Source organism: Chryseobacterium takakiae (assembly GCF_900129385.1).
GTDB classification, from domain to species: domain Bacteria; phylum Bacteroidota; class Bacteroidia; order Flavobacteriales; family Weeksellaceae; genus Chryseobacterium; species Chryseobacterium takakiae.
Genome location: NZ_FQVO01000010.1, coordinates 1 through 57025, shown reverse-complemented (window position 1 = coordinate 57025; position 57025 = coordinate 1). Strand labels below are relative to the sequence as shown.

At 36.4% G+C, this 57025-nt stretch carries 64 protein-coding genes (1 of these 64 cut by a window edge); 41 read left to right on the top strand and 23 right to left on the bottom strand.

Translation table 11 applies throughout. The features are described 5' to 3' along the window. Positions 1-367 carry the 3' portion of a uracil-DNA glycosylase gene (locus BUA76_RS13335; RefSeq protein ID WP_072885294.1) on the top strand. It extends 275 nt beyond the left edge of the window, so only the last 367 of its 642 coding nucleotides appear in the window; its start codon lies off the left edge, out of view; the stop codon is at positions 365-367. Here the strand turns inward: BUA76_RS13335 and BUA76_RS13330 are convergent. The 3 genes from BUA76_RS13330 to BUA76_RS13320 form a co-directional block, all read right to left on the bottom strand. Then, positions 354-848, bottom strand: a complete 495-nt coding sequence (locus BUA76_RS13330) for a hypothetical protein (RefSeq protein ID WP_072885293.1) — start codon at positions 846-848, stop codon at positions 354-356. The two genes, BUA76_RS13335 and BUA76_RS13330, sit on opposite strands and share 14 nt — an antisense overlap. A 9-nt stretch (positions 849-857) precedes the next feature. After that, a complete protein-coding gene (locus BUA76_RS13325; protein ID WP_072885292.1) occupies positions 858-1349 on the bottom strand; it encodes a DUF456 domain-containing protein in 492 nt (163 codons plus the stop codon). Positions 1350-1428: 79 nt separating this feature from the next. Continuing rightward, entirely contained in the window at positions 1429-2610 is a 1182-nt protein-coding gene (locus BUA76_RS13320) for a carboxypeptidase-like regulatory domain-containing protein (RefSeq protein ID WP_072885291.1), read from the bottom strand. A 269-nt stretch (positions 2611-2879) separates the two neighbouring features. Between BUA76_RS13320 and BUA76_RS13315 the strand changes: the two genes are divergently transcribed. The 17 genes from BUA76_RS13315 to BUA76_RS13235 all read left to right on the top strand — a co-directional run bounded on the left by BUA76_RS13315 (position 2880) and on the right by BUA76_RS13235 (position 18270). After that, entirely contained in the window at positions 2880-4139 is a 1260-nt protein-coding gene (locus tag BUA76_RS13315; protein WP_072885290.1) for a mechanosensitive ion channel family protein, read from the top strand. Between the two features lie 59 nt (positions 4140-4198). Beyond that, positions 4199-5128 carry a hypothetical protein gene (locus tag BUA76_RS13310; protein WP_072885289.1) on the top strand — a complete coding sequence of 310 codons (930 nt, stop codon included), beginning with the start codon at positions 4199-4201 and terminating at the stop codon, positions 5126-5128. Next, positions 5115-5834: a pyridoxine 5'-phosphate synthase gene (locus BUA76_RS13305; RefSeq protein WP_072885288.1), complete on the top strand. Its 720-nt coding sequence runs from the start codon at positions 5115-5117 to the stop codon at positions 5832-5834. The genes BUA76_RS13310 and BUA76_RS13305 overlap by 14 nt, the downstream gene beginning before the upstream one ends. 13 nt (positions 5835-5847) lie before the next feature. After that, the gene (locus BUA76_RS13300; protein ID WP_072885287.1) at positions 5848-6627 is read left to right on the top strand and encodes an alpha/beta fold hydrolase; all 780 of its coding nucleotides are present in this window, start codon (positions 5848-5850) and stop codon (positions 6625-6627) included. Between the two features lie 117 nt (positions 6628-6744). Further along, complete coding sequence (locus BUA76_RS13295; RefSeq protein WP_072885286.1) at positions 6745-6984, top strand: microviridin/marinostatin family tricyclic proteinase inhibitor; 240 nt, start codon at positions 6745-6747, stop codon at positions 6982-6984. A gap of 37 nt (positions 6985-7021) precedes the next feature. Further along, positions 7022-7264, top strand: a complete 243-nt coding sequence (locus BUA76_RS13290) for a microviridin/marinostatin family tricyclic proteinase inhibitor (protein WP_072885285.1) — start codon at positions 7022-7024, stop codon at positions 7262-7264. Positions 7265-7304: 40 nt separating this feature from the next. Beyond that, positions 7305-7526, top strand: coding sequence for a microviridin/marinostatin family tricyclic proteinase inhibitor (locus BUA76_RS13285; protein WP_072885284.1), 222 nt, complete (start codon positions 7305-7307; stop codon positions 7524-7526). Positions 7527-7563: 37 nt separating this feature from the next. After that, a complete protein-coding gene (locus BUA76_RS13280; RefSeq protein WP_072885283.1) occupies positions 7564-7785 on the top strand; it encodes a microviridin/marinostatin family tricyclic proteinase inhibitor in 222 nt (73 codons plus the stop codon). Positions 7786-7875: 90 nt separating this feature from the next. Beyond that, on the top strand, positions 7876-8832 hold the full coding sequence (locus tag BUA76_RS13275; protein ID WP_072885282.1) for an MvdC/MvdD family ATP grasp protein: 957 nt from the start codon (positions 7876-7878) through the stop codon (positions 8830-8832). Beyond that, positions 8825-9829: an MvdD family ATP-grasp ribosomal peptide maturase gene (locus BUA76_RS13270; RefSeq protein ID WP_072885281.1), complete on the top strand. Its 1005-nt coding sequence runs from the start codon at positions 8825-8827 to the stop codon at positions 9827-9829. The genes BUA76_RS13275 and BUA76_RS13270 overlap by 8 nt, the downstream gene beginning before the upstream one ends. A gap of 213 nt (positions 9830-10042) precedes the next feature. Further along, the gene (locus BUA76_RS13265; protein WP_072885280.1) at positions 10043-11056 is read left to right on the top strand and encodes an NAD-dependent epimerase/dehydratase family protein; all 1014 of its coding nucleotides are present in this window, start codon (positions 10043-10045) and stop codon (positions 11054-11056) included. Next, positions 11053-12822 (top strand): AMP-dependent synthetase/ligase, encoded by a 1770-nt coding sequence (locus tag BUA76_RS13260; protein WP_072885279.1) that lies wholly within the window; start codon positions 11053-11055, stop codon positions 12820-12822. The genes BUA76_RS13265 and BUA76_RS13260 overlap by 4 nt, the downstream gene beginning before the upstream one ends. A 42-nt stretch (positions 12823-12864) precedes the next feature. Beyond that, complete coding sequence (locus BUA76_RS13255; protein ID WP_072885278.1) at positions 12865-13920, top strand: diphosphomevalonate decarboxylase; 1056 nt, start codon at positions 12865-12867, stop codon at positions 13918-13920. 313 nt (positions 13921-14233) lie between these two features. Then, complete coding sequence (gene gldD, locus BUA76_RS13250) at positions 14234-14791, top strand: gliding motility lipoprotein GldD (protein ID WP_072885277.1); 558 nt, start codon at positions 14234-14236, stop codon at positions 14789-14791. A 28-nt stretch (positions 14792-14819) separates the two neighbouring features. Continuing rightward, positions 14820-15743 (top strand): PfkB family carbohydrate kinase, encoded by a 924-nt coding sequence (locus tag BUA76_RS13245; RefSeq protein ID WP_072885276.1) that lies wholly within the window; start codon positions 14820-14822, stop codon positions 15741-15743. Between the two features lie 88 nt (positions 15744-15831). After that, the gene (locus tag BUA76_RS13240) at positions 15832-17202 is read left to right on the top strand and encodes a peptidylprolyl isomerase (RefSeq protein WP_072885275.1); all 1371 of its coding nucleotides are present in this window, start codon (positions 15832-15834) and stop codon (positions 17200-17202) included. Positions 17203-17280: 78 nt separating this feature from the next. Beyond that, positions 17281-18270 carry an NAD(P)H-dependent flavin oxidoreductase gene (locus BUA76_RS13235; RefSeq protein WP_228408491.1) on the top strand — a complete coding sequence of 330 codons (990 nt, stop codon included), beginning with the start codon at positions 17281-17283 and terminating at the stop codon, positions 18268-18270. Between the two features lie 436 nt (positions 18271-18706). Here BUA76_RS13235 and BUA76_RS13230 read toward each other — a convergent pair whose 3' ends face one another. The 3 genes from BUA76_RS13230 to BUA76_RS13220 all read right to left on the bottom strand — a co-directional run bounded on the left by BUA76_RS13230 (position 18707) and on the right by BUA76_RS13220 (position 20938). Next, positions 18707-19321, bottom strand: a complete 615-nt coding sequence (locus BUA76_RS13230; protein ID WP_072885274.1) for an HD domain-containing protein — start codon at positions 19319-19321, stop codon at positions 18707-18709. A 27-nt stretch (positions 19322-19348) separates the two neighbouring features. Beyond that, positions 19349-19648 carry a rhodanese-like domain-containing protein gene (locus tag BUA76_RS13225; RefSeq protein WP_029295168.1) on the bottom strand — a complete coding sequence of 100 codons (300 nt, stop codon included), beginning with the start codon at positions 19646-19648 and terminating at the stop codon, positions 19349-19351. Between the two features lie 75 nt (positions 19649-19723). Next, positions 19724-20938 carry an outer membrane beta-barrel protein gene (locus BUA76_RS13220; protein ID WP_072885273.1) on the bottom strand — a complete coding sequence of 405 codons (1215 nt, stop codon included), beginning with the start codon at positions 20936-20938 and terminating at the stop codon, positions 19724-19726. 75 nt (positions 20939-21013) lie between these two features. Between BUA76_RS13220 and queG the strand changes: the two genes are divergently transcribed. The 5 genes from queG (at position 21014) to BUA76_RS13195 (ending at position 25669) form a co-directional block, all read left to right on the top strand. Beyond that, the gene (gene queG, locus BUA76_RS13215; protein ID WP_072885272.1) at positions 21014-21964 is read left to right on the top strand and encodes a tRNA epoxyqueuosine(34) reductase QueG; all 951 of its coding nucleotides are present in this window, start codon (positions 21014-21016) and stop codon (positions 21962-21964) included. Between the two features lie 344 nt (positions 21965-22308). Continuing rightward, on the top strand, positions 22309-22989 hold the full coding sequence (locus tag BUA76_RS13210) for a TIGR02117 family protein (RefSeq protein ID WP_072885418.1): 681 nt from the start codon (positions 22309-22311) through the stop codon (positions 22987-22989). Continuing rightward, the gene (locus BUA76_RS13205) at positions 22986-23639 is read left to right on the top strand and encodes a murein L,D-transpeptidase catalytic domain-containing protein (protein ID WP_072885271.1); all 654 of its coding nucleotides are present in this window, start codon (positions 22986-22988) and stop codon (positions 23637-23639) included. The genes BUA76_RS13210 and BUA76_RS13205 overlap by 4 nt, the downstream gene beginning before the upstream one ends. Before the next feature lie 262 nt (positions 23640-23901). Continuing rightward, complete coding sequence (locus BUA76_RS13200; protein WP_072885270.1) at positions 23902-24360, top strand: SRPBCC family protein; 459 nt, start codon at positions 23902-23904, stop codon at positions 24358-24360. 7 nt (positions 24361-24367) lie between these two features. Next, the gene (locus tag BUA76_RS13195; protein WP_072885269.1) at positions 24368-25669 is read left to right on the top strand and encodes a cryptochrome/photolyase family protein; all 1302 of its coding nucleotides are present in this window, start codon (positions 24368-24370) and stop codon (positions 25667-25669) included. A gap of 19 nt (positions 25670-25688) precedes the next feature. Here BUA76_RS13195 and BUA76_RS13190 read toward each other — a convergent pair whose 3' ends face one another. From BUA76_RS13190 to BUA76_RS13175, 4 genes are all read right to left on the bottom strand, one after another. Continuing rightward, positions 25689-26150 carry a hypothetical protein gene (locus tag BUA76_RS13190; RefSeq protein WP_143149911.1) on the bottom strand — a complete coding sequence of 154 codons (462 nt, stop codon included), beginning with the start codon at positions 26148-26150 and terminating at the stop codon, positions 25689-25691. A 332-nt stretch (positions 26151-26482) separates the two neighbouring features. After that, positions 26483-26677, bottom strand: a complete 195-nt coding sequence (locus tag BUA76_RS13185; protein WP_066440788.1) for a cold-shock protein — start codon at positions 26675-26677, stop codon at positions 26483-26485. Positions 26678-26906: 229 nt separating this feature from the next. Beyond that, positions 26907-27968 carry a 3-oxoacyl-ACP synthase III family protein gene (locus BUA76_RS13180; RefSeq protein WP_072885267.1) on the bottom strand — a complete coding sequence of 354 codons (1062 nt, stop codon included), beginning with the start codon at positions 27966-27968 and terminating at the stop codon, positions 26907-26909. 418 nt (positions 27969-28386) lie between these two features. Further along, positions 28387-28686: a helix-turn-helix domain-containing protein gene (locus BUA76_RS13175; protein ID WP_072885266.1), complete on the bottom strand. Its 300-nt coding sequence runs from the start codon at positions 28684-28686 to the stop codon at positions 28387-28389. Between the two features lie 150 nt (positions 28687-28836). Here BUA76_RS13175 and BUA76_RS13170 point away from each other — a divergent pair, with 150 nt between their 5' ends. The 9 genes from BUA76_RS13170 to BUA76_RS13130 all read left to right on the top strand — a co-directional run bounded on the left by BUA76_RS13170 (position 28837) and on the right by BUA76_RS13130 (position 34315). Beyond that, positions 28837-29070, top strand: coding sequence for a hypothetical protein (locus BUA76_RS13170; protein ID WP_143149910.1), 234 nt, complete (start codon positions 28837-28839; stop codon positions 29068-29070). Between the two features lie 65 nt (positions 29071-29135). Beyond that, positions 29136-29327, top strand: a complete 192-nt coding sequence (locus BUA76_RS13165) for a hypothetical protein (RefSeq protein ID WP_072885264.1) — start codon at positions 29136-29138, stop codon at positions 29325-29327. Positions 29328-29489: 162 nt separating this feature from the next. Next, positions 29490-29885: a hypothetical protein gene (locus BUA76_RS13160; protein WP_072885417.1), complete on the top strand. Its 396-nt coding sequence runs from the start codon at positions 29490-29492 to the stop codon at positions 29883-29885. A 56-nt stretch (positions 29886-29941) separates the two neighbouring features. Next, on the top strand, positions 29942-30385 hold the full coding sequence (locus BUA76_RS13155; protein ID WP_072885263.1) for a thioredoxin family protein: 444 nt from the start codon (positions 29942-29944) through the stop codon (positions 30383-30385). 10 nt (positions 30386-30395) lie between these two features. Further along, complete coding sequence (locus BUA76_RS13150) at positions 30396-31322, top strand: FAD:protein FMN transferase (protein ID WP_072885262.1); 927 nt, start codon at positions 30396-30398, stop codon at positions 31320-31322. A gap of 87 nt (positions 31323-31409) precedes the next feature. Next, a complete protein-coding gene (locus tag BUA76_RS13145; RefSeq protein WP_072885261.1) occupies positions 31410-31637 on the top strand; it encodes a DUF4266 domain-containing protein in 228 nt (75 codons plus the stop codon). 34 nt (positions 31638-31671) lie between these two features. Beyond that, entirely contained in the window at positions 31672-32841 is a 1170-nt protein-coding gene (locus BUA76_RS13140; RefSeq protein WP_072885260.1) for a DUF3570 domain-containing protein, read from the top strand. 5 nt (positions 32842-32846) lie between these two features. Then, positions 32847-33617, top strand: a complete 771-nt coding sequence (locus BUA76_RS13135; RefSeq protein WP_072885259.1) for a phosphatase PAP2 family protein — start codon at positions 32847-32849, stop codon at positions 33615-33617. A 2-nt stretch (positions 33618-33619) separates the two neighbouring features. Further along, the gene (locus BUA76_RS13130; protein ID WP_072885258.1) at positions 33620-34315 is read left to right on the top strand and encodes a VIT1/CCC1 transporter family protein; all 696 of its coding nucleotides are present in this window, start codon (positions 33620-33622) and stop codon (positions 34313-34315) included. Positions 34316-34511: 196 nt separating this feature from the next. Here BUA76_RS13130 and arsB read toward each other — a convergent pair whose 3' ends face one another. From arsB to BUA76_RS13100, 6 genes are all read right to left on the bottom strand, one after another. Next, positions 34512-35543, bottom strand: a complete 1032-nt coding sequence (gene arsB / locus BUA76_RS13125) for an ACR3 family arsenite efflux transporter (RefSeq protein WP_072885257.1) — start codon at positions 35541-35543, stop codon at positions 34512-34514. A 10-nt stretch (positions 35544-35553) separates the two neighbouring features. After that, positions 35554-36045 carry a GNAT family N-acetyltransferase gene (locus BUA76_RS13120; RefSeq protein WP_072885256.1) on the bottom strand — a complete coding sequence of 164 codons (492 nt, stop codon included), beginning with the start codon at positions 36043-36045 and terminating at the stop codon, positions 35554-35556. Between the two features lies 1 nt (position 36046). Further along, positions 36047-36658 carry an arsenate-mycothiol transferase ArsC gene (locus BUA76_RS13115; protein ID WP_072885416.1) on the bottom strand — a complete coding sequence of 204 codons (612 nt, stop codon included), beginning with the start codon at positions 36656-36658 and terminating at the stop codon, positions 36047-36049. Between the two features lie 26 nt (positions 36659-36684). Next, positions 36685-37158: a DUF6428 family protein gene (locus tag BUA76_RS13110; RefSeq protein ID WP_072885255.1), complete on the bottom strand. Its 474-nt coding sequence runs from the start codon at positions 37156-37158 to the stop codon at positions 36685-36687. 57 nt (positions 37159-37215) lie between these two features. Further along, entirely contained in the window at positions 37216-37542 is a 327-nt protein-coding gene (locus tag BUA76_RS13105; RefSeq protein ID WP_029295228.1) for an ArsR/SmtB family transcription factor, read from the bottom strand. A 100-nt stretch (positions 37543-37642) separates the two neighbouring features. Then, entirely contained in the window at positions 37643-38677 is a 1035-nt protein-coding gene (locus tag BUA76_RS13100) for a beta-1,6-N-acetylglucosaminyltransferase (RefSeq protein ID WP_228408490.1), read from the bottom strand. A gap of 369 nt (positions 38678-39046) precedes the next feature. On the opposite strand from BUA76_RS13100, the gene BUA76_RS13095 reads away from it, so the two are divergent. The 4 genes from BUA76_RS13095 to BUA76_RS13080 all read left to right on the top strand — a co-directional run bounded on the left by BUA76_RS13095 (position 39047) and on the right by BUA76_RS13080 (position 42172). Next, positions 39047-40165 carry a DEAD/DEAH box helicase gene (locus BUA76_RS13095; RefSeq protein WP_072885414.1) on the top strand — a complete coding sequence of 373 codons (1119 nt, stop codon included), beginning with the start codon at positions 39047-39049 and terminating at the stop codon, positions 40163-40165. A 51-nt stretch (positions 40166-40216) separates the two neighbouring features. Further along, positions 40217-40411: a cold-shock protein gene (locus BUA76_RS13090; RefSeq protein ID WP_029295231.1), complete on the top strand. Its 195-nt coding sequence runs from the start codon at positions 40217-40219 to the stop codon at positions 40409-40411. A 133-nt stretch (positions 40412-40544) separates the two neighbouring features. Continuing rightward, positions 40545-41003, top strand: coding sequence for a MaoC family dehydratase (locus BUA76_RS13085; RefSeq protein WP_072885254.1), 459 nt, complete (start codon positions 40545-40547; stop codon positions 41001-41003). A gap of 71 nt (positions 41004-41074) precedes the next feature. Beyond that, positions 41075-42172 carry a calcium:cation antiporter gene (locus BUA76_RS13080; RefSeq protein ID WP_072885253.1) on the top strand — a complete coding sequence of 366 codons (1098 nt, stop codon included), beginning with the start codon at positions 41075-41077 and terminating at the stop codon, positions 42170-42172. 119 nt (positions 42173-42291) lie between these two features. On the opposite strand, the gene BUA76_RS13075 is transcribed toward BUA76_RS13080, so the two are convergent. Next, positions 42292-42558: a hypothetical protein gene (locus BUA76_RS13075; RefSeq protein ID WP_072885252.1), complete on the bottom strand. Its 267-nt coding sequence runs from the start codon at positions 42556-42558 to the stop codon at positions 42292-42294. A 600-nt stretch (positions 42559-43158) separates the two neighbouring features. Here BUA76_RS13075 and BUA76_RS13070 point away from each other — a divergent pair. Beyond that, complete coding sequence (locus tag BUA76_RS13070) at positions 43159-44829, top strand: LVIVD repeat-containing protein (RefSeq protein ID WP_072885251.1); 1671 nt, start codon at positions 43159-43161, stop codon at positions 44827-44829. 72 nt (positions 44830-44901) lie between these two features. Here the strand turns inward: BUA76_RS13070 and BUA76_RS13065 are convergent, their stop codons facing one another. Further along, positions 44902-45216, bottom strand: a complete 315-nt coding sequence (locus tag BUA76_RS13065; protein WP_143149908.1) for a hypothetical protein — start codon at positions 45214-45216, stop codon at positions 44902-44904. Between the two features lie 203 nt (positions 45217-45419). Here BUA76_RS13065 and BUA76_RS13060 point away from each other — a divergent pair, with 203 nt between their 5' ends. The 3 genes from BUA76_RS13060 to BUA76_RS13050 all read left to right on the top strand — a co-directional run bounded on the left by BUA76_RS13060 (position 45420) and on the right by BUA76_RS13050 (position 47914). Continuing rightward, a complete protein-coding gene (locus BUA76_RS13060) occupies positions 45420-46277 on the top strand; it encodes a helix-turn-helix domain-containing protein (protein ID WP_072885249.1) in 858 nt (285 codons plus the stop codon). Between the two features lie 177 nt (positions 46278-46454). After that, entirely contained in the window at positions 46455-46952 is a 498-nt protein-coding gene (locus tag BUA76_RS13055; RefSeq protein WP_072885248.1) for a hypothetical protein, read from the top strand. A gap of 398 nt (positions 46953-47350) precedes the next feature. Then, positions 47351-47914 carry a GNAT family N-acetyltransferase gene (locus tag BUA76_RS13050; RefSeq protein WP_072885247.1) on the top strand — a complete coding sequence of 188 codons (564 nt, stop codon included), beginning with the start codon at positions 47351-47353 and terminating at the stop codon, positions 47912-47914. A gap of 142 nt (positions 47915-48056) precedes the next feature. On the opposite strand, the gene BUA76_RS13045 is transcribed toward BUA76_RS13050, so the two are convergent. Genes BUA76_RS13045 through BUA76_RS13025 form a run of 5 tightly spaced genes read right to left on the bottom strand, consistent with a single transcriptional unit; the run spans position 48057 to position 55447 of the window. Beyond that, a complete protein-coding gene (locus BUA76_RS13045) occupies positions 48057-50084 on the bottom strand; it encodes an LVIVD repeat-containing protein (RefSeq protein WP_072885246.1) in 2028 nt (675 codons plus the stop codon). A gap of 52 nt (positions 50085-50136) precedes the next feature. Beyond that, positions 50137-51444 carry a glycosyltransferase family 2 protein gene (locus BUA76_RS13040; RefSeq protein WP_083573236.1) on the bottom strand — a complete coding sequence of 436 codons (1308 nt, stop codon included), beginning with the start codon at positions 51442-51444 and terminating at the stop codon, positions 50137-50139. 10 nt (positions 51445-51454) lie between these two features. Then, entirely contained in the window at positions 51455-52408 is a 954-nt protein-coding gene (locus BUA76_RS13035; protein ID WP_072885244.1) for a TackOD1 domain-containing metal-binding protein, read from the bottom strand. A 3-nt stretch (positions 52409-52411) separates the two neighbouring features. Continuing rightward, complete coding sequence (locus BUA76_RS13030; RefSeq protein ID WP_072885243.1) at positions 52412-53452, bottom strand: HlyD family secretion protein; 1041 nt, start codon at positions 53450-53452, stop codon at positions 52412-52414. A gap of 3 nt (positions 53453-53455) precedes the next feature. Next, positions 53456-55447, bottom strand: coding sequence for a TolC family protein (locus BUA76_RS13025; RefSeq protein WP_143149907.1), 1992 nt, complete (start codon positions 55445-55447; stop codon positions 53456-53458). A 333-nt stretch (positions 55448-55780) separates the two neighbouring features. Here BUA76_RS13025 and BUA76_RS13020 point away from each other — a divergent pair, with 333 nt between their 5' ends. Beyond that, a complete protein-coding gene (locus tag BUA76_RS13020) occupies positions 55781-56716 on the top strand; it encodes a hypothetical protein (protein WP_072885241.1) in 936 nt (311 codons plus the stop codon). Positions 56717-57025: the final 309 nt, after the last annotated feature.

Here is a 57025-nt window from a genome sequence, read left to right as displayed (position 1 = left end):
AAATGATATCGGTGTGGAAAGGACTTCCAAAGAACTGGACGACTGGGGGAAGCAGGGTGTTTTGCTGTTAAATGCGACGTTAACGGTACGCGCCCATTCTCCGAACTCTCATAAAGATCTCGGCTGGGAAAAGTTTACGGATTTTATAATCAAAGAAATTTCGGATAAAAAAGAAAATGTGGTTTTTGTACTGTGGGGCGCTTTCGCCCAAAAAAAAGCCGAACTTATAGATCCGGCCAAACATTTTATTTTAAAATCTGCGCATCCGTCGCCTTTTTCCGTTCACAGGGGATTTTTCGGAAGCAAGCCTTTTTCAAAAATTAACGAATATCTTATTTCCAAAGGAAAGAAGCCTATTTCATGGTAGAGGTATTATCAGATTTTTTGATCACTATGCCTATTTTATATTTTCCTTTAAGGCTTTTTGTGCTTTCTCCAGATTCAGGGTATGGGGTTACTTCTGTTAAGGTGATCGTATATCCATTGAAATCTGCGGATTGATGGTAATTTCGTCCCTTATTATCAAGGCTTGCAAGGGATAAAGTCACAGGTCTTGTTGCTGTTCCCATTACTTCCACTTCCGCTACGGCAACTCCGGCCCAGATGCAATTAACGTCTTTCGGGCAGCGGCTGTCTTCAGAAATACCTTTGAATGTTACATTCATCTGGCATTCATCCAAAAACCTGTTTTCACCTTCATTGAAGTAGATCACAGAATCTTCAGTAGTGTTTTTTGTAATATTCCCTGAATTTTCCACGTGGTCTTTTAGCGGAACTTGGGTTCCTTTTTGCGTTTTGCAGTTAATTAATAACAGTCCTGCACTTAATATAATGGCTTTGTACAACATTTTTTTGTTTTAAATAATGGAAAGCATATCCAATACTACCACCAAAAACATTGCCACACCCACCACAAAACTGAATCCGGTGCCGTAAATAAACCCAATGAAAGCACCTTTGGTTGATTTTAAAGCTTTATTGATATCTTTACTGTCATGAAGAAGCTCTCCTATAAAAACACCGGCAAACATTCCCACTAAAAATCCTAAAGGAATTGGAATAAATATTCCTACAATCGTTCCGATCACTGAGCCGATACTTCCCCACCGCGTTCCGCCATATTTCTGATTAGTCTTTGCCGGAATGACATAATTAAGAATGACAGAGGCAATCGTAAGGATTATAAAAGTCCAGATGTAGATCATGCTGAGGTCCGAGTCGGTTCCGAATTTATAGATCAGAAGTCCGCAGATACTTAGCAGCAGACCCGGTAAAACAGGCAAAAAAGTTCCTAGAATTCCCAAAAACAGAAGAATAAGGCAAAGAATATCAATTAAGGCTGTGTCCATTTTTTTTTTAATTTAATGAAAAGATATAAAAAAAAGTGGCTTCAGAAAAGCCACTTCCATGTTTAAGGTGAAGTTTTTATTAAAGGTTTAAAATTACATATTGTAGAATCACACCGGCGTTACCAATATTTCCTGAAGCGTGGTTATGGAAAGTAGTGTAATAAATATAACCGCTGTTGGAAGCTCCTGAGCATGGCCCCACTGTTGCGCCCAATGCAACAAGGAAAGGAACTACTGCCTGAGGAACAGAAAGGCTGATCTGGATATTTCCGGGAAGGGTTACACAAACCGTTACAAAAGTTGTGTTTGCAGCATTTCCTATTGGAGTAACCGGAATCCCCGTTGCAGCAAAATGGTTGGTTCTGATCATCAACGCATCATTTGATGAAGTTTCTTTCACCAGTACTTCCCAATAAGCAGGATCATAATTGATTATTTTTTGCCATGCTCCTAAATCATAATCCAGATTAAGCGTGTTGAAGCCTAAAGCAGAGGTCAATCCGGCATTGTTTACCGTAGCGGCTACATTGCCGGAGCTTCCGATATTTTTGGAGCATAATTTTGAATCAGGCACAAATCCTCCCGGCAACGCGCAGTTATTGGTATTGGTGGTTCCGCCTACTAAATAAGCCACATCCCAGTCTGAAGCATAGATACTTCCCCCGTTGGCCACAAAAATGGCTAAGTTGGCATCAATTGCTGTGTAAAGTGCGGGATTTGTTGTGCTGCTTCTGGAGCCGCAATTGAGGAATATAATGTCGTATTGCGAAATTGTGGTCATATTAGCCAGATCGTTATTTGTGATTTCTGTTGCGGTATATCCTAAAATCTGAATAATGTCCTCTATCTTATCATAAGTTCCTTTTACGTAAGCAATTTTTGCAACCTGGTTAAGTTTGGTCTGATTTGCATCAAGAGCAACTGTTTCATTGTCTTTAACCACTGCGGAAATTTCTGTGCGGAAATTGGTTCCGTTACCGGTCTGGATATAAATGGTACGGTTTCCGGCGGGAGCATCAAGTGTGAAATTACCTTCTGAATCTGAAGTCGTGTAATAGATTTTATACTTGTCATCAAAGGTAAAAACAGAAGCGCCTCCAATAGGTTTGGTTCCGTTTTTTGACATTACCTTTCCGGTAAGCTTCCCGGTTTTAACGGCTGTATTTGTGTTTTCAGTAACTGCCGGCGCGTCGTCGCCTCCGGAGCAGTTCGTTAAAAGTGTAAATACACACAATAAAATTAGAAAGTAGTGTTTTTTCATATGTATATGGTTTTGTAGTTTTGTTTAGTTTGTATCAAATTTAAAAAAATATTAAACATAAAATCATAAAAATGTTATTTTTTTTAAATATATTAATATAATATTGTTTATTATTATAAAAGACTTATTTGTTAATAGGCGTTTGAAGAGGAGCTGGGTGGCTTAAAAAAAAAATTAAAATTTCCATAAAACCAACGTAATTATTTTTGGGATAAAAATTGCTAAAAGATATCTGTATAAAAATTACTTATTTTCCTAAATTTGCTGTAATGAACGACCAATTAGAAGAAACAAAGGATCTCATACAGGGATTGAGTGAACCTCTTTACCGTTACATCAGCCGAATTGCACCATCCGGCCTTGATTTCGTATTTCATATTATTGTAAAGATTCTTTTGCTGATCGCTATCTTTCTGGTTATTGATTTTGTTTTTAAAGTCATAATCAATAGCGTTTTCAGGATTTTCAGAAACAAAGAAAAATATCCTGCCATAAATTCAATTTATGAATCAAGAATTACCAATTCAATTGCTCATTTAATTGCGCTTTTGATTATTGGAAGTATTCATGAATCTATATTTGCAGGGGCTTTAACCAAAACAACCACATTTATTATAAGATGTGTTAATTTAGGCCTTGTGATGATATTTGCAGGAATGCTGTACAGAGGATTGACTGCTTTCAGGAATTATTTTGTCATTAAACAGGATTTTTACAAAATCATGGCCCTGAATGCTATTTCGGAGACCGTAAAAATTTTAGGTATTTTTCTATTCTCAGTTGTTGGGATCTGCGTAATCTTCGGGATTAAAGGAACAACTATTGTCGGTAGTCTTGGGGCGATTACGGCTGTTCTCGTTCTTGTATTCCGTGATACCATTCTGGGATTTGTGACCGGGCTTCATGTGGCAACTTCTAAAAATCTCAAAGTAGGAGACTGGGTAAATATTCCAAAGTATAATATTGAAGGTAATATTGCTGAAATCAACCTTCTGACCACAAAAATCAATAATTTCGACAGGACCTTTTCCACCATTCCTACGTATGATCTTCTCACTACAGAGATCAAAAATATGCAGGTAATCTCCGAGACGAATGGAAGAAGAATTAAAAAATCTATTTTCTTTAATATCAACTCATTTAAATTTCTTAATGATGAAGATATTGAGCGCCTTAAAAGCATTAACCTGATTTCTGATTATCTTAGTGAGCGATCGTTGGAGCTGAAAAAAGAAAAAGAGAATATGGCGCATAAAGAAGAGATCATCAACGGCAGGCAGCTTACCAATATTGGTGTTTTCAGATATTATGCCCAAAAGTATATAGAACGTATTCCGGAATTGGATAAAGAAGGTCCCATCATGGTACGTCAGCTCAACAGTACACCGCAGGGGCTTCCTCTTGAAATTTATGCTTTTACCAATGATACAGAATGGGTACGCTTTGAGGAAATCCAGTCTGATATTTTTGATCATTTGCTGGTGGCGTCAAAGGAGTTTGATCTTGAAGTGATGCAGGTAAAAGTATAATTCTGTTAAAAATTGTGTATTCGGCCATCAATAATAGAATAGAATTTTTTAATGTTCTCATGCTGGTATTTTCATTTTTACTGGCATGTTTATTACCTTTTGATGTCTTCCTGTTTTCGTACGCGGTATTGGGACCGCTGCATTATCTTACCGAACTGCACTGGCTGAAAAGAAAAAATTTTTTTGTAAAGAAGACACATGCGGGAAAGTTTTTATTTTTTGCACTCTGTGTCGTAGGATTGCTTTTTATAATTTATTTGAATGTTGCTTTATTCAGGGCAAATATTATATACGGAAGTATTATCGGTCTGTTTTTTATTTTCTCAGCCTACCTGATTTTGATATCTGAGAAAAATTATGCTAAGTTTTTAGCAGTATTTTTATTATTAATATTGATACTGCTCTCGTTTTTCAAACCGAGTCTGATTATTTTGCTGGGGTTATTTCTTCCGACACTGATCCATGTTTATATATTTACGGCACTTTTTATGATTTCAGGTTATTTAAGGTCATCACATATTACTGCACTTTTTACGGTCATATTGCTATTGGCAATACCGTTTATGATTGCTTTTTTACCCGTGGAAAATTTCGTTTTTTCCAGAGAAAGGTCTGAAAAGGTATTTAATTCTACAGGTTTTAAAATTATTAATGAACAGCTTGTTTTTTTAACAGGGAAAAATATATCGGTTGTTTCCGGAGTTTTAAAAGTGCAGATTTTCATTGCTTTTGCTTATACCTTCCATTATCTGAACTGGTTCGTAAAGACTTCAGTAATTGGATGGGCAAGATCTTTAAGCCTAAAAAATACACTTTTCGTTTCTGCAATTTGGATTTTATCAATAGCTTTGTATTTGTATAATTATCAAATGGGTCTGACGGTATTATTTGTTCTGAGCATGCTGCATGTACTTGCTGAATTTCCGCTTAATGCCTTATCCGTCAGGACAGTATTTCAAAAACTTATCAGTAGAAATGACAAAACTTAGTGTAAACATTAATAAAATTGCAACCATAAGAAATGCCAGAGGAGGTGAAACGCCCAGTGTAACGGAAGCTGCAGTAAAAATTCAGGAATATGGCGGTCAGGGAATTACCATTCATCCCAGACCGGATGAAAGACATATTACCAGAAAAGATGTTTATGATCTTAAACCGCTTGTAACAACAGAATTCAATATCGAAGGAAATCCGCACAGATCTTTTATCGATATGGTCTTAGATGTAAAACCCGAACAGGTAACTTTGGTTCCGGACGCTGACGATGCCATCACTTCCAACGCAGGATGGGATACTAAAAAACACCTTGGTTTTCTTACAGAAATTATAGCTGAGTTTAAAAATGCCGGTATCCGCACCTCAATTTTTTTGGACCCTAATCCGGAATTGGTGGAATATGCTGCCAAAACCGGAACGGACAGGATCGAGCTTTATACAGAAGCATATGCGAAAAACTACACAAGCAATAAAGAATTAGCCATAAAACCTTATTACGATACAGCATTGACAGCGGTAGATTTCGGACTTGGATTAAATGCCGGGCACGATCTGAGCCTTGATAATCTCAAATATTTTGCAGACAATATCCCTAACCTGCTTGAGGTTTCAATTGGCCATGCTTTGATTTCTGAAGCTTTGTATATGGGATTGGAAAATACGGTTCAGGCTTATCTGAAGAGATTGGCAAAATGGTAGAATAACAAAAATTATGGAAATTTTAAATTCAAAAATATTTGGTGAAAATCTTTCACAAACACCACTTCTGGTATTTCACGGTTTATTCGGAATGCTTGATAACTGGGGGGCTTTCGGTAAAGATATGGGAGAATACCTTCCGGTACATCTTATTGATCTTCGTAATCACGGAAGAAGCTTTCATTCGGAAAATATGTCTCATGATGATCTGGCGGAAGATATTTTACAATACATGGAACATTATGGAATGGCTAAAGCTCATATTCTGGGACATTCGCTGGGTGGAAAAGCAGTGATGCAGTTTGCGATAAAGTTTCCCGAAAAAGTGGAACGCCTTATTGTGGTTGATATCTCACCAAAAGCATATCCGCCACATCATCAGGGAATTATTAAAGCACTGGAAACTGTGGATTTTAATACGGTTTCTTCAAGAAATGAGGTAGAGGCAGTGCTTAATCAGTATATTCCTGAAAAATCTACGATTCAATTCCTGACAAAAAATTTATACTGGGACGATCATAAAAAGTTAAACTGGAGATTTAATCTGAAAACTTTGTCCGAGAAATATAATGAATTTGTATCCAATGCAATAAAATTCGGAGTTTTTGACGGGCCGGCTTTATTCATTGCCGGAGCTCAATCAAATTACATTCTTCCACAGGATCATTTTGCGATCAGGCAGCAGTTTCCAAAGGCAGACTTTGTTACCATAAAAAATGCAGGACATTGGGTTCAGGCAGAGAATCCTGTTGATTTTGCTAATGTTGTTAAAGAATTTTTACATATTAATTAAAATAATTTCGTTATTAGCTATTAATTGTTAAAATTTTCTTAAAAAATATTTTATTCTTCTTTGGGTGATTTTTTTTTAATACTTTTAGACCATTCTAAATCATTAAATATTAACATCATGGAAGGTAAAAAAAACAAAAAACCATTCTTTGCTTCTTTCTTAGAAAAGCAAATCCAGGATCCTGAAACAATTAAAGGAGGTTCCGGAACTGCCACTTCTGTATTGGCAGATAACTCAACTGGTGCTCTTACAGACAGTGTAACTTCTGTCCAATTGGATAGTATTACAAAACCGGGAAGTGATGTAGTTTCCATGAAATATCCTTCAGACAGTGATGAAGATGGAATATCACTTTAGAATTAACACCGAAAATTAACACTCTAAATTAATTGTTATGAAAAATAAGAATTCAAAAAAGAAACCGTTCTTTGCTTCGTTCTTAGAAAAGCAAATCCAAGACCCCGAAACTGTAAAAGGAGGTTCAGGAACAATTACATCTGCATTGCAGGATAGTACAACCGGAGCGCTGAAAGACAGTGTTACATCAGTAACTGTTGATAATGTTACAAAACCCGGAGGCGATCATGTTACCCTAAAATATCCTTCAGATGGTGACGAAGATGCAACTGCACTTTAAGACTAAACAACCATTACATTAAAACTCTAAATTAATTATTATGAAAAACAAAAATTCAAAAAAGAAACCTTTCTTTGCATCATTCCTTGAAAAACAGCTTCAGGACCCGGAGAAAGTAAAAGGAGGTGGTGAGATTACTGATATAAGATTAGACAATGTTGCGACATCAAAGACTGCCGATATTGTAACAAAGCCGATCTATGACTTGGCTCAGACTATGAAATATCCGTCAGATGGTGATGAAGATGCTACTTTAATTTAAAAATGGCATTTGGAATTAATCCTTTAAATTAATTATTATGAAAAATAAAAATTCAAAAAAGAAGCCTTTTTTCGCATCATTCCTTGAAAAGCAACTTCAGGATCCTGAGAAAATCAAAGGAGGAAATGAAATTACGGATATTAGGTTAGATAGCGCTACCACATCAAAAACTGCGGATACGGTAACAAAACCAACGCTGGACTTATTACAGACCATGAAATATCCATCAGACGGTGACGATGATGTTCCGACTGTGTAAATGGAATTGTTGATATCTAATACATTAACAAAATCATATAAAAAGGAAACTTACGCTCTAAGTTTCCTTTTTTAATAAAAAAACAGGCAAATGATTCTTTGCATTACACATTCACGGGATTTTTACAATATTGATCTCTTTTTTGAATACCTTACCTCGAAAAATATTCCGTATTTCAGACTGAACTCTGATAAACTTAACCATGCTCAGAAAATCTGCATCAGCCAGAATTCTTTTAAACTTATCGACGAATTTGGAAATACATTAAAGTCTGAAGACGTAAAAAGTGTCTGGCACAGGAAATCATGGAGAATTGAAACTCCCGAAGAACTGGATGAAGAGTATAAAAAGATCTTTATTAAAGAATATTCCACCCTGCGTTACAATCTTTTCACAGCATTGGAACATCTTCCGTGGATTAATCCTTTCGAAATTGAAAACAAAATAGACGGCAATAAAATACTCCAGCTCAAAATCGCTGAAAAAAAAGGGCTGATTGTACCAAAAACTCTTTTTTCAAACGATGCCGAAGCCATTACTACATTTTTTTATACTTATGGCAGCGGAAAAATGGTTGCCAAGCTTCACGGAGTTATTTCAAAATCAATGGGCGGAGAAAATCTTCTTTCAACCCAAATTATTGATGAAGATTCTCTTGAAAATATTGCAGATATCCAATACTGCCCAATGATCTTTCAGCCTTACATCGAAAAAGAATATGAGCTGAGGATTATTTATCTTGACGGAGAATTCTTCACCGGTAAAATCAATAACAGCGAAAATACCGATTGGAGGATTGCAAAAGGAAACTACTTCTGGTCAGAATATGATCTTCCCGAAAATATAAAGTCAGGTCTCACAGGAATGATGAAAGAAATGGGACTTTACATGGGAGCCATAGACATGATCCGCGGAAAAGACGGGAGATATTATTTTCTCGAGGTTAATCCGCAGGGAGAGTGGGGAATGCTGCAGAAAGATCTTAATTTTCCTATCGTACAAAGAATTGCCGATAATCTTATAAAAAGAATGAAAACCAATGAATAAAATTTTAATAATTACCCATACCGGAGATAATTTTTCAATTGAAAAAGTAACCGAATATATTGATAAGAACGGATGCGAAGTAATTCGCTTTAATGTAGATGAATATCCCTTAACCAATAAACTATCTTCCACATTCCAGGATGGAAAATGGACCACCGTTCTTGAAACTCATGATAAAAGACACCATCTGGATGATATTTCGGCAGTTTGGTACAGACGTGCTTATAATATGGGACGGGGCCTGAGAGAGGAAATCGACGAGAAGTTTTACGGCGCGGCGATGGGAGAAATAAGAAATACCCTGTTCGGGTTTTTAGAATCTGTTGATGTCTATTCGCTTGGAAAACCAAGTGTTTACAGAAGACTGGACAGCAAAGAAGAGCAGCTCAAAATTGCAGATAAAATCGGACTTAAAATTCCGGAGACCTGCATTACCAACAATCCCGAAGAAGCAAAACAGTTTATCATAAAACATCAGAATGTAGTGGCTAAAATGCAGACCGGATTTGCCATTTATGAAGATGGTGTGGAAAGTGTGGTTTTCACTAATGTTGTCAATGAAGACAAACTGGAAGAGTTGGATACACTTTTGTATTGCCCAATGCAGTTTCAGAAAAAAATAGAGAAGAAAAAAGAACTCCGGGTAACGGTTGTCGGAAGGGATATTTTCGCTTTTGAAATAGATTCCCAGCAGTCGGATGCCGCAAAAATAGACTGGAGAAAAGACGGGGTCAATCTTATTGATAAATGGGTTCCTACGGAGCTTCCTTCTGATGTCGAAGCAAAATTGCTGGAGCTTCTGGACGTGTATCATGTGGATTATGGCGCAATTGACATTATTGTTTCTCCCGAAGACGAATATTATTTTATTGAAATCAATGCGGCAGGAGAATTTTTCTGGCTGGATAACCTTACTGAAGGAAACCTGATCTCAAAAAGCATTGCCGATATTTTATGCGATAAAGCTCCAAGAAGAAGCAATGAAGTTTTGGCATAGCATAACAACAAAAATGATTTTTTTTAATTTTTAATGAAGAGCGGGCAATGCCCGTTTTTTTTGATTCATGACTTCAGGTGATCTGTTTTTAGGTTATTATTTCAATTTATTGTAATTTGTCATTAATTAAAAATTGAATTCTCCTTTAAAAATCGCAAATTTGCAGAGAAGGAGAATATGAGCATAAATAAGTCAACCAAGTAAAAATAACGGATGGTTTTTGTAACAGGTGCTACCGGAATTCTAGGCAGGGTAATCGTTTTGGAGCTTCTTAAAAAAGGAAAAAACGTTCGGGCTGCTAAGAGAGCGACAAGCAATTTAGACGAAGTAAAGCATTCCTATTCATTTTATACGGAAAATCCTGACGATTTTTTCAATAAGATAGAATGGATAAATGTCGATTTTGATGATATTCAGTCGATTCAGGATGCGCTGAAAGGCGTGGATGAAGTATACCACTGTGCAGCCAAAGTCGGTTTCAATCCGGATGATGCAAAAGAAATGTACCATACCAACGTGAAAGGAACCCAAAACCTTCTATATGCCTGCGAAAATTCGGAGGTAAAGAAATTTCTACACGTAAGTTCCGTTGCTGTTCTCGATATAGATAATGAAAACGGCGAGCTTGACGAAGATTCTGATTTTAATCCTAAAGAGGATCATTCCGCTTATGCCATTTCAAAACATCTTGCCGAAATGGAAGTCTGGAGAGCATCTGCGGAAGGTCTGAATGTCGTAATTATAAACCCGGGAATGATCATCGGAAGCGGAAGCTGGGGCAAGAGCAGCGGCGATGTATTTCCTACCATGGAAAAAAACGGCTTTACCTTTTCCGGCGGAACCAGCTATGCAGACGTAAGGGATGTTGCGGAAATATCGGTTGAACTCATGGAAAGAAATATTTTCGGGGAACGGTTTATCATTATTTCTGAAAATAAAAGATATGCCGAACTGGCAAAGCAGATCAGAAAAGAGCTTGGATTAAAAGAAGCAAAAGTACTCACAAAATTTCAGCTTAATATGGGAATCGTGGCGAATATGCTTTTCGGATGGCTTATTCCACAGCTCAAAATGGTAACAAAATCAAATGTAGAAGCGATTTCCCGAATGAAAATCATATCCAATAAAAAAGTAAAGGAAAGACTAAATTATACATTTATCCCGTTGGAAGAAACCATAGATTTTCATCTTAAAAATTATATTAACGATAAAAAGGCAAAACAATGAATCTTGCGGAGGCAATCATTCAAAAAAATATAGAGAAACATCCCTTAAAACCAGCCATTGGATTTAAAAAGAAGAATGAAGGATGGAAAGAGCTGAGCTGGAAGAAATTCTCGGAAATTGTTTTTAAAACAGCCAATGCTCTGAAAGAAGCGGGAATCAAGGAAAACGATAAAGTTTCCATCTATTCTGATAATTCTTCGGAATGGATGATCTTTGATCTTGCGGCGATGTCTTTAGGTGCGGTCACCGTACCCATTTATTCAACCAATAATGCAGAACAGGCAGAATACATCATTAAAGATTCCGGAGCAAAAATTATTCTGGTAGGAGACCAGGCGCAGTATGATGCCTGCCTTGAAATTCTGCAGAAAAAAGAATGCAGCCTCGAAACGATTATTGTTTCCAAAAAAGCAGTGTGGATCAAAAAAGAATTCAGCAGTTTTTATTTGGAAGATTTCATTGCAAAATCAGCTTCAGAAGGAGAATTCAGTCCAAAAGAAAATGATGATGTTGCCACATTGATTTATACTTCCGGAACCACCGGTACGCCAAAAGGAGTAATGCTGACCCACGGTAATTTCATCAAAGCTTTTGATGCCCATTTTGAGTTTTTTAAATTTAAAAATTTCGAAGAAGAGCTTTCTCTGGCATTTCTGCCTTTAAGCCATGTTTTTGAACGCAGCTGGAGCCTTCTTTGTCTGTACGGTGGTGCAAGAGTGTATTTTCTAGAAGACCCTAAAAATATTGCGAACACGCTGGAAGAGGTTAAACCTACAATGATGTGTGCTGTTCCGAGGTTTTTCCAGAAAATCTACGCAGGCGTGCTGGAAAAGGCAGAAGAAGGTTCTTCGCTCAAGAAAAAAATCTTCAACTGGGCCGTAAAAACAGGGTGGGAGACTGCCGAATTAACAAGAAACGAAAAATCAATTCCGTTCGGTTTAAAAATAAAGCAGTCACTTGCAGATACCTTAGTCTTCAGCAAAATTAAAGACAAAATGGGAGGAAGGCTCTGGTTCTTGCCTTGTGGCGGAGCTTCATTATCTCCCGAAGTAACCCGTTTTTTTGAATCGGTAGGAATTCACGTTACCGTAGGATATGGACTGACGGAAACTACTGCAACTCTTACGCTTTTCCCTTTCACTCATTTTGAGCACGGAACCAGCGGAAAACCGCTTCCCGGTGTGGAAATCCGTATCGGAGATCAGGATGAAATCCAGGCCAGAGGAAACGGAATTATGAAAGGCTATTACAACAATCCGGAAGATACCCGAAAAGTGTTCACGGAAGACGGATGGTTTAAAACCGGTGATGCCGGAAAGATCGATGAAAAGGGAAATCTTATCATCACCGATCGCCTGAAAGACCTTATGAAAACATCAAACGGAAAATATATTGCTCCACAGCAGATTGAAAATCTTCTTACCAATAATAATTTCATCCAGCAGATCGTCATGATCGCGGAAGGAAGACAATTCGCTTCAGCGCTTATTGTTCCTAATTTTGAATTTCTGAAGGATTATCTTAAAAAAAATAATATTCCGTTTACAAATTGGGAAGAGACAGTGAAGAACAAAACGGTAAACGATTTCTATAAACAGAAAATTAAAGAACTTCAGGAACATTTGTCCGACTTTGAAAAAGTGAAAAAGTTTACTTTAATGCCCGCAGAATTTGAAATCAACACCGGAGAAATAACACCTACGCTGAAAGTGAAGAGAAATGTGGTTCTTAAAAAATATGCGGAGATTATTGATCAGATGTACTAATAAATAGATGGATTAATAAGCTGATTGACAAAAAAAAGAGTTATGACAACACAGGAATTTTTAGGAAAAAAAGAATTTACGGTACAAAATCAGACGGTTTCAGAAAGCTGTCCGTCAAACATAGCGCTGATTAAATATTGGGGCAAATATGATAATCAGATTCCTGCAAATCCGAGTATCAGCTATACATTGAATCATTGTAAAACCAATACCACTGTAGAATTTTCGGCAAATGAAACATTTTCCGTGCAGACTTTTCTGGCGGGCAATGAGGAACCTAAATTTGCAGCTAAAATTGAAAAATACTTTACGAATATAGAACAATATCTTCCCTGGATTTTAAAAGGCAAATATGTAATCAGGACTGAAAACACATTCCCGCACAGCTCAGGAATTGCAAGTTCGGCTTCCGGTTTCGGTGCGATTGCAAAATGCCTGATGAATCTGGATGAAATTTTCTCGGGAAAAACTTCGGAAGAGGAATCATTGAGAAAAGCCTCTTTTTTGGCAAGACTGGGAAGCGGAAGTGCTTGCAGAAGTTTGTATAACGGACTGGTGGTTTGGGGAGAATGCCAGGTGAAAGAAAGCTCGGATCTTTTTGCTGTTCAGTATCCCAATGATGAAATTCATGAAATTTTTAAAGATTTTAATGATTGGGTTCTGCTGATTCATGAAGGGGAGAAAAGCGTTTCCTCAACGGTAGGACACGGCCTGATGAATACCAATCCTTACGCCGACAGAAGATTTCAGGAAGCAAGGGAAAATTTTGGCCCAATGAAGGAAATCCTTGCCGCCGGAGATCTGCCGCGGTTCATAAAACTCGTTGAACATGAGGCATTAACGCTCCATGCGATGATGATGATGAGCGATCCTGCATTTATTCTCATGAAAACAGGAACACTGGAAGTTATCAATAAAATCTGGGATTTCAGAAAAGAAACAGGCCTGTCTTTATTCTTTACCCTTGATGCAGGCGCCAATGTTCACCTTCTATTTCCGAATAACGGTTCCGAGAAAACAATAAAATTATTCATTGAAACGGAATTGCTGCAGTATACACAGAATGGAGGAGTTGTAAAAGACATGATGAGATTTTAAATGAATTAAATATAACAGAACGGACTTTAAAGTTCGTTTTTTTATTATAAAATGGTTTAAATTAAAAAATTAAAGAAAGAAGTGTTGAGTCTATAAGCCATAATAATTGTCTTATCTTTAATAGCAAAGATATTTTCTTAATTGATCTTAAAACGTTATAAAATCTTAATGTTAAATAATTGGCGATTTAAATTAAAGTGGGCTTTTTAACAGGTACAAAGTATCAAAAAAATCAATTGTAAAATCATTCTTACAGATTGAAATGCCGAAATTTGTCTTCCGAAATCTGAAATCTAATTTGTACTTTTGCAAAATGTTTAAAAACGTCTTTTTTATTTTTATCGCACTGATATTCGTGTCCTGTTCCAAAGATCCCGTTCCGAAACCTTACGGTGAGCTTCGTCTGGAATATCCTGCCCCGAAATACCAGAAGTTTGAAAACAACTGTGCTTATACTTTTGAATATTCCGATTTTGCAACAATCACACAAGCCAAAAGACCTTGCTGGTATTATCTGAACTATCCGAAAATGAAAGCGAAAATTTTTGTAACGTATTACCCGATACAAAATGATTTTGCCGCCCACATTCAGGAAGCTGAAAAAATGGTGTATGAGCATACGATAAAAGCTAGTGCCATTGATACCAAATCATTTGAATATCCTGATAAAAAAGTCTATGGAAATTTTTATGAGTTGAAAGGACAAAGTGCTTCAAACCTTCAGTTTTACATTACAGACAGTACAAAACATTTTGTAACGGCCTATTTATATTTCAATACAAGACCCAAGCCAGATTCGCTGGCACCGGCGGTGGATTATATCAAAAAAGATATGAAACACCTTTTGGACACATTTGAATGGAAAAATTAATTACTCTTAAATATACTTTGAAAAAAATATGAAACTTTTAGTTGTAGGAAGTGTTGCATTCGATGCAATCGAAACACCATTTGGTAAAACAGACAAAATTTTGGGAGGTGCGGCAACCTATATCGGAATTACTTCATCCGTACTTGGAGTAAAATCAGGAATCGTTTCCGTAGTGGGAGGAGATTTTCCGCAGAAACATCTTGATATGTTCACCAACAGAAACGTAAATATAGAAGGAATTGAAATCGTGAAAGATGGCAAAACATTTTTCTGGTCCGGTAAATATCACAATGACCTTAACACCAGAGATACATTGGCTACAGAAGTGAATGTTCTGGAAAATTTTGATCCTAAAATCCCGGATTCTATGCAAGATGCGGAGATTTTGTTATTAGGAAACCTTCACCCTGGCGTACAGCTTTCGGTATTGGAAAAAATGCACAACCGTCCAAAGTTGGTTATCCTTGATACGATGAATTTCTGGATGGATACCGCCTGGGATATTTTAATGGAAATGATTGCTAAAACAGATGTCATTACTATTAACGACGAAGAAGCAAGACAACTTTCAGGAGAATACTCTCTGGTAAAAGCAGCTAAAAAAATACACGAAATGGGACCGGAATACGTCATCATCAAAAAAGGAGAACACGGTGCTTTGCTTTTCCATGACAATAAAGTGTTTGCCATTCCGGCGCTGCCGTTGGAAGAAGTTTTCGATCCTACCGGAGCGGGAGATACTTTTGCAGGAGGTTTTGCAGCTTATCTGGCTAAAAAAGGAAAAACCGATTTCGAAACTATGAAATCTGCTTTGATCGTAGGTTCGGCAATGGCATCTTTCACCGTTGAAAAATTCGGAACCGAAAGAATTGAAGAGGTAAATGAAGCCGATATGTTCCGAAGACTAAAACAGTTTAAGGAATTGACAACTTTTGATATAGAACTACAATAAATACGTCTTTTTTAAGAAATATTTATAATAAAAAATTTAGTGTAATTCATTAAGAATTCTAAATTTGCAACTTGTTTAAAATAGTAAAATGATAAATAAACTTAAGATCACTTTTCTTTTTGGAATTTTCATCATCCTTTTTGGTGTAAATTCGCTGAATGCTCAGCTGAAACAAGGAGATTTAGTGGATGGTATTGCTGCTGTAATCGGTGATGAAATTGTTCTGGAGTCTGACGTAAATGAGCAGATGAACTATGCAAAACAGCAGGGAACTACCAATATTGATAAGTGTGAGTTTTTGGAAAACCTTCTCAATAATAAGCTTCTGGTATACGAGGCAAGAAAAGATACACTGATCGAAAACCGTTCTGCAGCAATTAAAGAACAGGCTAACGCAAAATATCAGCAGTTGCTGTCACAGTTTCCTGATGAAAAAACGATGCTGGCTGCCTATAAATTCAGGAACGGCTATGAAATGAAAAATGCGATCGAGAAAATTGACACAGATCAATATTACGCACAGGCCAAATACCAGAGAATTACAGAAAAAGCAGACGTTACTCCAAATGAGGTAACGGACTTCTACAATATGTATAAGACCCAGCTTCCGGAAATAAAAGATGAAGTTTCTTTATCGCAGATTATGATGTATCCTAAACTTACTGAAGCTCATAAGGAGGATCTTATCAACAGGTTGAAAAAAATTAAAAAAGATATTGAAGGAGGAGAGAGTTTTGAGAGCCAGGCAAGAATCTATTCAGAAGATCCGGGATCTGCTTCAAATGGCGGACTTATGAAAAATATTTCTAAAGGACAGATGGTAAAACCTTTTGAAGCCGCTGCTCTGAATCTTCAGGAAGGTGAAATTTCAGATCCGATAGAATCAGAATTCGGTTATCATATCATACAGCTGGTGAGAAAAGCAGGTAAGATCTATGATGCAAGGCATATTCTTTTAATGGCAACTCCTACGGATGAAGAAATTAAAACAGCGAAAGTGAAATTAGACAGCATCAGAGGCTTGATTTCCAGTGGTAAAATTACCTTCAAAGATGCTGCATTCAGATTCTCAGACGATAAAAGAACAAAGTTCAATGCCGGGGTAATCCCGGGATCAGATGGTTCCAGCAAAATAGAAAGAGAATCTGTTCCGGGAACCATCAGCTATGAGCTGGCTGGTCTTAATAAAGGAGATATTACCAATGCATTTGACGACAAAGACGAAAGAGACAGAAAAGTGGTGAAGATCATCAAAATTGAAGATGTAATTCCTTCGCACCAGATAACCTTGGAAACGGATTATGACAGAATCAAACAAATGGCTCTTAATAAGAGGAGGAGTGAAATGGTGGAAAAGTTTGTTAATTCAAAACTTCCAACAACATTTATTTCCATAGACGGACGTTATAACGAGTGCGCCTTCAAAGGAAACTGGAAGAAAGACGCCATCAAAAAATAATACTTAGCCTTCAGAATTTTCTGAAGGTTTTTTTATTCGAAACTCCCGATAAATCCTGTTTTTTATTATTTTTACAGCATGAGCAATTTTATAGATTTCAATTCGGCTAAAAAGCTTCACGAGATGCAGCAGGGTCAAAACAGAATCACCCAACTTTTTAATATCCAATATCCAATTATTCAGGGCGGAATGATCTGGCATTCGGGATGGAGACTTGCTTCGGCAGTATCTAACTGCGGAGGGCTGGGCCTTATTGGTGCAGGAAGCATGTATCCCGACATATTACGTGAAAATATCAAAAAATGTAAACAGGCAACGGATAAGCCTTTCGGGGTAAATGTTCCGATGCTTTATCCGAATATTGATGAGGTAATACAGATTATACTGGAAGAAGGTGTAAAGATTGTTTTCACATCAGCCGGAAATCCTAAAACATACACGGAAACGTTACAGAAAGAAGGATTGAAAGTAGCTCATGTAGTTTCCTCTACCAAATTTGCCATCAAATGCGAAGAAGCTGGCGTAGATGCAATAGTGGCAGAAGGCTTTGAAGCCGGAGGACACAACGGAAGGGATGAAACTACCACTTTCTGCCTGATTCCGAATGTGAAAAAACATATTTCAAAACCTTTGATCGCAGCCGGAGGTATCGCTTTGGGTTCACAAATGAAAGCGGCAATGATCCTGGGAGCAGACGGAGTGCAGATCGGTTCACGTTTTGCCGCAACTGCAGAAGCAAGTGCCCACGAAAACTGGAAGCAAAAAATAACCCAACTTCAGGAAGGAGATACCCATCTTACTTTGAAAGAACTTGCACCTGTAAGAATGGTTAAAAACAAGTTTTTCAACGAACTTGAAGATATTTATATTACCGGAAGAAATAAAGAATTACTGATCGCATCTCTTGGGCGTGCAAGAGCAAAAAAAGGAATGTTTGAAGGTGATATGGAGGAAGGTGAACTGGAAATAGGACAGGTTTCCGCTTTGATTGATGAAGTTCTTCCTGTAGATAAAGTATTCAGCAATTTGTTGGAAGAATTCAGAAATACAGGCAACCCGGTTTTATAATAGTTAAATTAATGGAGAGAAGGATTATGAATGTAAATGGTAAACCATAAACCGTATCCAAAATAAATAACGTGAGTTCGGGATAATAATAAATAAATTTGTGATACAAAAAGCACAAAGAGAAACAAAGAAATATTTAATTTTTGAAACGCTTTTAAGTTAAACAATGCCACTTCGTTTATCAAAGTAATACAAGAGTTTTGTATTACTTTGATAAGTTTTATGCCTTTGTATATCTTAAATTTTTAAAAACCCTGTGATTGATACTTTTGTTTAGCTTTGCGTTTTGTATAAACTTATTCCGAACTCAGGTTAAATAATATTCTGTTTTCTGAAATAGTTTGAAGAAATCGGAGGAGCTTATCATAGAAATCAGCAAAACTCAATAGGAGCCCGCTTTACTTTAAAAAAATCAATATTGGCTTTAGCCCCAATTTTAATATTCGATTTCTGAACGAATATTCTTTATGGCCTGCTGTTCATATTTTTCCTTAAAATACTCTGTTTTAAAAATACTTTCAGATTCCAGAAAATGCTGCAGTACTTTTTTTCTTCCCGGATTATAAAGAAAATCAGGATAAATACAATATTCCTTTCTTACTTTTTGAGTATATTCTTTATATTTTTCAGGCTCTTGACCAAGTACTGAAAGGTCAGCATCCACAAGATAATCCGTATCATTATCGCCGGATTTGTCATGAAACCTGGTAGCCATAATCTGCCGGGAAATTTTTTCAATAAATCCTGCTTGGGCGCCAATTTGCTTCAGGTGTTTTTCTGCAAAACGAGCACTCTTTTCTTCATTTGATTTTGAAGAAGCATTGTAAATAACATCGTGATAAAACACTGAAAAAGCAATGGCAGTGTAATCCTGTATATCAGCTTTTATGCCATTTAATTCCCGGAACATATTTTCCAGATGGTCGAAATTGTGATAATGTCTTTCTTTTTCACAATATTTTTTATCGATTTCTGTCCAAAAACTTTCAATAAGATTCTGATCATCCGTAAGTTCCGAACAAATGCTAAAATATACTTCTTTCAACCGCATAATACAGGTTTAAATAAAAAAGGAACTTTAAAAAGTTCCCTGATTTGCTTCGATAGCCTGCTTCAGCTCTGCCCAGCCTCCGCCGTTATAACCTTCCTTCAGGCCTTGTGTGTTAAGATATTCTAAAGCCTTTCCGCTTCTGTTTCCGCTTCTGCAGAAAATAATTACCGGCTTCTCTATTGACAGGATTTCTTCTTGTCTGTCTTCCACTTCCCCCAGAGGAATATTTTTAGCACCATCAATATTCCCGTCCATTTCAAGCTCCATAGGCTCGCGAACGTCAATTAATGCATAATTTCCTGATTTTAAAACTTCTGATAGAGACATAATTTGTTTTTTAGATTAAACTCATTACGAAAATACGTAAAATTCTACTGAAAATGGATGATCTTAATGGTTTTTCTAGAATAGTGTATATCCTAATATAAGAGAAGACGTCCTATATCCGGTATTGATGATGGTGTTGTTTTGCAAAAGGTCTCTTTTTGTGGAAGTGCGGAATTCCACAACGAATTTATCGTTGTATTTATACCCTGCACCGAAAGAAAAATTGCTTGCAGAAGAAGTTTTAAGGGACTGAAAATCATAATAAATGTTTGAATTCATTTCAAAATCAACATTGTAAGCTGCATTAATGAAAAGCTTTGATTTGTCATTCAAAAATAAATAATATCTGATCCCAATAGGGATTTCGATCGATTTATAATCGATGCTTCTGGTTCGTATGTTTTCAGAAGCCTGTCCCTGGTAAACGACAAAGTCCTTTTCCGCTTTGTAATATTGATAGGTCGGTTCAGCAAAAATTGCCCATTTATTTTTGTTGAATGGAAGAATTAATTCAGCTTCCAAACCAATTCTGAAAGTTACTTTATTATCAAATTTATTGGATTCGCTTGTTACAAATGAACTGTTTGAGATTTCAAAGGAGGAAAGATTAATTCCGGGTCTTACGGTAAGGTTAAACAGATCCCGTTTTTCGTAATTCTGATTATAATTGATCGCAGTGCTGTTTGAACATTGGTTATATTTCAGGAAAACTTTAACGAGATCACTGGATTTATACTTCAGATTATTAACATCTGTAAGATCCACCCCACAGTTAAGATTATCCAGAATCTGTTTTTTATAATCTTCATTGTAAGCTACTGATGAAGCATTGATATAATAGGGCTTGTAAATAAGCTGTTTTACATCAGAGCCATTAGTGGAAATGAAGAATTTTTCCAGATCACCGTTTTCATAATATAAAAGATCTGCTTTTCCTTCAACAACATATTTCAGGAACACGGTCTCTTCTGTGAATTCTGGTTTTCTTTCATTAGAAAGATTGTTTAATTGTTTGGAAGAGCCATCTATCATAACGGTTTTTCTTGTATATCTTTGTTCATTATCAATCCCGAATTCCTGGATGTTTTTAATGGTTTCTTTTTTTATTTCCGATGAAGATTCGTCTGTTTTGAATTCAAATTCCGTAGGATTGTTTTTCCAGTCCAGGTTTTTTATGAAAGCATCAGTTCTTTTTCCTGAATTATCTACGAAATAACCTTTTTCAAATTTAATTTGTGCATGTAATAATCCTGCTGCAGTAATAGCGGTTATCCAAATAACTTTCTTCATGGTTATAATTTAATTGTTGTAAGAATTTTAAAGCGGCAAATTTATAAAATAATCTTAGTTTTGCAAGGTAAAATTATGAATTCAAACGCTGAAAAATATTCACAGTTGATAAAAGCCAAGGCAAAAAGTTTTGGCTTTCAGAGTTGTGGTATTTCTAAAGCTGATTTTCTGGAAGAAGATGCAAAACCTCTTGAAGAATGGCTGAAGAGTAATTTTCATGGTGAAATGAAATATATGGAAAATCATTTCGATAAAAGGCTGGATCCGAGATTATTGGTAGAAGGCTCAAAATCGGTGATTTCTCTTTCTTATAATTATTTTCCCGAAGAAAAAATCCCGACACTGGACAATTTTAAAATCTCAAAGTATGCCTATGCGGAAGACTATCACGAAGTCATCAAAGATATTCTCAGGGAAATGGTTTCGGGATTACAGCAAGAGATCGGCGAATTTGCCTTTAGGGTTTTTGTAGATTCTGCGCCGGTACTGGAAAGGAGCTGGGCTAGAAAATCAGGAATAGGCTGGGTTGGAAAAAATGCCAACCTCATCACCAAACAGAACGGTTCATTTTATTTTCTGGCCGAAATTATTTGCGATCTGGAATTAGTTCCCGATCATGCTACCACAGATCACTGTGGAACCTGCAGGAAATGTATCGATGCCTGTCCCACCAATGCCATCGTTTCGGATAAGCTTATTGACGGCACCAAATGCATTTCTTATGCTACGATTGAACTTAAAAATGAAATTCCGGATTATTTTAAAGATAAAATGGATGATTGGATGTTCGGGTGTGATGTATGTCAGGATGTTTGTCCGTGGAACCGGTTTTCAGCGCCCACACAGCAAAAAAAGTTTGCCCCGAATGAAGCATTGAAAAATTTTAAAAAAGATGAGTGGAAAGAGCTTACGCAGGAACTTTTTTCAGAGATCTTCAGAAAATCTCCTGTTAAAAGAACAAAGTTTGCCGGATTAAAAAGAAATATTGAATTTCTGGAAAAGAATAATAAATCTGCAGATCTTTAGAGAGATAATCTCCTGTCTGGAATTTTTTAATTTCCAAAGTAAAATGGATAAATGGCCATTCCTTAAATTTAATATTTAAAGAGGCGAAATGTAAAGACAAATAAGAAATTTTTCTCAAAAAAAAATTGACTTCCGGAGATTATTTATCCCTACGAAAATCAACGTTTTTTTTGTACTCTTTTTGGAGCTACTTTTACTCTTATTTTAAATCTTTTGTTGGATTTAGCGTTTTTCTGCATATTTGTGAAGATTTTGTACTTAAATTTAGAGATAAATTTGTTTATATCCAATACTTTTGTGAAAATTATTATTAAATTTTATTAACTATATTTATTAGCTTGATTGTGAAAAAAATGTTGCTTCTCCTTCTTAAAACATTAGGAATTATTGTAGGTATTGTTGCTCTTTATGTCGCGCTCGGGTATTTCCTGCCATTTATCGAAATTTCGGCCAAGGATGACGGAGAGAAAAAAGAAATTCCCATTTATATTTATACGAACGGTGTACATACAGATATCGTAATGCCCGTACAAAATGATCTTCACGACTGGAGTGCAGAACTTCCTTTCACCAATACAAAATCAAAAAAAACAGATTTTAAATATGTTGGTATTGGCTGGGGCGATAAAGGTTTTTACCTGGACACTCCTACCTGGGCTGATCTTAAATTTTCCACCGCTTTTAAAGCTGCTTTCTGGCTCAGCGAATCTGCCATGCACTGTACGTTTTACCGCGAAATGAAAGAAGGCGACGATTGTAAAATGATCATGATCAGCAAAAATCAATACAAGGAACTCGTGAAATTTGTTGACGGTAAATTTGACAAAAATCAGGATGGTAAAAATATTCTTATTCCTACCAATGCGGTTTACGGAGACAATGATGCCTTCTATGATGCCCAAGGCAGATACAGCTTCCTCGACACCTGCAATACGTGGGCAAACAATGCCCTGAAAGCCGCCGGACAAAAAGCCGCGCTTTGGACACCAACCGATTACGGAATATTTCTGCATTACAAAAAATGAGAAAAATCTTTTACGTAGGCATCATATTTTTATATGCCATCTTCTCCTGCCAGAAAGAACAACAGCAAAACAATTCCGGAAGTTCTTTAACTTCAAATAATGCCGTGGCAGATAAACCTGATCTCAAAGAGATGAGACAGAAAGCCCGTGAAGCTCTGCAATTCTGTAAAAACAAGAAACTGAATACTGATTTCTGTATTTTGATTGATATGAGCATTCATTCCGGATTGAAGCGGTTTTTTATTTGGGATTTTAAAAAAGATTCTGTTTCTGCCGCTTACCTTGTAGGGCATGGCTGCGGAAATAACAGATGGAGCAGTGATGAGTCAAAAGATAAACCGCAATTCAGTAATGAAGACGGAAGTCATCTTTCTTCTTTAGGTAAATATAAACTTGAGGGAAGAGGATACAGTAACTGGGGAATTAATGTGAAATATTTAATGCACGGTCTGGAAAATACCAACAGTAATGCCTTGAAAAGAATCATTGTATTTCATTCCTGGGAACTGATGAGCGACGAAGAAACTTTTCCTACAGGTTCTCCCGAAGGATGGGGCTGTCCTACTGTATCCAATAATGCCATGAAGAAAATAGATCCAATTTTGCGGCAATCAAAAAAACCTGTTCTGATGTGGATTTATAATAAATAGACCTGATTAACTTTATTTAAGTGCAAATTATCAAAAGATTTGAAATCTTATTTCTTGACGACCAAGAGAGTAACTTTTGTCTTTTGCAATTAAAATTTAGTACTAAATTCTGTATAAAAAAAACTTTTATTATTGATCTCTTTACAATTCTCAATCTAAAAAATCGAAACATTGAAATAATGTATTAAATTTGTACTATTGGTAATTTATTTTACTTTTTACAGTATTATGGTACTTTAATTGTATTTGATTGAGAAAAAAGATGAAACATACATTATTCCGTGAACAGCAGCTGCATTGTGATCTGAAAACAGCCTGGGAATTTTTTTCTTCCCCCGGAAATCTTTCCAAAATTACTCCTGAAGATATGAATTTCATTGTCCGTACAAAGTTCGACACAAACGAAATATATGAAGGAATGATCATCGATTATTTCGTTTCACCGCTTTTTGGAATTAAAATGAAATGGAAAACAGAAATTACCCAGGTAAATTTCAGGAAAAGCTTTACCGATTTTCAGAAAAAAGGGCCTTACAAACTTTGGAATCATCATCATGAATTTATCGAAAATGAGCAGGGTGTTCTAATGAAAGACAAGGTTGATTATGAGCTTCCCTTTGGTTTTATCGGCGAAATAGCGAACAGACTTTTTGTTAAAAATAAGCTTGAACATATTTTCGATTATCGCTTTAAAGTTCTGGAAAAATATTTCAATCAATAACTGATGTATGTCTGAAACAAAGAATAAAATAAATGTTTTCTGGTTCCGGAGAGATCTCAGGCTACAGGATAATTGTGGTCTTTATCATGCTTTACAACAGAAACAAAGAGTACTTCCTGTTTTTATTTTCGACAAGGATATCCTTGATCAACTGGAAAACAAGTCGGATAAGAGAGTAGATTACTTTCATCAGGCTCTGAAAGAGATTCATAATGAGCTTAATAAACACAATAGCGGAATTACAGTCTTTTATGAAAAACCTCTTGATGCTTTCAAAAAACTAATGAAAAACTATGATGTTGATACGGTTTTCTGCAATACGGATTATGAGCCTAAGGCTATCAGTCGTGATCAGGAAATCGAATATTTCCTGAAAAAGAACGAGATCAATTTTAAAAGCTTTAAAGACCAGGTTATTTTTGAAAAAGATGAAGTGATGAAGAGTGATGGTACGCCATACACGGTTTACACGCCTTATTCGAAAAAATGGAAAGAACTTTTAAAGAAAAATAAGATCGAAAGTTTCAGAATTAATTTTTCCAATTTTCTTTCGTACAAACCTGCTCCGTTTCCTGATCTTAAGGATATCGGATTCAAAAAAACAGATTTGAAAATGATGGATCCTGCATTAAAAAAATCCATCATTGATAATTATGATAAATACAGGGATTTTCCAGGAAAGGATCACACCACGCATCTTGGCGTAGCCCTGCGTTTCGGAACAATTTCCGTACGCAAATGTGTTCAGTTTGCCTTGGCACATAATGAAACCTGGCTGAATGAGCTAATCTGGAGAGAATTTTTCATGCAGATTCTTTATCACTTCCCCAAAGTTGTCAACCATTCTTTCAAAGAAAAATATGAAAAGATAGAATGGAGAAACAACGAAAAAGAATTCGATCTCTGGTGCAAAGGAAAAACCGGATATCCGATTGTTGATGCGGGAATGCGTCAACTGAACGAAACCGGATTCATGCACAACAGAGTAAGAATGGTGGTGGCAAGTTTCCTTACCAAACATCTGTTGATCGACTGGAGATGGGGAGAAGCATATTTTGCAGAAAAACTTCTGGATTATGAGCTCTCTTCCAACAACGGAAACTGGCAGTGGGCTGCAGGCTGCGGTTGCGATGCAGCACCTTATTTCAGGGTTTTTAATCCTGCTGAACAGGCCAAAAAATTTGATAAAGATCAAAAGTATATCAAAACATGGCTTAATGAAAATGAAATTAATGCAGAAGAAATAGTAGAACATACTTTTGCCAGGAAAAGAGCACTCGAAGTTTATGGAAAAGCAGTGAAAAACTGATCTGTTATTGAATTCAGCTTTATGGACGAAGTCCCAGTTTCTTCAATGCATTGGCATTTAAAAATATTTCATCAAAAGATGTTAGTGATTCTACATCGCTGAAGTTCTGAAAGCTCTTATCATTTTTATTAAAGGAAAGCTCAATCTTGGGATTATACATCGCGGTGATCCGTACTACGGAATATCCATTGTAAGCAATGATAAATCCTTCAAACAGACATTTTTGCTCTGCATTGCGGTATATTTTATACTCTTCGAAAACGGGACTTTCTGTTTTGCCTGATTTTTTGTTATGTTGAAGAGATTTCCAGGAAGAGTAATTTTTAGGCTCTTTAAGAATGTTTCCTTTGTTATCTACCGGCACAAACATACCGAGTGTCAGAGGTTTTTTCAGGAAATTAGCATAATTATTCATCAGTTTTAAGGTCTGCAGATCTGCATACCCTTCATGGGAGTAATATTCTATAACGAAATCCGTCATAGGAATCAGTTTATGAGAGGAGCTGACTGGCTTATTTGCTGGTTCTTGAGACAAAATTAAAATATTAAGGTTGAAAAAACGAAGATAAATAAATTGCTAAAAACAGGAAAACTATTTTATCAGTCATTGATGAAAATACATAAAAAAGCCTCCCGCATTCACAGGAGGTTTATGACATATATAAAATAAGATTAAATCAATTTAATAATGTCTTTTTCAGGTAATGTCTTCAGAATGAGAAAACAGATAAATTGGATATTAACTAGATTTGGCTACTGAGAAAGCTCCGTCAATACCTTTTGTCTCAACTGTCAGTACCTTGACATTCGGCATTATGCCAATTTTACGTTCACTGCGTTTAAGCCTTTCTGGCCCTGCTGAACTTCAAAAACTACTCTGTCATTTTCCTGGATAGATCTTGAGATTAATCCGGAAGAATGTACAAAAACATCTTTGCTTCCGTCTGCTGGAGTGATAAATCCGAAGCCTTTTGCTTCATTGAAAAATTTTACTGTGCCTTCTTGCATTGTAAATGGTATTAAATTATTGTTAAGCCAAAGCCTTGTGCCGTGACCTTATAAAACAAATGGCTGAAAAAGTAAACTGAAAGAAAATATTATCTATGCTCTACAGAATAGCAAAGGCAGAAACCTGTTTTGTTTTGCAAATATACAAAAATATACCTATCGCTGTTAATTTAAATTATTGATTATCAAAAATATTTGTATATTAGTTTAAACGGATAACGTTTGTTTATTAAAATTTGTAAACCATTGCATTGATATTCATTCCTGCTCCTACAGATGCAAAAAGAATAATATCATCCTTTTCTATGGTATGGGATTCCAGTTCATTTTTAAGGATCATTGTGAGAAGAGAAGGAATTGTTGCCACACTGCTGTTTCCTAATTTGCTGATTACCATTGGCATAATTCCCGAAGGAACATTCATTCCATACAGCTGATAAAATCTTTCCACAATTGCTTCGTCCATTTTTTCATTAGCCTGATGAATAATAATTTTGCTTAGGTCATTGATAGAATACCCGCTGTCATCCAGGCACTTCTGCATGGCTGTAGGAACGTTGGAAAGAGCAAATTCATAGATTTTTCTTCCGTCCATTTTAATGTATTTCGTATCCGGGCAGCTTTCATTATTATAAGATTTCCCAAAGTACAGGAAATCTTTTTCGTTCAAGGTATAAGAAGCTGAAAGGTGCGATTTAATTCCAGAATCATCCGCATCGTTGGCTTCCAGAATAACAGCTCCGGCTCCGTCTGCATAGATCATACTGTCCCTGTCATGAATATCTACTACCCTCGAAAGCGTTTCGGCACCTATTACAAGACATCTTTTAGCCATTCCGGAGCGAATAAAAGCGTGCGCCTGAATGACTCCCTCAATCCATCCCGGACAGCCGAAAAGGACGTCATATGCTACGCAGAAATTATTTTTAATGCGTAAAGTGTGCTTTACCCTTGACGCCAGGCTCGGAACGGTATCAGACTGAATGGTTCCGAAGCGCACATCTCCAAAATTATGGGCGAAAATAATATAATCAAGAGTCTCAGGATCAATCCCTGAATCTTCAATCGCAGACTGTGCGGCAATAAGGCCAAGATCTGAAGCAACCTGTGTGCTGCCGGCATATCTTCTTTCTTCGATACCTGTTATTTTCTGTAATTTTTTTGTAATAGATTCATTACTGTCTTTCAGTAAGTTTCCTTCTTCATTCAGGAAAACATGTTCGCCGAAAAATAAGTTACTGATGGTTTCTGAGGGGATGTAGTTCCCTACACCTATGATTTTGCTTGTCATATCCAAAAAGATTCTAATCCTTAATACATAAATAGCTGAATTATTATTCAACCAGTGTCCATAAAACTTCAGATGATGGTGAAGCCCTTAGTATACCTGCGAGCATTATTCGCCGGAATAACAAATCCTGATTACAAATCTTATGATATATTTGTGGAATCCTGATCATTAAAACAATAGTAATACAAAAAATACAATAATAAATCATAAAATTGTACATTTTCTATATCACGGATAAAGGTAGCTCATTAAAAATAAATACTGCTATAAATGTATTTAATTTTGTTAAAATTAACATTCATAGAATAGCAATTGAGTAAATTATCTGATGGTCTTGGTAAGATTTTATAAGAACTTTTATTTAATTCATTGAAAATTTAACAACAATATTCATTATAGGTTTTGTTTTGCTATTTGTTTATAGTTCTTTTTCCAGAATTTCTACAATCCTGTCAATAACGTCCTGCTTTTTCGACTTTTTATGATAAGCCGGTTTAGGTTCAGAAACAATACTCTGCTCATTCTTATTGAAAAGAGCATATAAATCCAAATCCGGATGTTCTTCAATGTACCACACCAGGAAATTAAGAGGCATCGCATTTTTTCCCGAAAAATAAAGCTGGATAGATTGAGGGGTTACACCATATGCGTTTGCAATTTCCTTCATGGTTTCGCCTCTGCTCTTGCTGTACTCACGGATTTTTTCGTAAATTTTCATATTGAGTGTTTTATCAAATAAAAACAATAAAATATTGTTAAAATTCAATAATTTGTTGTTTTTAATATATATTTGTATATTTGTTTTTCAAATGTCTTATCAGACAGACACAAAATTACAAAAAAAGGTTAAACAAAATTGATCGTTTCTATGAGTACATTGATGAAACCCTCTCATCAGGATAAAACCGGCGAAAAGCTTGATTTTATCGAGCAATGGCTGCCGCCACGCTATACCACTTCAGTTAATATTATTCTTAAAAAAGAACCGAAAGATCCGGCGTATATTCGAAAAGTCAGAAAGAAAAAACTCAGCGACCAAAAAGTGATTGATGCACTCTACAAAGTATCCCTCATCAATAAATTTCAGACAGAGCATAATTAACTAAGGTTTAACAGTAAAAAATTATAAACATTCATCCAAAACAATTATAAACAAACACAATAATCATGGAAAAAAATGAAACCGTAATTACGGAATGCTTCAAATGCGGAACACAATACAAAAACCATTTCAATGCATCACCCTGCTGCAAATCGCTTGTCATAAAAGTTGATGAAAGTGGAAACCGTACAACCATTACCTTTCTCAGTACCTTTTCAATATCCTATTCTCATTCCGAAAAAAAGGAAATATCATGAATGCCGAAGACGCTGAGAATCCCGCAACTTTACAAAGGTCTGCAGGAGTTTAAATCTTTCTGGAAATCTGATAAAAACATAGCCGTCCAAGCGTGACTTTAAAAAAATATTAAAATGTTAATTTAAAGTAATTCTAAACGAAACATTTTATAAATTTGAATGGTGAAAAAGTTGATTTCCATATTGTTCCTCTCGTTATATTTGGTTTCTACAACCGAATTATATCAGCTTTTGAAAATCCCGAATCTCATAGAACATTACTGTGAGCATAAAAAGCTCAATCCGGAAATGCCGTTCATTGCTTTTCTCAAAACCCATTACAACCATCCTGTTAAAGACGGAGATGAAGGAAAAGATCAGAAACTTCCCTTTATCATCCATTCCGCACCTTTGGCTTTGATTTTTACTGTAATGAATCCGGGATTTAGCTTTGAATCCAAAAATTCATACGTACAACAGATAACGTCAAATAAAATCCCGTCAAAGGATGAGGACTTCCGTTTCAAAGGATTTGCAGGCTCCATCTGGGAGCCTCCCAGACATTCCCCGGTAATTTAAAATTGATTTAAACCAAATCAAATATAATATCGTTAAATTATAAATCATTATACATAATGAAAACACTATTGTCAGCCATTGTAATGGTTGTATTCTCCATTGTTTATCACGCACAGAACAGGCTGGAAACTGCAAAAAAAACGGCAGCAGAAAATAAAGAACTTATTTTACTTAATTTTTCCGGTTCAGACTGGTGCATTCCGTGTATCAAACTTCATAAAAATATTATGGAAGCTGAAGATTTCAAAAAGCTGCAGGCTGATCATATTATCCTTTATATCAATGCAGATTTTCCAAGAAACAAAAAGAACCAGCTTTCTGCCGAACTGAAAAAGGAAAATGCAGCCCTTGCCGATCAATATAATCCAAAAGGTCTTTTTCCGTATACGCTGTTATTGAACCAGGACGGAAAGGTGCTGAAAACCTGGGAAGGGCTTCCGTCTGAAAATGCCTTGGCTTTTAGTAACGAAATCCGTTCGGTCAAAGAAAACCAAAAATAAATTAACGCGTATGCTAAGAGAATTCAAAAGACCTCAGAAACTTATGGGGAACGCTTTTGAAATTACCGTTGTGGGAAATGATGAGAAAAAAGCTCAGGAGCATATTGATGTAGCCATTGAAGAAATACGCAGGATTGAAAAATTGTTTACTACTTTCAATGAAGAAAGCCAGACCAATCTTATCAACAAAAATGCAGGAATACAACCTGTACAGGTAGACCTGGAAATTTTTGATCTTATTGAAAGAAGTATGCGTATCAGTGCTGTTACAGACGGATATTTTGATATTTCCTATGGCGGAATTGATAAAAGCTTCTGGAATTTCGACCGTACAATGAATGCGCTTCCAGATCCTGAACTTATTAAAGATCATCTGAAGCTCGTGAATTACCGTAATATTATTCTTGATCGAGATAACCAGACAGTTTTTCTCAAAGAGAAAGGAATGCGCATAGGTTTCGGAGGAATCGGGAAAGGGTATGCTGCCGAAATGGCAAAGAGACTTCTGCAAAGAAGAGGAGTAACCTCAGGAATTGTCAATGCTTCCGGGGATCTTACTGCATGGGGAAATCAGGCAGACGGAAAACCCTGGACGATAGGAATTGCAGATCCGGATAATGCCGGACGGCCGTTTTCCTATATGAATATTACCGATATGGCCATTGCAACGTCCGGGAATTACGAAAAATTCGTTATCATCAACGGGAAAAGATATTCACATACGATCAACCCTAAAACAGGAATGCCTGTTTCAGGAATAAAAAGTGTAACTGTTTTTTGTCCTAATGCAGAAATTGCAGACGCCATGGCGACCCCTGTAAGCATTATGGGAATCAATGCAGCGATCCATATGGTCAACCAGATTAATCATCTGGAATGTATTATTATTGATGACCAGGACAAAATATATTCATCACAAAACATTAATTTAAAATGAAACCATCATCATTCTGAATCTACAAAGTGTAGCAAAAAATCTCTCTCTTAATTCAGAATAAAAGTTTCTAAAACAAATTCAGAACCAATGAAAAATTTTATAAAAATAATAGTGGCAATTTGCCTATTGATCACCATTGCCTCACTGCAATCCTGTACCACCGTAAAAGAGTACGAAAAAAACAAGCTTAATGATTCTGAAATGATTCTCGGAAACAGACCGATCGAAAAAACCGAGCTAAGCTTCCAGTCTTACCGAGAAGGCTCTTCCGGAGCCAATGCAGGGAAAGTTGGCGGCGGCTGCGGGTGTAATTAAAAAAAGAATACTTACAAAATTAAAGTGATCTAAAATGAAAAAATTAATCATAAGTGTTATTGCTCTTTTTGGAATTTTTAATGCAAAAGCACAGGAAAATACAAATAATGAACAGCCGAAAAAGCTGACTTTTGATGAAGCCAATCTAGTTTCAAGCTACTATAAACAGGACGGAAATAACTCTGCCGTTACAGGAGGAACAGGCACGGAAAAATTAACCGATATTTCCAATACCATAGATGTAACAATGGTAAAGTACGATAAAAAAGACAGGAAAAATAAATTCGGCTTTAGTGTGGGCATTGATCATTATACTTCCGCATCTTCAGATATGATTGATCTTAAAGCCAATTCATCCGCATCCCGATCAGACAACAGAATTTATCCTGCTTTAAGCTGGAGCCGTGAAAATGAATCCAAAGGAACATCCTTAATGGCGGGAGTTTCTACATCTTTTGAGTTTGATTACCAGTCTTACGGTGCCAACATTGGCTTTTCGCAGAAAACGGCAAACCGGATGGGAGAATTTACGGCAAAATTCCAGACCTTTCTGGATCAGGTTAAGCTTATTGCACCTATCGAATTAAGAACCAGTGAAGGCTATGGCACGAGTGGTAGAAACACTTTTGCACTGTCTCTGGCCTATTCCCAGATTATCAATCAGAATTTCCAGATCGAGATTTTAGGAGATGCCGTTCAGCAGACAGGATATTTAAGCCTGCCGTTTCACAGGGTCTATTTTAATGATAATTCTGTACATCAGGAAACCTTACCGGATAAAAGATTTAAAATTCCTTTAGGTTTGAGAGCCAACTATTTCCTGGGCGATAAAGTAATCCTGCGGGCCTATTATCGCTATTATACTGATGACTGGGGACTGAAATCCAATACCTTCAGCCTGGAAACGCCGGTGAAAATTTCACCATTTATTTCGGTAAGTCCGTTCTATAGGTATTATTCTCAAACGGCAACAAAATATTTCGCGCCTTATCAGCAGCATACGGCTTTTGATGATTTTTATACCAGTAATTATGATTTGTCAAAATTCGACAGCCACTTTTATGGGGCCGGAATCCGAATCAGCCCGAAGAATGGTTTATTTGGAGTGGAACGCCTGAATATGCTGGAATTAAGATATGGACATTATACAAAATCTGTAGGGATGAGATCTGATATTATTTCCTTAAATTTAAGGTTCAGATAATAACCATGAAATCACCATTTCTCACAATTTTCACTGCTTTGATTTTTTCTTTTTCTGTGAATGGACAGATGAAAGCAGATTCTTCCATGTCCGGTGAAAATTTCAAGTATCAGGATAAAGTCTATAAGCCAAGCTATAAAAAGCTTATTATTCCGGCTGTATTCATAGGATATGGAACAGTAAGTCTTACTTCGGATGCATTAAAAAACCTCAACAGGTCTACGAAATATGAAATCGGAGAACATCAGCCCAACCATATTAAGCTCGATAATTATACCCAATATCTCCCTGCGGTAATGGTATATGGATATAATCTTTCCGGAATTAAAGGAAAACATAATTTCAGGGAACGGACGATCATCTACGGAACTTCACAGGTAATTTCCGCTGCATTTGTTTTTCCCCTGAAACATTTGGTAAAGGAAGATCGGCCGGATGGGTCCAACCACCTTTCTTTTCCTTCCGGACACACAACAACTGCTTTTTCATCAGCTCATTTTCTTTTCAGGGAATATAAGGATGAAAATTTCTGGCTGTCTCTTTCGGGATATCCTATTGCCATTTTTACAGGTGTTTACAGAACGCTTAATGACAAACATTGGGTGGGAGATGTTGTGGCAGGTGCAGGATTCGGGATTTTAAGCACGGAACTGGCATACTGGTTGTTCCCATACATTAATATATTATTTAATAAACAAGATTCCAAAAGTTTTACGATGATTTATCCTGTTGCAGATGGTAAAAACTTTGGAGCCGGACTGGTTTTAAACTTTTAATAATGCATCATCTTTTAGAAAAACATTATGTAAACAGGGTAGGATGGCTTCGAGCAGCGGTATTGGGAGCCAATGACGGATTGCTTTCCACTACGAGTATTGTTATTGGGGTTGCTGCAGCATCACCTGATAGAAATACCATTATTCTTGCCGCCCTCGCAGGAATGATTGCCGGTGCCATGTCCATGGCAGCAGGAGAGTATGTTTCCGTAAGTTCTCAGGAAGATACCGAAAAAGCAGATTTGTTGCGTGAAAAACGTGAGCTTGAAGAAATGCCGGAAATAGAGTTGCAGGAACTTGCCAAAATCTATGAAAAACGGGGAGTAAGCAAAGAAACCGCTATACGGGTGGCTGCCGAACTTACCGAGCATGATGCGTTGGCAGCCCATGCCCACGATGAGTTGGGCATTAATGAGATTACGCAGGCAAAACCATTACAGGCGGCCATTGCTTCGTTTGGTTCCTTTGCTCTCGGGGCATTGCTTCCTTTTATTATTTCTATTACAGCGCCCATCAAAGAAATGGTGTACTTTCAATATGGATTTTCTATTATTTTTCTGATGATTCTCGGAGCCATTTCTGCGAAAACCGGTGGTTCAAAAATAGTTGTCGCCGTCATGAGAATATGTTTCTGGGGGACCGTGGCAATGGGGGTTACGGCATTTATAGGGCATATTTTCGGGGTGAATGTTTCCTAAACCCAATAATGAGAAGCTAAATATAGGCTGCACCTAAAGCTTTTAACAATCCCATTTCCTGCGTAATAATGCGACAATTACTCCCAATGCCACGCCAATCCAGGCTGGTTTGGAAACATAATAAAAACAGAATGATCAGATTCACAAAAGAAAGCGTCTTATATTTAAAGAAATTAAGCAATAAGTTTCATTCTACCTAACTGTAATATCTTTTTTTAAGCCACAAACTTATTCTTACAAGCAGGATAAGAACCGGAACTTCCACCAACGGACCAATGACTCCTACAAATGCCTGTGGGGAACTGATCCCGAAAACTGCGATAGATACTGCAATCGCCAGTTCAAAATTATTTCCCGTTGCCGTAAATGCAATGGAAGCGTTTTTATCATAAGGAATATTAAGCGATTTGTTAATCAGGAAACTTATAAAAAACATCAGCAGAAAATACACAATAAGAGGAACCGCCACTTTTACCACATCTAAAGGCAGCTTTACAATAGTATCGCCTTTCAGGCTGAACATTAATACAATGGTAAATAATAATGCATACAATGTAAGGGGAGAAATGGCAGGAATAAATTTTCTGTTGTACCATTCCGTTCCTTTTAACCTGACTAAAAAATAGCGGCTTAAGAATCCGGCAAGGAAAGGAATCCCCAGGTAAATCATAACACTTTTGGTAACATCAGCCATTGATACGGTGACATTGAAATGAGCAAGCCCCAGTTTTTCTGGCAGAATGTTGATGAATAGCCACACCATAAAGCTGTAGCTCAATACCTGAAAAATACTGTTCAGCGCTACCAGCAACGCGCCGTATTCCCGATTGCCTTTTGCCAGGTCGTTCCATACAAGAACCATGGCAATGCATCTTGCAAGGCCGATGAGAATCAGCCCAATCATATAATTAGGTTCATCTCTTAGAAAAACAACAGCCAGTACAAACATTAATATGGGGCCAATCACCCAGTTTAGCAGTAAAGAAATTCCGATGGCTTTTTTATCCTGAAAGATTTTAGGCAATAATGTATAGTCAACTTTTGCCAGCGGCGGATACATCATAATGATCAGCCCTATTGCCAGCGGGATATTGGTAGTTCCTGAAGACATTGCATCGCTGATTTTAGCAATTTCGGGGAAGAAATATCCTAAGCCTATTCCCAAAAACATGGCCAGAAATATCCAGAGGGTCAGGAAATTGTCGGGAAATTTTAATTTTGTTTGCATTTCATTTTTTTTAATCTGTTCCTACGATTTTGCTTCTTCTTTCCATAATCAAGCTATCTTTCCATACATCTCCCAGCTTTCCTATTTTTTCGCGATAGCCTATAATCCGGAATCCGAAAACTTTATGCAATGCTACAGTGGCTTCGTTTTCGGGAAACATTCCCGACTGCAAAGTCCATATTCCGTGGGTTTCACTGTCCTTAATGAGATGTTCCATCAGTATTTTTCCGACACCTTTTCCTCGGTGATTTTCGGATATATAAATGCTTACTTCGGCAACACCTTCATATACGCAACGGCTGCTTACTTTTGATAAAGCCGCCCATCCCAATGCCTGATTATTCTCAAAAGCGATGAATCTGCTATGCTGCAGTTTATTTTCACTCCAGCTTTCCCATGAAGGAACGGAAGTTTCAAATGTCGCCATACCCGTATCGATGCCTTGTTTGTAAATGGCAGCAATATCAGGATAATGATCTTTATTGATTGATACGATTTCCATATTATTTTTTGATCTGTGAAAAGACATAGAGCATTTCAGCTCCTATTTCCAGGCTTCTCTCATTGTATACTTTTGTCTGTTCAGTTGTGCCGTCAGAGATTTTAGGATCTTCAAAAGTAATTGGGATTCGTTTTTCAGCTCCTGCAATGAAAGGACAGCCGCCATCGGCCTGAGAACAGGTCATGACTGCTGCAAATTCCTGAACCGGATTAAAAGAATGATCGTATTTTTTAGAGAAACCGATGATGGGATGACTGTTTTCATCATATTTAACGGCATACACAGGATTTTCGGAATCAGAAATTTTTATAATGGAAAAGCCTTGTCCGATAAGGGTTTCTGCTACTTTAGGAAACAATGCCGTTTCTTCTGTTCCTCCGGAATAACAGGTAACGTGAGGAACGTCATAATAAAAACTGGCTAGCTGTGCCCAAACCTGCGATAAATGGCTTCTTCTTGAGTTGTGGGTACAGATAAAATTAATGTTAATGCCTTTTTTTTCATCCACCTTTTTTTGAATGAAATCAATTAATGGAGCAAGTGTATTTTTTCTTTCCGGACTTATTTCCTGATTTTTCATCAGTTGCACGGTTTCTGATAATTTAAGATACATTGTTATAGTATTATAAGTGGTTATATTTAGCAGCATCCCGAATTTGGAGCACAGCACGAAGATGAATCAGAAGAAAGTTCAGACAAGCTGATTTTTTGTTTTTCTGCAGGAATTCCACAGGCATCTTGTGCTAAACAGGCAGTGGTCGTACTGGTAAGAACAAAATTCTGTCCGTTAAACTCAAGATTGTATTTTCCAATAGTCGTATTCTGGTATTCTACTTCAATTTCGCCATCCTCAAGGCCAAGCTTGTCTTCAGAGAGCCTGATGATATTGAGAAGTTTTGTTGGTTTCAGCCTGTGTTCAAAATCATTGGCATTCCACAATTGAAAATTAACTTTTTTTTCTTTCCGGATCGTCCCTCCGCAGTCAATAAAATGTTTGATGACACTACCAACTTCTGTCACATGGAAATGTTCCGGAACAAAAGTTCCGTCTTCCAGCTGAAATTCAATATTTTCCAATGCTGGTAAAATTTCTTTAATTTCTGATAATTTCATGATGTTATAATTTATTGGTTTAATGCAATATTGCGATAATTCATATTAAAAAAATGCCTAGCAGCATTTTTGATTGGCAACAGTAACAATTATTTTTGAAAAGTAATCTTTAAGTACTGCAAAAGCATTTTCATCGATGCAATAGCAGATAGCTGTTCCTTCGATGTTTCCTTTGATAAGCCCTGCATTTTTCAGTTCTTTCAAATGCTGCGAAACGGTAGCCTGTGCCAAAGGTAATTCATTCACAATATCTCCGCAGATGCAGGTGTTAACCTTCAGCAAATATTCAATAATAGCAATTCTTGCGGGATGTCCCAGTGCTTTGGCAATGATTGCTATTCTGTTTTGCTCATCTGTGAAATGATCTGTTTTGGTTGCTCCCATAAAATTATTTGTATATTGCAATATTACGATTAAGTAATGAATTATCCTAATAAAAAAATGAAATATTTGTTTAACATCACACCGCTCTTATCAATATGCACTAAGACCAGTTATTGTCACGGTCATCTCGTTTAATTTCTCTCTGTACCTCATCAATTTCCTTTAAAGGTATAAGAAAACTGTCATTAATGTACTGAAGAATACTTTCGTGGGTTTTGTCATTTACTTTTCTGATGAAAAGCTGGTTGCTGTTTTTAAGCGATTCTATAAGTTGAATATGATATTGGTTTTTATTAAAAAAGCTTATTTCAATAGACGCCCTTTTATCATCATTTACAATAATATCTTTGAAAACAGTATTCATAAGAACGGTCTGAAAGAAAGATTCTGCCGGTAAAAAAGTGTGCAGATAATAATCTTCGAAATCCATAACCCTTTTATTATTAATAAGAAAGGTACAGGTCTCTCTTGTAAACATAAACCATTTGCCACCGATATAGGGAATAACTCCCTCCATAAATTCTCTTTTATAAATTAACGAAGAAATTTTATGTGTTAGTTCCGTAAAGTGATTCTGTATTCTTTTAAGGGTATCGGGTCTGTAAAACTTCTGATCATAATAAAAAAGATAATTTCGGCCGTTATTGACGGTGAGAAACTTTCGGATGATGTTCTGCGATTTGAGCGGATAGTCTTCGCCGCTTAAATTGACAAAATAATCCCAGTCTTTGCTAACATTCAGCAGATATTCCATGGCGTTAAGCTCAGCCTGAATCATACTGAAGCCTCCGGGAACAATATTCATGCTTTCAAGAATAAAAACATTCGGATATTTCATCAGATACATCTGAATCTCCTCCGTTAGCTCTGCTTTGGCTTTTCTGTCGATATGAATCAGGTAAAACTGGTCACGGGTATAGATTTTTTCGAACATGGCCCTGAAAACATGCGGCTTATGATGAATCATGATGAAATAGGCAATCCTTACCTGTCGGGAAGAATGTTGATCCAGTGTTTCAGATTGGGTTTGCGGGCTATTCATTTGGGTTTGCATCGGTACGGAATTTAAAATCATCCGCATGGTTGCAAACAATTCTGTTTGGGAGGAAGGTACAAATAAAATTTTGATAATCAATTAATTATATTTAATGTTTTTTATATTGTTTACTGTATATTTGCAATGTGTTCATAAGACAGGTTCCTGCCTTCGCTAAACTGGCATCTTTTAAATCAAATTAGATCTCTCAGTCTTGCTTCTCCAGCTGCCCAATTATTAATCCGATTTCAAGATAACAACGGGAATTACAATTTCGTCAATTATAAGAAATGCTATGTCATTGCAGGCCGGACGGTACTATTTTATATTAAATATTATTGGAGTGTTAAGCAAAAAAGCTGATAACAGAAAGAGTATGACTTGATTTGTTTATCCTTACAACATTACCTATTCAGATCCCAATGCGGATTTGTTCACAAGATACCGGGGAATTCCCGAACAATTATGATCAGTTTTAAAAACTTACATTTAATCAATCCCATTGTCCGTGCTGTAACAGAAGCCGGATATTCCAAACCAACAGAAATACAGTACTCTGCCATTCCTCATATTCTTGCCGGTAAAGATATCATCGGATGTGCGCAGACCGGTACCGGAAAAACTGCCGCATTTGCAATGCCTATTCTTCAGCTCCTGAAAAAACATACCCCGGAACACAATGAGATAAGAACTTTAATCCTTACTCCCACAAGGGAACTGGCGATACAGATTGAAGAAAATTTCGGGATCTACAGCAAATATCTTCCTCTTTCGCAGCTCTCTGTTTATGGAGGTGTTTCCATAGGAGGCCAGCTTGCTGCCTTAAGAAAAAGAGTGGATATTCTGGTAGCTACACCCGGAAGACTTCTGGATCTTGTAGGACAACGGCATATTGATCTTTCCAAAATAGAAATTCTTGTTTTGGATGAAGCAGACCACATGCTTGATATGGGCTTTATCAATGATGTGAAGAAAATCCTGAAAATGATTCCACAGAAAAGGCAAACCCTGTTTTTCTCTGCTACCATGCCCGTTAATATCCGGAAATTTGCACAAATCATGCTTAATAATCCTGTTGAGGTTACGGTAAATCCGGTATCGTCAACAGCGAAGAGCGTACAGCAGTCTGTATATTTTGTAGAAAAACAAAACAAGACCGGTTTACTTATTAATATACTTCAAAGTAAAGATGTAAAACGCTCGCTGGTTTTTACCCGCACAAAACATATTGCCAACAAACTTGTTGCTCAGCTGGGAAACGCTGGAATTTTTGCAGCGGCCATTCATGGTAACAAATCGCAGGCAGCCAGGCAAGCTGCACTAAGTGATTTTAAGAACAGCAAAATTAATGTGCTGATTGCTACTGATATTGCAGCAAGAGGAATTGATATAGATGATTTGCCGCGTGTGGTAAATTATGAACTTCCTAATGTTCCGGAAACCTATGTTCACCGAATCGGCAGGACAGGAAGAGCGGGAGCCGAAGGAACGGCTATTTCTTTCTGTGATAGAGAAGAACGTTCAGATCTTAAAAATATTCAAAAACTGATTGGCTTTACCATGCCGGTCAGACAATTTCAAAAATGAAATCTGTAAAGTGTACAGATAACATACTTTTTAACTTTAATAATAATTACAATGCAAACAGGCACCGTAAAATTTTTCAACGAAGCAAAGGGCTTCGGGTTTATTTCTCCTTCAGAAGGTGGTACAGATATATTCGTACATTCTTCGGGACTAAATACAAGATCAATCCGTGAAAACGATCAGGTTGTTTTTGATGTACAGAAAGGTGACAGAGGTTTAAACGCTGTCAACGTGAAACTCGCATAATATAAATAAGGATATTACTTTATTTCGTTATACTCATCAGCCTCTCGCTTTATGCTAGGGGCTTTTGACGATTTGTAATAATATGTATGAATTTGCTGTTGGTTTACCTTACTAATATCTAAATAAAATAAACATGGTTATCATAAACAATTACGAAGAATATAAATTACTGGAAGGGGTGATAGTTGGCAGCTCTTCCTGGCATGTCATAGATCAGGATCAGATCAACCGGTTTGCAGATGCGACACTGGATCATCAGTGGATTCATGTGGATCAACAGAGAGCCGAAAATGAGGGGCCTTATAAGTCGACCATTGCACACGGCTATCTTACACTTTCACTGATACCTTATCTTTGGAAACAGATCGCAGAGGTGCGTAGTGTCAATCTTGAAATCAATTACGGAATAGAAAATTTCAGATTCGGAGTTCCGGTAAAAGTGAATTCCGAGGTGTCTCTTCAGGCTACTATAAGATCCGTTAATGATCTCAGGGGAATGGTTAAAGTTGTTGTAGGGGCAAAACTTGTTATTAAAAACGAGCTTAAACCTGCGTATACAGGCGATGTAGTATTTCTTTATCGGTTCAAATAGAAAATTTCATTTGAATAAAACATCATTAACTTTTTTAAAAGTACATTTTTATAGAATCTCATAAAATCTTTATGTATAAAAACAAATATTTACGGACATGGACAATCATTGTTCCGCTTTTAGCATGGCTCTTATATTTTGGAAGTGCTTTTTTTTCTTCAGGCTATTATTCGATCCTTTTAACTTTTTTATTGTTGGGAAGCGTTTTGGCGGCAGTTTATCACTCTGAGGTAATTGCACGCCGCATTGGTGAGCCTTTCGGCACATTGCTTTTGGCGTTTGCCATTACGGTGATAGAAGTGGGACTTATTATTTCCATTATGCTGGGCGCGAAAGGGCTGGAAACAATTACCCTGGCAAGAGACACTGTTTTTGCAGCCGTAATGATTATTCTTACCGGAATTATCGGGATCTGTATTGTCATAGGTTCATTGAGATACCGGGAGCAGTCTTTTACCCTGAAAGGTGTAAGCACAGCTCTTATTACTCTTACGGCAGTAGTAGTATTTCTGCTCATACTTCCCAATTACACGGTAAGCCACAGCGGAGGAGAATATACATCTTTTCAGCTGCTTTTCATTGCCCTGATCTGTCTTTCACTCTACCTGGGGTTTACCATGGTTCAGACGATAAGACACCGCAGCTTCTTTATTTCACCGCAGAACAAACTTTTGGAAGATTATGGAAGAAAGAATGGCCACAAAAAAGCTTCTCACAAAAATATTTATATCAGCATTTTTTTCTTGATACTCTGCCTGGGAATAGTGGTATTGATGGCAAAATTACTTTCAAAAGATGTTGAATTTATCGTAATTTCTGTCGGCGCACCGAAATCTGCAGTAGGTATTGTAATTGCCGGTATTGTACTTCTCCCGGAAGCTCTTTCGGCGTTCAGGGCTGCGAAAAATGATCAGATCCAGACTTCTTTGAATCTTGCATTTGGTTCTGCACTGGCAAGTATCGGACTAAGTATTCCGGCTATTGCCATTATATCTGTTATTACTGGCATAAGAATGACTTTGGGTATTGATATCAAATCAACAGTTCTTCTAGGGCTTTCTTTATTTATTATCACCGTATCATTGGCTACCGGGAAAACGAATATTATGCAGGGAATTGTATTGGTAGGGATTTTTCTAATTTATCTGTTTATAAGTATCGTGCCTTAAAAGAAGCTTATGGTATTCTTCAGATTAAATTATTTTAAGATAGATTGATCTAATAAAAATTGCTGCGGAATAAACATTATATAGTTGCAGGTGTAAAATATATTTGAGATTATTCAAATCTACAATTGCGAAGCATAATAATCAATGGCGTTATCAATAATGGATGTTGTTGTAGAAAAGTTAGAATATTTATCCCGGTAAATTTCCAGTTTATTCAGTTCTGTCGTAATGCTGAAGCTAAATGCGCTGGTAAGGTCCAGATCTGCCAGTACCTGTTTAATATGAACAATTGTTCCTATGGTGTAATCAATCGAGGCATTGGAAGTTAAGGAAGATCTTAACTTTTTAAGCTCGTCTAATTTTTGTTGAGTAATTTGTTTGGCCATAGAAAATCTTTAATTGGTATAAAAATTTTCAAAAACTATACCATATATCTTTTTGCCAGCAGCACAGCCCAAAATCATAAATCCATCAAATCAAAATGATACCGCGGTTTGAATGTTTCACTTTCTTTGAAATAGGTATAATATTATACTAATTTTAGTATATTTGTAGAGTAAAATAAATTATTACATTGCGTAATATTATAATTTGCGTGTGTGTCCTTTTCTGCAAAACAGAAAAGGACTTTTTGTTGTCTTAATTTATTATAGATACATGTTATTATAACATATTTAATCTTGTTAAATATAAACATCTACGCAAAAAAGTATTCTAAAGCGGCTGTTTTAGATTCGGAACTTACTTTTAGATCAAATAGAATCTTTCGAAGAATTATTATCCATGGCATTTAGATTGGTAATTCATGATAAAAAACATTAACCTTTGTAGTTATTTCTTTACATGAATGTACATTTTAAGCTACAAGTCAATCTTGTTTGTCATTGTAGCTTTGTAATGTTTAAAAGAGAACAATAAACAGTTATAAAGATTAAATTTATATTTTAAAAAAAAAATTACTTTCAATATATTAAAGAAAATCTTTTATGAGAAAAATTTTACCGTACATGGCTGTACTTACTTTCCTGACAGTTTTATCTTGTAGGAATGATGACAACGATTTTCAGGATCAGCAGGAAACAGGTCCAATTTTAAGTTCTGATGCCGGTATATTAAGCAAGAGAATTGATTTCGGAAACGCAGGAGTGCTGGACATGAAGCCGAGCTCCGGTGGGAAAACCGTAACGGCAGGTAATTTTCCCCTTGTATTGGTAGCTGAAGTGGCTCCACCGGTTTACAATGGGAAAACACTTAGAGCAACGCATGTTACGGTAGAAGGAAATTATGCTTATGTATCTTACAACACGGAAGGCGAAACATATCTCGGAGCCATCGAGGTTTTGAATATCACCAATCCGAACGCTCCGCAGCTTGTTATGCAGGCCATTCTTCCGGATACAGACATCAGTTCGGTACGATACGATAACGGCAAATTATATATTGCAGGTGCGAAAGATATTTATGCTTCAGGAGCAGCTTCGCCCGCTTTCGTAGGAAGTATGACGCTTAACGGCGGTATGCTTACCAACTCGCTTCAGCAGACTGTCCTTAATGGGAAGGTAGGAACGGATGTTACTTCAGGCAGCTCTAAATATTATGCTGTTTCAGGAGCAACAGGTGTTTTGGCTCAGCTTAATAAAAGCAGTCAGCAAATTGAAATCTCAATTCTTCTTAACGATCTCAGAGCTTTAGGCTATAACAATAACAAAATTGTTGTCCTTAGCGGAACGGAAGGCGTAAAAATTTATGATGCAAACGGTCTTAATTTAATTACTTCGTTCTCAACTTCCACAGATGTGGCAGAAGCCAAAAGAACAATTGATTTCATCGACGGAAAATTATTGGTTTCAGAAGGATATCATGGAGTAGGAGTTTATAACTTAACTTCAGGAACAAAGCTTCAGACGCTTTCTTTACCTACACAGGTTCCGAATGTTAATCCTTCGGATATTGTAAGCAATGCGGTATCCGTAAATTCAGGAAGAGTATTTGTTGCCAATGGAGGAGCCGGTCTTTATGTATATACTACAGACAATAATCAGCTGAAACTTATGGGTTCGCTTGATTTAACAGGATCATCTAATTTCGTAATGAGCAAAGGGGAATATATCTTCGTTGCAACAGGAACCGGAGGATTAAAAATTATCAAAACCGTAGCTCCTGAAAGTGGTGCTCCCAACTGTTCTGGTTATGCAGTTTACAACGGAAGTGATTGGCTGAATGTAAACTCCGGACAAACATTAGAATACTCCGGAACGAAGAGCCTTCAGGGAATCAATGTAAACCAGACGCTTACATGGTGCGGAGCATTAACAGCTTCTCAGGGGGTTAATCTGAACAGTAACTCAACATTCAACATGTACGGACAATTCTATCAGGGTACACAAAGCAATCCGTGGAATTCTCTTAATATCAACAGCGGGGCGCTTCTTAACCTGAAAGGTAACCTTACAACCTACGGACATATGATTCTTAACAGCAACGCCAACTGGAAAATTGAAGGAAATGTAACGATTTTTGGAAACCTTACCATTAACCAGGGATCCAAGATTGAATTTATCGGAACCAATTCATCCATTACCATCCACGGGACAGTTACTAAAAACGGTACTTCAACCATTACCGGAACATTTACGGATGTAAAAAATAAATTGTAATTAAATATTTAGAAGTATTAAAGGAGGCCAAAAGGTCTCCTTTATTTTATCTGAATTTTTATGGAGATCTTCTTATCCCTGTACCGGATAAACGGTGGTAATAACACCGCTTCCGATGGTTCCCGACTGATCTTCAAACTCAAAATCCATTCCTTCATAGAATTTATCGCTTGGTGTGCCATCATTTATCATCGTAATTTCGGCACTGATAACATCTCCGGGGAATACAAGTTCTGTCTCAGAAAAAGTCTGGCTTGCCATATACAGCCTGGTATCAAAAGGAAATTTCAAAGAAGCCCGGAAACCGGATGAAACAGGCGTGACAATACCTCCATCTTCTGTTGTTTTATAAGTCATTAATGCTTTAAAATGGGGGCGTTTTTTCATGAGATAAATTTTTAAATCAAGCAGCCGAACGTCTAAAACAGTTTAATGATCACTTATTTGTTTTGATGTTTCTGCGGCCTTCTCTATTTTCTTTCTGAAAGATAGTGAAATATTCGGAAACTGCTGTTATGCAAAACTGTCCTGAGACCATCCTAAAACTTTATATATTTCATAAATTTGGATAAAGTTTCTTGAATAATAGTATGGTTAATGATTACAAAAAATATGACTTATTCGGAAAGACCCTGATGCAGAAAATAGAATTGGCAGGGCCTTTCAGATATGATTTTCCTGTGGCCGAACAAGCGTGTTTTATTTATGTAATGAAGGGAGAACTTCAATACAGATCGGATGATAAAGCGGTTAATATCCCTACGGATTATTCATTATTGCTGAATTGTATTAGTTCGGGAAAACATATTCAAAATTCCACTCGCGAGGAAAATTGCCATATTGTTATTGTTACTTTTTATCCTGATATTTTAAAGAAGATTTATGACCGGGATTTGCCGTTGATTTTGCAAAAACCGGAAAGTACTGTTTCAAATAAATCAAATCAAAAGATTAATAACGATTTTCTGATTAAAAAATATGTGGAAGGTCTGCTTTTCTATTTCGAAAATCCTTCGCTCGTGAATGAAGATATCCTGATTCTTAAGCTGAAGGAAATTATTTTATTGCTGGCTCAGTCTGGAAGTGCGCCGTCTGTTCAATTGATCTTATCACAGCTTTTTTCTCCGGCGGCTTATTCTTTTAAGCAGATCATTGAAGCGAATTTATTTTCACAGCTAACCATTGAGCAGCTTGCTGAACAAAACAACCTAAGTGTTTCTTCATTCAAAAGAGAATTTACAAAGCTTTACAACGATACGCCTGCCCATTATATAAGAAACAAAAAACTTGAAAAAGCAGCAGAATTATTACTAATTTCTGATGAAAGAATTACCGATATTGCTTATGAATGCGGATTTAATGATCTTGCAACATTTACCAAGAACTTTCAGGATAAATTCCACAGCAGCCCTTCAAATTACCGTCTCAGCCAGAAAGAGAACAACTGAATAAGTATTTCCGAATATTTCGGAGTTGATTTTTGAACCAAAATCGCAAATATCTGAACCAAATCGCAAAAACATTTTTGTCTATCTGTTGCAACTTTGCCTTGTCGGTTTCAGGGAGAAAATTTTCTCTTACATGCCTGACAATTTTTAGTTAAAAACAAATTTAAATAAACAAAAATGAATTTATCAGGTTTAGGAATTTTTCATACCATCATTGGTATCTTAGCAATTGCAGCAGCAGTAACGGCATTTGTGAAATATGGCAAAATCAACCTTGCTGCAGGTTCAGGGAAAGTATATTTTTATGCAACGCTCGTCACTTCAATTACGGCATTGGGTATTTCAAAACACGGAGGTTTTAATGCAGGGCACGTTTTTTCACTGTTTATCATTATTCTTATTGCTATTGCGTATTTTTTATATTCAAAAAGAAAAGAAAGCAGCAAAGCGAGGTATTTTGAAAATTTTTTACTGTCATTCAGTTTTTTTCTTTCTCTTGTACCCACAGTTAATGAGACATTTACAAGAATTCCGGTTGGTCATCCGCTTGCTAAAAACATTAAAGATCCGGTAATCGGGCAGACCCTTCTTTTTCTCTTTGTTTTTTTTATTGCAGGTTCTGTTTTACAGTTTATAAAACAAAGGAAAATCAACAGTAAAAGTATTTTTGACTAAAATTAATTGAATTCTAATTTATAAAGTATTGTCAATCCTAAGTTATCTTGTCGATTTTTAGAAGTTATATTATATGCATAAGTTATAAGGCACCCGTATTGATGGTGCTTTTTTCATATAAACAATTCAGGATTTTCTCTGATACCCATTAAAGATGGGTCCATAAAGTATATTCCCAAAATAAACTTGTGCAAAAAATAACGGCCGGATAATCTCATTAATTTTAAATCTTTGTAAAGTTGAGTTTTTGTTAATAAACCTTAATGAATAAAAATGGGATAGCTCTTTTTTTTTAAATAATTTTGATGCGTGAAAAGTGAAATATTCTAAAATTTACTTATGTAAATAATTGAATGGGTGATTAATATATAAAGTGTATAATTATTTTTTTTAAAGCAATGATAAGGGCAAAAAAGGAAGATATTCCTATACTGGTAGCACTGCTAGCCGAATCTTTTAAAGATAACCAATCTGCAAATTTTGCTGTGAAGAACAAAAGGTCACTTCCCGGGCTTTTTAAATATTCAGTTGCAAAAGGATTTCTTTTTGGTGATGTCTGGATGAATGAAGATAAAACGGCCTGTGCCATTTTATTGGATCCAAAGAAAAAGAAGTCCGGATTACAATCGGTTTTGCTTGATCTTCAGTTGATCGTTAAAGTCGTGGGATTATCAAAAATTAAAAAAGTTCTGAAGAAAGAGAATATTACTGAGCAAACCCTTCCTCAAAATGTAGATTATATTCATTTATGGTTTCTGGGAGTAGTCCCGAAATTACAGGGAAACGGAATAGGAACTTCGTTTTTACAAGAGCTGATAGAATATTATAAGTCCTCCAAAGAAGCCATGTGCCTGGAAACTTCTACATTGGTAAATATTCCTTTTTATGAAAAGCAGGGATTTTCCAGATATGCCACAAAATATTTCGGGTTTGAATTCTTTTTTTATATAAAACAGTTTTAAAGTATAAAAGAATCTAAATAATTAAGACACTAACGTCAGCAATTGTATCGTAAATAATAATAAAGGAGACCGTTGAAAAACAGTCTCCCTTTGTGTTTTAACCTAAATCTTTTAATTCAGGATATTTTTATTAATGTAGCAATTAATTTATTTTCAATATATTAAGACCAGATTGTCCTGTGGCAACAAATGCCAGGTTATTATTGATATAAATATAATTGGCAGAACCGTTAAGCTTGTAATAACCAACTACTTTAAAGTTCGTTTTATTCAAAACAATGACTCCGTCTGTACCGTTTGCCAGGTAAAGGTAGCAGTTGCTTACGGCAACGGCATTGGTAAGTCCGGTCTGGCTGAAGACATTCTGGTTGTTAACCTTAAAGTTTCTAGGTACAAAAGTACTGATCAGCTGTCCATCGTTTAATCTGATTTTAGCAACCCCTTTATCGCTTAAAGCAAGGTATACATATTCATCATCAAGAACAATTACATTTTTACCGTCGGTTACAGATTGAGCAAGTCCGGCATAATTGTAAACCTTTGCATTTGAACCGTCATTATTGGCAATTCTTAAAGAAGCACCATTCGCCTGGGTTGCTAAAAATACCTGATATGTATTGTTGTGTGCAACATATTTCGCTCTTTCTCCTGCAAAATTAAACTGTTCGGCCACAGAATATCCGTTATTAGGATCCAGCTTGAAGAAACCTCCGCCTGTTGTCCCTGTAGAAGCATAAAGATAATTATTGTAGAAATAAGAATTTTTTGCGGTAGAACTCGGAAGCTTATAATTTACGAATGAAGAAAGATCCTGAGTATTGAACACATTATTGTAAAGCGGTGCCGTAACCAGTTTAGAACCGTTTTTATCTCCGCCTACAGCGTATAATTTATTGTTCGCCACATCAACATTGTTAAATTCGATGTTGTTGAATAATGCTTCGCTTACAAGAGATGGAGCGCTGTAATCCGTCACATTAAGGATTCTGATGGCTCCTTGTGTGTTGCTTCCGGAAAGCGCATCATTGGTATGGTAAGATACATAAGCAAAACCGTTGTTTACCGTAACACCTGTTGCACTAAGCGTAGTGTTGTTGATGGAAGGGCTTACCACATTGGCTACTACCGTAAACTGAAGCTGGCTGTCTGAACAAGGAGCAATACCTTTCTGAGGCGTACATTCTCCTGCCGCAATATAAGTGTTTGAATTTAAAGTAACCTGGTTGTTGATTTTGTTATTGTTTTGTAGAACAGCATACGAAGTATTCACAAAGTTCATATCAATAAATCCTGTGAAAGCAGGAGAAGCGTTAAGGTTTCCGAAAGACATATTCGAAAAATCCATTCTGGCAAAGCTGTTTCCGGTATTGCTTACTTTTCCGTCCACAGAAACGCTTCCGCCGGTAACTTCCGTGAAAGATTGCGGCTTAAGATTTAATACTCCGGAACCGTTTATATGAAATCCTTTTTCAAAAGTTAAATAACCTTCATTATTAAGACTTGCGTTCAGATAGTTGTTCTGTGCATTAAAGACCATTCTGCAGTAGTTGTTTACCGTAGAGCTTCCGTTAAGGCTTTCAGAATTATTAAAGTTTAAATTGTTATAATTGTTAATGATTCCGTCAACAGATCCTGTAGTATACGTTACGAATCCGTAGTTGTTTAAAATACCCCCGGAATTCAGGTGGAAATTGACAGAACTTGAAATTTTACCGTTATTTCCTACTTCTACTTTACCTCCGTTTGGAACGTTGATCCAGTTGGATCCGCCCAGTTCACCCAAAACGATGATCTTTCCTGCAGAATTGAAATTGAATCCTCCTGTAAAGGTGGTACCTTCCGGAATGTAATACGTTTCTCCGTTGTTAATATTATACCAGTTGTTTCCTACAGCAGCAATAGCACCAGAAAGATTAGGGGTATACATTACGGTTTTCTGGGAAACGGAATGTTTCTGTCCGTTTTGGTCGAATCTGATGAAATCAACCGCTGAATTTTTGAGTTCAACACTTTTGGCAAGATCGCCTCCTCCGTATCGAAGGGTGATATCTCCATTGGTAATTGAGTTGGAACTTTCGTTGTTTTCAGGAAGAAGATTGTCTTCCGAAGAACATCCGGTTGCAGCAACAAGAAGGGAAAATCCTATTACTGCGCTTAGTTTTTTAGTCATTGTAAGGGGAAGTTGTTTTGTTTTATAAGGTTTTTTTGAATAGCTAAGTAATTTATGCACCGAATTCACGTGCTTTTTTTGAAGTTTTCTGGGGGTTCCACGGATCTTTGTAAGAATCGTAGAAGAACAATTCGTCGAAATAGGCAATGGTTCTTACGATGCGCATGAAGTATCCCATATACAAAGGATAAAGCGGAACGTAAATGATCTTTGATAAATATTTCTTTTTATTTTTCACTATTACCAGGCAAACGATAAACTGCATAAAATAGAGCAGCAAATATACTAAATATTTGAGAGGCAGCCAAAAAAGCAAGAATTCAGGATTCTCAATTATTATTCTTAGCATATAAATCATCCAGGTAATATCCAGGACCAATCCAAAAAAAACATTTTCAAAAAAAGCGAAAAAGTTAGACCATCTGAAATTCTTGTTAGGGATCCATATATCATAGTGTTTTCTTAACCTGAACCGTACCAGCGAGCGAGACCAGCGTAACCTTTGTTTGGCAAGTTTGTCCCATGCTACAGGAACGTGGGTATTGCAGATGGCGTTCTGCTCAAAGTGAATATTATAGCCTATTTTTCTGATTTTCACCGTAAGATCTCCATCCAGACCCGGACCTACATCCCAGCCACCAACTCTTTCAAGTACTTTTCTCGGGAAAACACCAAATGCTCCTGAGATAATCTTGTAAATTCCAAGACTGGAAAGAACAATCCTGGAAATACTTATCGATTGCTGATACTCCAGATATTGCATGGTAGAAGTAAGGGAATCTTCATCGTTTCTCACCATAAGGTTTCCGCCGACACCACCAACATTTTTATAAACATAAAAGGGGAGGAGGGATTTTTCAATGGCATCGTTGTCAAGAGATGAATCTGCATCAATATGCACAATAAATTTTCCTTTCGAATATTTCAGTCCGAGATTGGCAGCCGATGCTTTTCCGCCACGAATTTCGGACCGGAGGAATTTCGTGATGAAACCTTTCTTCTCAAAAGATCTTCCGATAATTCCCGTATTGTCGGTAGAACCATCATCAACAACGATAATTTCAATATTCTTATACGTCTGCCTCTGCATGGAAACTACCATTTTATGAAGATGTCTTCCTTCATTATGGCCGGGAACAAGAACCGTAACCAAAGGATATTCCCTCATCATTCTTGTATGTGCACGTTCCCATTTGTCTTTACTTAAAAAACGATTTCTGAAGGTAACAAAAAGCACGATGATCTCCAGAATAAGAAATCTCGGAATATCTATGATGAAAACATACCAACCCCAGTTCAGGATGGTAGACCAGTTTGAATACCTGATATTAGAAAAAATAATTTCCCAGAAACTTTCCACTGATAATTCGTTAATTGAGAATTTCGCTGAGGGCTTTTTGGGTAAGCTCGTAATTGTAGATCTTCTCCAGATTCAGTTCAGAAGGGCTCTGTTCTGTTTTGCAATTAATGCAATGTACGCCTATCAGAGGTTTTTGAAATTCATGTTTACAGAGATCGTTCAGGCAGTAGAATACTTTTCCCGGTTTATCATAATCAACACCGAGATTCTTAAGTTCCATACTGCATTTCGGGCATATCATTTTTTCTCCCTGTCGGAAGCTCTGTTCTGTGGCCACGTAAGCACATCTGAAATGGTGGATCAGAACCCTTACCTGAAGATTGTGCTGTTTACATTTAGGACATTCTTCCCTGTAATTCAGAAAGCCGGAATAGCATTTTTTACAGATATGCGAGGTGTCAATATAGTTTCTCTGAAGAAAATCGTTTTTGTAAGCAGTGTTCAGAAGAGCTCTGCCGTGGACATAGGCTTCGGTAGTACCATCATAATACGCTTCGATTCTTGGGTAAGAATATCCGCTGAGAGAGCCTGAACTTTCATGAAATTCAATGTCTTTATTTCTTGAATAATAATACATCAGTGTTTTTTTCAGCAAATCATCTTCGGAAAAAGAAATTGAAGGGTTAAGATTTTTGATGAAATTTAGAATAAATCTGATATAAGGTATTTTGCTTTGTATGTCCAGTTCTTTGATGTAGCCGTCACACAGATGTTTAAGATTAAAATTTTTATATTCTTTATATAAATTTTTCAAATCTTTCCTCAGGAAAACAGGCTTCAGAAAAACCTTCGGATCCGGATGCCTGATCAGCGAAACCAGGAATTTTCTTACATTCAAGGCTTTATCATTGTTGATAATCCAGATGTCTGCATTGTCCGCATCGGGAATTTCGTTTCTGTTGATACAGTCATCCAGCAATTGTGCGCTGATCCCGTTTTCGAGATTCAGTATTTTGTCAGGCATAGATTATGTAAATTTTAGTTTTCTTACTTTCACCGGAATGTTACTGATTTTTACTTCTTCCCAGGACTTTCCGTCTATCGGTACAATATCAATTACCACACCGTATTTATTGTCATTCAAGGTTTTATTGAGAAGAGTATTGTCTTTGATCTCTGATATGGAATAAATTTTCTTTACCTTTCCTGTAAGCGTTTTGTTAAATCCGTACGGCAGTTTTATGGCTACATGATCGCCTTCTTTAAATTCATCCAGATCACTGATGTCAATATATGCCTGTACAAATTGTCTTTTATTCACAATCGAAGTAATAATATCCGATTTATAAGCAACCTGCCCGTCAGCAACTCTGAAACGATCTGTATTTCCGTTTACCGGTGAAGTATAATAATTATGAATACCGGAAGTTCTGTTTTCTTCTCTTGTGAGATTATTTCTTTGGTTGTTAATCTGAGCCATCTTTGCAATTTCGTCATTCAGTGCTTTAATGTCAGCATTTACCGAGGCGAGCTCATAGGTAAGATCGTCAATAGAACGGTCTACATTGGCAAGTTCATTGGGTGTAATCTGGTTAATATATACCAGTTTTTCTTTCCTTTTTTTCTCGTTTTGCCAGAAAGCCACTCTTTTTCTAAGATCAGCGGCAAGGCTTTTCTTTTTTGATATCTGCGCCTTGATTTCTACAATATTATTATCAAAAGAGGTATTGTCTACGAGATTTTTCAGGGAATCCTGAATGCTGTTTTTACGCAGATTAGTGTCATAAAATTCGTAGCTGAACAAGGTGTCGCCTTTTTTTACGGCTGAACCTTCTTTTACCGTATAATTAAGGATTCTTATATCGCTGGTGAATTTTACATCAAATTGCTGCTGTTTGAGAAATCCGTCTGCATAATCAAATATCCAAGATGAAATAATCCATTTCAGGACGGAAAAAACGATCAACAATAAAATGCCAAAATAAATCCAACGGTCCCATCTTCTTTTTTTAACAGGTTTTTCGTAAGATTCTTCTGTTATTTTATCGTCATTAAAATTGATTTCCATTAATTATGGCTTAAAATTATTCATTTGTGATAGATCGTAATACCCGAATTTTGTAACGCCTGCTGCCTGTACATACGCTTCTGCATCCAGAAGATCACTGAATACCTGGAAGTCATTAATTCTGAAAACCCATACATACAGGTCTGGACCCAGGATATTCCTTATTAAAGCTGTTTTATTAAGTTTTTTGTCGAGTGTCAGTACATCATAAGCCATAATGTAGGTCATAATGCTGTTGTCATGTAAAGCAGTGGCTACTTCGGCCGGAAGCTGCATCGGAACACTTACCCCCAAATCCATATTGTTCTGCGTACACCATGTTTTTGAATTGGTAAACAGGTTGATAAGTCTTTGTGCATAAAGATCTACATTGGCTTTATAATCATCAAAGGTGTGGGGTTCAATATCGAGATGTACTCCGGCAAATCCCATATTTTTGGCGTCCTGTAAAGCGACCTGAAGATCAACAAATCCGTTATCTGTAGCAGCATAGGAATTTTCGCCAATCAGGCGATATACCTGGATGTTATTTTGCGCAGCCATTGCCATAAAATCGGCAACTTTTACCATATCCGTCACTTTACCGATTGACAGGAAAACCCGGTTGATATGCCAGTGATTCATCAGGTTGATAATATAGGCATTGGAATAGTTGGTGAAAAAGCTGCTCCAGATATAAGTTTCATTCCCAATATTGTCATTATTGGCTAACTGCTGAGCGCCTGCTGCTGTATCATCTGTTCCGGATAACATTCTGTAATCAAGGTATTTTTCATACAGATCTGATTTTTTATCACAAATTTGTATCTGGTTATTCAATAGTTTTTCGGAGGTAGCAAGGTATGCCGCAGGGCTGAAAGTATTGCTTTTTTCGTTGGTGGAATTCACTTTAAGTTCTGCTTCAAGATATTTTACCTCACTTTCCAATACTTCTATTTCGGATTTTGCAAGGTAATAGTCTCTGTATATTTCACTGAGCCTGTTACGGTATAACAACTGCAGATCCTGGATAGAATTTTCTTTCAGCTTAATCTCATTTTCGCTTTCAATATCGTTCTTACTTCTGCTTACGGGAAGGTTAATAGTAGCACCAACGCTGGCAAAATTCCGGTCTCTTGATAATGCAGAATAATAATTGTAACGCAATTTCAATCTGAGATCAGGCTGCTTATCCCTTCTGCGTTTCATGTCCAGTATTTCCTTTTCCATTTTCAAAGCAGTTTCCTTATCTTTTACCAAAGCACTGAAATTAATATTTTCAACCGGTATAAGATCCGGAATGCCTGAATTTATAATTTCGTTATTAAAGTTTTGATGATCAAACGATTTTGAAAGGCTTTCTAGTGATTTTTTTTCTATGGAAATTTTATCCAGTCTGTATTTCGACTCTGCAGCTTCTGCATCATTTTTTAATCCGATTTTATTTTGTCTAACCGTAAAATCATTTTGAATTTTCAACAGTTTTTCATAATCAGATAAAAGCTTTATTTTTTTTGCATCGAAGGCAGCTCTTACCTGTTCCAGATGTTCTCTGTGGTTGATCTCTTTTTTATATTGCTGTTTTTCTAAAACATTCATACTCCTCATTTTCTCATTAAGAGCATTCTGCATTTTCTGGTTTTTGAGACTTCCTTCTCCTAAGGCAAGCCAGTCCAGGCCCGAAGACACTCTTGCCCGGTAAAAAATATTATCATCATCACCAAACCCCGGGCTGAAGTTGTAGCTCATATCCGAAACCCAATTGAGATGTGGCGTATTTTTAAATTTTATGTTTTTGGAATCAATTGCAGATTCAGTTTTATTTAAAGAAATATCTGACAACGAGAAGTCAATATGATTTGTTTCAGCATTTGTTTTGTCTGCCAGAAGATTTTTCATGATTTCTTTAGCAGCTGTATAAATCTCTTTGTATTCTTCTGCAAGAACGCTTAGGGATTTTGAATTTATACTTAGAGTTGATTTGTTTTGAGCATTAAAGAAGATGAAAAAATTCACCAGTAGTAGAATTTGCAAGAATTTTCGCATATAATGAAATAAATTTTTTGCAAATTTAATTATTTTTATTCAATTTACTTTAATAAAGATGTTTCGTTAAATATTTTTTAATAATAGTTATGATAGATTAAATCTGTATTAGATATTATCTTAAAATTTTTATATCACAAATATTATCAGGCTGTTTGTTTGCAATTTTGTAGGATTTTAAATAAAAATTTGCATTTTCAGATTTTTGTGGTATGTAGAAAAAAATTAATGAAAAACAAATAAGTAATTATTGTGTGAATTATTTTGTTCTGAGTAGTTTTGCTGCTCAATAAAAAAATTAATATGTATAAAAATTCAATTAAAATCCTTGGCTTAGCTGTATTGCTGAACTTCGGTAGCTGTACAAGTGATGAAAATGTTGTGGCAACAGAAACTGTAACTTCTAAAAAAACTAGTGCGAGTGACTTAAAATTGCAATTAAAAAATTACAATGACAATTTTAAAACTACGAATATTTATCAGGACCCGGCAAGTAAAAAGAAGTGGTGGCAGATTGTTGGGCAGGTTGCCGCAATAGCTTCTGGTGATGCAGGAGGAGCTGCAGGAATGGTGTGGGTTGCACAAGGAGTAGCAGGTGCAGTAGGTGCTGCTACTGCTGGAACAGGATGGGCTGTGGTTTCCGGAGGTGCTGCTGTTATAGGAGCTGTAGGAGGATCTTATGCAGCGTATTGCAGTACTGGCGGTCATTGCAGAGGAACTTTTAATAGCGCTTCTCCCCAAGGTTTATCTGTAGTATATGACTTTCCAAAAGACTTTGATCATCTGGAAAATGTAGGAATTTTACATAACTCAGGACTGCAAACAATTTACATGGATGGAAATGAAGTTAATGAATTAGAGTGGGCATATAATAATATACCCAATTTAAAATCAAGTGAATTTGATAAAATATATAACTCACCTGACTTTAAAAAAGGAGCAGACCAAATAAAACAGATTTCTTCCGATTATAAAAATTCTAATTATGATGTACAATCCCTTGTAAACGCATATAGAAATAATGGCTTAATTAATGAAAACTGCTCTGATATATTGTCATTATACTTCGAAGCTACACAAAGCGCTCAAAACTTTGAAGATTATAATAATATAACAAGCTATTATGTTGAGCAGGTGGCAAACTCAAGATTAAGCAGTATTGAAAAAGAATCTTTATTGTCTGCATTTTCAGTATCTATACAGAGTTTTTACTATTGGTTGAATATGGAAACTGAATAAAATGGAAAAGAAAAAATTGCTAATTTTTGAAATCTTAATCGCATTATTTCTTATTTCACAATATGAGATTATTGTGCGACAAAATAATTTTTTGGCAATGGCATCATATATATTAATTTTATTATTATTATGTATTGATTTTCTCTCCTATACCTACAAAACTATTTTCAAACGTAACCAATCAGAAAAGAAATAGATATCTTATAAACAGAATGAAGCCGTCTCATTTCACGAGTCGGCTTCATTTTTTGATATTATTGTTATTCAAATTATTTTGGAAATTTTCTTTGCGATCATTGAAAATGGCTT

Excerpts from the sequence above, each read along its gene's own strand:
- BUA76_RS13295 (WP_072885286.1), top strand. The coding sequence starts at position 6,745 with ATGGAAGGTAAAAAAAACAAAAAACCATTCTTTGCTTCTTTCTTAGAA.
- BUA76_RS13060 (WP_072885249.1), top strand. The coding sequence starts at position 45,420 with ATGGTTAATGATTACAAAAAATATGACTTATTCGGAAAGACCCTGATG.
- BUA76_RS13080 (WP_072885253.1), top strand. The coding sequence starts at position 41,075 with ATGTATAAAAACAAATATTTACGGACATGGACAATCATTGTTCCGCTT.
- BUA76_RS13140 (WP_072885260.1), top strand. The coding sequence starts at position 31,672 with ATGAAAAAATTAATCATAAGTGTTATTGCTCTTTTTGGAATTTTTAAT.
- BUA76_RS13075 (WP_072885252.1), bottom strand. The coding sequence starts at position 42,558 with ATGGCCAAACAAATTACTCAACAAAAATTAGACGAGCTTAAAAAGTTA.
- BUA76_RS13205 (WP_072885271.1), top strand. The coding sequence starts at position 22,986 with ATGAGAAAAATCTTTTACGTAGGCATCATATTTTTATATGCCATCTTC.
- BUA76_RS13230 (WP_072885274.1), bottom strand. The coding sequence starts at position 19,321 with ATGCGGTTGAAAGAAGTATATTTTAGCATTTGTTCGGAACTTACGGAT.
- BUA76_RS13120 (WP_072885256.1), bottom strand. The coding sequence starts at position 36,045 with ATGGAAATCGTATCAATCAATAAAGATCATTATCCTGATATTGCTGCC.
- BUA76_RS13190 (WP_143149911.1), bottom strand. The coding sequence starts at position 26,150 with ATGACGGATTTCGTTATAGAATATTACTCCCATGAAGGGTATGCAGAT.
- BUA76_RS13085 (WP_072885254.1), top strand. The coding sequence starts at position 40,545 with ATGGTTATCATAAACAATTACGAAGAATATAAATTACTGGAAGGGGTG.
- BUA76_RS13165 (WP_072885264.1), top strand. The coding sequence starts at position 29,136 with ATGGAAAAAAATGAAACCGTAATTACGGAATGCTTCAAATGCGGAACA.
- BUA76_RS13330 (WP_072885293.1), bottom strand. The coding sequence starts at position 848 with ATGTTGTACAAAGCCATTATATTAAGTGCAGGACTGTTATTAATTAAC.
- BUA76_RS13105 (WP_029295228.1), bottom strand. The coding sequence starts at position 37,542 with ATGGGAGCAACCAAAACAGATCATTTCACAGATGAGCAAAACAGAATA.
- BUA76_RS13280 (WP_072885283.1), top strand. The coding sequence starts at position 7,564 with ATGAAAAATAAAAATTCAAAAAAGAAGCCTTTTTTCGCATCATTCCTT.
- BUA76_RS13135 (WP_072885259.1), top strand. The coding sequence starts at position 32,847 with ATGAAATCACCATTTCTCACAATTTTCACTGCTTTGATTTTTTCTTTT.
- BUA76_RS13180 (WP_072885267.1), bottom strand. The coding sequence starts at position 27,968 with ATGACAAGCAAAATCATAGGTGTAGGGAACTACATCCCCTCAGAAACC.
- BUA76_RS13245 (WP_072885276.1), top strand. The coding sequence starts at position 14,820 with ATGAAACTTTTAGTTGTAGGAAGTGTTGCATTCGATGCAATCGAAACA.
- gldD (WP_072885277.1), top strand. The coding sequence starts at position 14,234 with ATGTTTAAAAACGTCTTTTTTATTTTTATCGCACTGATATTCGTGTCC.
- BUA76_RS13050 (WP_072885247.1), top strand. The coding sequence starts at position 47,351 with ATGATAAGGGCAAAAAAGGAAGATATTCCTATACTGGTAGCACTGCTA.
- BUA76_RS13045 (WP_072885246.1), bottom strand. The coding sequence starts at position 50,084 with ATGACTAAAAAACTAAGCGCAGTAATAGGATTTTCCCTTCTTGTTGCT.
- arsB (WP_072885257.1), bottom strand. The coding sequence starts at position 35,543 with ATGCAAACAAAATTAAAATTTCCCGACAATTTCCTGACCCTCTGGATA.
- BUA76_RS13305 (WP_072885288.1), top strand. The coding sequence starts at position 5,115 with ATGACAAAACTTAGTGTAAACATTAATAAAATTGCAACCATAAGAAAT.
- BUA76_RS13065 (WP_143149908.1), bottom strand. The coding sequence starts at position 45,216 with ATGAAAAAACGCCCCCATTTTAAAGCATTAATGACTTATAAAACAACA.
- BUA76_RS13170 (WP_143149910.1), top strand. The coding sequence starts at position 28,837 with ATGAGTACATTGATGAAACCCTCTCATCAGGATAAAACCGGCGAAAAG.
- BUA76_RS13130 (WP_072885258.1), top strand. The coding sequence starts at position 33,620 with ATGCATCATCTTTTAGAAAAACATTATGTAAACAGGGTAGGATGGCTT.
- BUA76_RS13035 (WP_072885244.1), bottom strand. The coding sequence starts at position 52,408 with ATGCCTGACAAAATACTGAATCTCGAAAACGGGATCAGCGCACAATTG.
- BUA76_RS13055 (WP_072885248.1), top strand. The coding sequence starts at position 46,455 with ATGAATTTATCAGGTTTAGGAATTTTTCATACCATCATTGGTATCTTA.
- BUA76_RS13090 (WP_029295231.1), top strand. The coding sequence starts at position 40,217 with ATGCAAACAGGCACCGTAAAATTTTTCAACGAAGCAAAGGGCTTCGGG.
- BUA76_RS13275 (WP_072885282.1), top strand. The coding sequence starts at position 7,876 with ATGATTCTTTGCATTACACATTCACGGGATTTTTACAATATTGATCTC.
- BUA76_RS13200 (WP_072885270.1), top strand. The coding sequence starts at position 23,902 with ATGAAACATACATTATTCCGTGAACAGCAGCTGCATTGTGATCTGAAA.
- BUA76_RS13290 (WP_072885285.1), top strand. The coding sequence starts at position 7,022 with ATGAAAAATAAGAATTCAAAAAAGAAACCGTTCTTTGCTTCGTTCTTA.
- BUA76_RS13070 (WP_072885251.1), top strand. The coding sequence starts at position 43,159 with ATGAGAAAAATTTTACCGTACATGGCTGTACTTACTTTCCTGACAGTT.
- BUA76_RS13195 (WP_072885269.1), top strand. The coding sequence starts at position 24,368 with ATGTCTGAAACAAAGAATAAAATAAATGTTTTCTGGTTCCGGAGAGAT.
- BUA76_RS13270 (WP_072885281.1), top strand. The coding sequence starts at position 8,825 with ATGAATAAAATTTTAATAATTACCCATACCGGAGATAATTTTTCAATT.
- BUA76_RS13020 (WP_072885241.1), top strand. The coding sequence starts at position 55,781 with ATGTATAAAAATTCAATTAAAATCCTTGGCTTAGCTGTATTGCTGAAC.
- BUA76_RS13235 (WP_228408491.1), top strand. The coding sequence starts at position 17,281 with ATGAGCAATTTTATAGATTTCAATTCGGCTAAAAAGCTTCACGAGATG.
- BUA76_RS13310 (WP_072885289.1), top strand. The coding sequence starts at position 4,199 with ATGCTGGTATTTTCATTTTTACTGGCATGTTTATTACCTTTTGATGTC.
- BUA76_RS13285 (WP_072885284.1), top strand. The coding sequence starts at position 7,305 with ATGAAAAACAAAAATTCAAAAAAGAAACCTTTCTTTGCATCATTCCTT.
- BUA76_RS13240 (WP_072885275.1), top strand. The coding sequence starts at position 15,832 with ATGATAAATAAACTTAAGATCACTTTTCTTTTTGGAATTTTCATCATC.
- BUA76_RS13320 (WP_072885291.1), bottom strand. The coding sequence starts at position 2,610 with ATGAAAAAACACTACTTTCTAATTTTATTGTGTGTATTTACACTTTTA.
- BUA76_RS13255 (WP_072885278.1), top strand. The coding sequence starts at position 12,865 with ATGACAACACAGGAATTTTTAGGAAAAAAAGAATTTACGGTACAAAAT.
- BUA76_RS13175 (WP_072885266.1), bottom strand. The coding sequence starts at position 28,686 with ATGAAAATTTACGAAAAAATCCGTGAGTACAGCAAGAGCAGAGGCGAA.
- BUA76_RS13030 (WP_072885243.1), bottom strand. The coding sequence starts at position 53,452 with ATGGAAATCAATTTTAATGACGATAAAATAACAGAAGAATCTTACGAA.
- BUA76_RS13145 (WP_072885261.1), top strand. The coding sequence starts at position 31,410 with ATGAAAAATTTTATAAAAATAATAGTGGCAATTTGCCTATTGATCACC.
- BUA76_RS13315 (WP_072885290.1), top strand. The coding sequence starts at position 2,880 with ATGAACGACCAATTAGAAGAAACAAAGGATCTCATACAGGGATTGAGT.
- BUA76_RS13220 (WP_072885273.1), bottom strand. The coding sequence starts at position 20,938 with ATGAAGAAAGTTATTTGGATAACCGCTATTACTGCAGCAGGATTATTA.
- BUA76_RS13150 (WP_072885262.1), top strand. The coding sequence starts at position 30,396 with ATGCTAAGAGAATTCAAAAGACCTCAGAAACTTATGGGGAACGCTTTT.
- BUA76_RS13185 (WP_066440788.1), bottom strand. The coding sequence starts at position 26,677 with ATGCAAGAAGGCACAGTAAAATTTTTCAATGAAGCAAAAGGCTTCGGA.
- BUA76_RS13260 (WP_072885279.1), top strand. The coding sequence starts at position 11,053 with ATGAATCTTGCGGAGGCAATCATTCAAAAAAATATAGAGAAACATCCC.
- BUA76_RS13300 (WP_072885287.1), top strand. The coding sequence starts at position 5,848 with ATGGAAATTTTAAATTCAAAAATATTTGGTGAAAATCTTTCACAAACA.
- BUA76_RS13265 (WP_072885280.1), top strand. The coding sequence starts at position 10,043 with ATGGTTTTTGTAACAGGTGCTACCGGAATTCTAGGCAGGGTAATCGTT.
- BUA76_RS13110 (WP_072885255.1), bottom strand. The coding sequence starts at position 37,158 with ATGAAATTATCAGAAATTAAAGAAATTTTACCAGCATTGGAAAATATT.
- BUA76_RS13155 (WP_072885263.1), top strand. The coding sequence starts at position 29,942 with ATGAAAACACTATTGTCAGCCATTGTAATGGTTGTATTCTCCATTGTT.
- BUA76_RS13325 (WP_072885292.1), bottom strand. The coding sequence starts at position 1,349 with ATGGACACAGCCTTAATTGATATTCTTTGCCTTATTCTTCTGTTTTTG.
- queG (WP_072885272.1), top strand. The coding sequence starts at position 21,014 with ATGAATTCAAACGCTGAAAAATATTCACAGTTGATAAAAGCCAAGGCA.
- BUA76_RS13225 (WP_029295168.1), bottom strand. The coding sequence starts at position 19,648 with ATGTCTCTATCAGAAGTTTTAAAATCAGGAAATTATGCATTAATTGAC.
- BUA76_RS13115 (WP_072885416.1), bottom strand. The coding sequence starts at position 36,658 with ATGTATCTTAAATTATCAGAAACCGTGCAACTGATGAAAAATCAGGAA.